Here is a 56832-nt window from a genome sequence, read left to right on the forward strand (position 1 = left end):
CTCATCAAAAACGGCGTGATGGCCTCCCTCAGCGACGTGATCGACTATGACACCGCCGCCATCATCGCCGAGGAGATGGGCTGTAAAGTAGAGAAAGAGGTCGTCGTCACCATCGAGGAGAAGCTGATCGACACCACCGAGGACAAGGAGGAGGATCTGCTCCCCCGCGCCCCCGTGGTGGTCGTCATGGGCCACGTGGACCACGGCAAGACCTCTCTGCTGGACTATATCCGCCACGCCAACGTGGTCTCCGGCGAGGCCGGCGGCATCACCCAGCACATCGGTGCCTATCAGGTGAACGTGAAGGGCAGCCCCGTCACCTTCCTGGACACCCCCGGCCACGAGGCCTTCACCGCCATGCGCGCCCGGGGCGCTATGATCACCGACGTGGCCATCCTGGTGGTGGCCGCCGACGACGGCATCATGCCCCAGACCGTGGAGTCCATCAACCACGCCAAGGCCGCCGAGATCCCCATCATCGTGGCCATCAACAAGATGGATAAGCCCACCGCCAACCCCGACCGCATTATGCAGCAGCTCACCGAGTATGAGCTGGTGCCCGAGGAGTGGGGCGGCGACACCATCATCTGCCCCATCTCCGCCAAGACCGGCCAGGGCATCGACAACCTGCTGGACATGGTGGTCCTCACCGCCGAGATGCGGGAGCTGAAGGCCAACCCCAACCGCGCCGCCCATGGCGCTGTCATCGAGGCCCGGCTGGACAAGGGCCGCGGCCCCGTGGCCACCCTGCTGGTCCAGAACGGCACCCTGCACCAGGGCGACGTGATCATCGCCGGCACTGCCGTGGGCCGTGTCCGCGCCATGACCGACGCCCGGGGCAAGAAGCTCAACGACGCCGGTCCCTCCGTCCCCGTGGAGATCATCGGCATGAGCGAGGTGCCCGGCGCAGGCGACGAGTTCCACGCCGTGGCCGACGAGCGCATGGCCCGCGAGCTGGCCGAGCAGCGCAAGCAGGAACAGAAGGCAGCCGTGGCCAGCCCCGTGGGCAAGGTCTCTCTGGAGGATCTGTTCAGCCAGATCCAGGCCGGTGAGATGAAGAACCTGAACATCATCGTCAAGGCCGACGTCCAGGGCTCTGCCGAGGCCGTGAAGGCCAGCCTGGAGAAGCTGTCCAACGAGGAGGTCCGGGTGCGGGTCATCCACTGCGCCGTGGGTGCCATCAGCGAGAGCGACGTGATGCTGGCCTCCACCTCCGGCGCTATCATCGTGGGCTTCAATGTCCGCCCCGACGCCAACGCCAAGGAGTCTGCCGCCCGCATGAACGTGGATATGCGCATGTACCGGGTCATCTATGACGCCATCAACGAGGTGGAGACGGCCATGAAGGGCATGCTCACCCCCAAGTTCAAAGAGGTGGACCTGGGCCGGGCCGAGGTGCGCAGCGTCTTCAAGATCACCGGCGTGGGCATGGTGGCCGGCTGCTATGTGCTGGACGGCAAGATGCAGCGGGGCGCGCAGATGCGTCTGCTGCGGGACAACATCGTCATTTACGACGGCGCCATCGCCTCCCTCCAGCGCTTCAAGGACTCCGTCAAGGAGGTCGCCGCCGGTTACGAGTGCGGCATCACCTTCGAGAAGTTCCAGGACATCAAGGAGGGCGACATCATCGAGGCCTTCCTCATGGAGCAGATCGAAGTGTAAGCAAATTTCTGAAACCAACCATTTTGTGGGGGCGGGCGTTTTCGCCCGCCCCCATTTGCATATCTCCGAGAACCTAAAGGAGGAATTCTGTTATGGCAAGCAATCGGATCGGACGCATCAACGAGGAGATCCAGCGGGAGCTGGCCTCCCTCATCCCCAACGTGAAGGACCCCCGGGTGTCCGGGCTCATCTCCGTCACCGCCGTGGACACCACCCCCGACCTGCGGTACGCCAAAATTTATATCAGCGTGCTGGACAAGAGCGACTGCGCCCAGGTGCTCAAGGGTCTGAAGTCCGCCTCCGGCTATCTCCGCCGGGAGCTGGGCCACGCCCTTCAGCTGCGCTATACCCCGGAGCTCACCTTCGTCCGGGACGACTCCATCGACCAGGGCGCCCACATCCTGGACATGCTGCGCAACCCCAACGTGGTCAAGCCCGCCAACCCCGCCAACGAGCACATCCATCTGGACGAGGAGTGAATGCCATGAGCGCTTCTATCACCATTCAGGCTGCCGCCGACTTTCTCCGCGATCACGACGGCTATCTCATTCTGACCCACCTCCGCCCCGACGGGGACACGGTGGGCTGCGCCGCCGCCCTGTGCCGGGCCCTGCGCCAGCTGGGCAAGCGGGCCTTCGTCCTGCCAAACCCCCAGGCCTCCTCCCTGTTCACCCCCTATTTTGAGGGGCTTCTGGCCGAAGACGGCTTTGCCCCGGACACGGTGGTGTCGGTGGACATCGCCGCCCGGGGGCTGTTCCCCGACAACGCCCAGAAATATCTTCCCCGGGTGGACCTGGCCATTGACCACCACCCCTCCCAGGAGTTCTTCGCCCAGCGCACCTGTCTGGACGCGGGCCGGGCCGCCTGTGGCGAGCTGATGTATGACATCCTCCGCCTGCTGGGCCCCGTCACCGGCGACATCGCCACGGCCCTGTATGTGGCCGTGTCCACCGACTGCGGCTGCTTTGTCTATGGCAACACCACCGCCGCCACCCACCGGGTGGCCGCCGACCTCATCGACTGCGGCATTCCCCTCTCCCAGCTGAACAAGCGGCACTTCCGCACAAAGAGCATCCGCCGCCTGCGGCTGGAGAGCGCCATCATCGCCGGGATGCAGCTCTATGACCAGAGGACCATCGCCGTGGCGGCCCTCACCCTGGACATGATGGCCGCCGTGGGGGCCGACGAGCGGGACGCGGAGGACATCGCCTCTCTGGTGGGCCAGCTGGAGGGGGTCAAGACCAGCGTGACCATCCGGGAGCTGGCCCCCGGCAAGTGCAAGATCTCTCTGCGCACCGACCCCCAGGACCTGAACGCCAGCACCGTCTGCGCCCTGATGGGTGGCGGGGGCCACGCCGCCGCCTCCGGGGCCACCCTGGACCTGCCCGTGGAGGAGACCCGGGCCGCCGTGCTGGACGCCATCCACCAGGTGAAGGCCGCCGCCCGCGCCTGAAGAGCACCTGATACCTGACAGAAAAGGAGAGGACCTTTCCCATGCCAAGCGGGATCATCGTCATTGACAAGCCCTCTGACTGGACCAGCATGGACGTGTGCGCCAAGCTGCGGGGCCGGTTTCACGAAAAGCGGGTGGGCCACGGGGGGACACTGGACCCCATGGCCACCGGGGTGCTGCCCGTCTTTCTGGGCCGGGCCACCCGGGCCGTCACCTTCGCCAGTGAATCCGAAAAGGAATATCAGTTCGGTTTAAAACTGGGCGTTGTCACCAATACCCAGGACGTCACCGGGGAGATCGTCCGGCAGACCCCCTTCATCGGCACGGCGGAGAATCTGCTGGCCGTTCTGCCAACGTTCCGGGGGGACATCCAGCAGGTGCCCCCCATGTACTCCGCCATCAAGATCAACGGACAGAAGCTCTATGACCTGGCCCGGAAGGGCCGGGAGGTGGAGCGCGCCCCCCGCCCGGTGACCATCCACGCCCTGGAGCTGGAGGACCAGCTGGGCCCGGACGAGTTCCTGCTGCGGGTGCGCTGCTCCAAGGGGACCTATGTGCGCACCCTGTGCCACGACATCGGTGCCGCCGTGGGTTGCGGCGGCTGCATGAGCAGTCTGCGCCGGACCATGGCCGCCGGGTTCACCCTGGCCGACAGCGTCACCCTGGACGCCGTCCTCCAGGCCGACGACCCCGCCGCCCTGCTGCTGCCGGTGGACGCCTATTTCTCCGGATATCCCGACCTGGTGGCGAACCCGGAGCAGGAGAAGCGCATCCGCAACGGCGCGGCCCTGCCTATGCCCGGGCTGCCCGACGGGCGCTATCGGGTCTATGGTCAGGACGGGACCTTCCTGGCCCTGAGTCAGGGGGAGAACGGCGTGCTGACCACGGTGAAGAGCTTTTACGAGGTTTGAATTTTCTACCTCTTGCAATATAAAGGAGCGAAATTACTTTGAGTACACCAAAACGTGTCATTGCCCTGGGCTTTTTCGACGGGGTACACAAGGGCCACGGGGCTCTGCTCCGCACGGTGGCCCAGGTGGCCGACCGGCTGGGGGCCAAGCCCTGTGCCTTTACCTTTGACCGCAGCCCCACCGCCGCCATCACCGGCCAGGCCGTCCCCCTGCTCAGCTCGGTGGAGGACCGGGTGTGGCTGATGCGCCGGTACTATGGCATCGAAGAGGTCATCGTGGCCCCCTTCGATGGGATGCAGAAGATGGACTGGCAGGACTTTGTGTCGGAATATCTGCAAAAAGAGCTGGGGGCCGTCCACGTGGTGGCCGGACACGACTTCCACTTTGGCTATATGGGCAAGGGCAACCCCCAGCGCCTCCAGGAGAAGTGCCGGGAGCTGGGCATGGGCTGCGACATCATCCAAAAGGTAGAGCAGGACGGTATCACCATCTCCTCCACCTATATCCGCACCCTCATCGCTCAGGGGGAGGTGGAACGGGCGGACCAGTTCCTGGGCCATCCCCACACCCTGACCAACCGGGTGGCCCACGGGAAGAAGATCGGCACCACCACCCTGGGCTTTCCCACGGTGAACCTGCTCATCCCCCAGGGGGTCATCGTCCCCGCCTTCGGCGTGTACGCCACCCGGGTGTGGTTCGACGGACAGTGCCGCTGCGCCGTGACCAACGTGGGGGTGCGCCCCACGGTGGAGGACAACGACGGCCACGTCACTGTGGAGGGCTTTATCCTGGACTTTGACGGCGACCTGTATGGCCACGAGATCCGCATGGAGTTTTATAAATACCTCCGGCCCGAGCAGTGCTTCCCCTCTATGGACGCCCTGGCCGCAGAGATCCGCCGCAACGCCCAGCAGACCCGGGACTATTTCCGCCAGCTGACCTGATCCCGCCCCTTCCCGCCCGCCGCTCCGCCAGCCGGGGCCTGAGTTTCCAGGAGGACGAGATATCATGACCACCCGCCTTCACCCCCACCAGCATGACCGCTATCGCCGGATGCCCCGCTATTTCTGGCTGTTTGCCGCCCTTCAGCTGCTGGCCGCCCTTTTGCTGGACAGCCCCGGCAACATCCTGCGGGGGCTACGCACCATCGTGTACACCGAGGACGCCCTCATCACCGACTACATCGCCGTGGCCGGGCCGGGGGCCGCCCTGTGCAACGCCGCCCTGGTCACCGCCATCACCCTGTGCCTGCTCTATTTCTCCAACGAGACCTTTAACGGCACCACCCAGCTGGAGGTGGGGCTGATGTCCGGCTTTGCTCTGTTCGGCAAGAATTTTGTGAACATCTGGCCCATTCTGGCCGGGTCCTTTCTCTATGCCCGCTTTCGCCGGGAGCCGTTGGGCACCTATATCCACATCGGCCTGCTGACCACCGCCCTGTCCCCTCTGGTCAGCTATATTGCCCTGGACAACGGCTGGGGAAACGTATATTCCGCCGTGGCGGTGGGGGTGCTCATCGGCTTTATCATGCCCCCCCTGTCCAGCTATACCTATCGCATCCAAAACGGCATGAATTTGTACAACGCCGGCTTTGCCTGCGGCCTGGTGGCCATGATCCTGGTGCCCCTGATGAGCTCCCTGGGGGCTGACCCCACCGTCCACTATAACTGGGCCACGGGGTATAACCGGCTGTTTGCCGGGATGCTGTCCGGCCTGTGCCTGGTGCTGATCCTGTGCGGGCTGTTCTGCTGCCGCAAGCCGGTGTGGGCCGCCTGGGCGGGCTATCGCCGTCTGCTGCTCACCAGCGGACGCTCCCCCAGCGACTTTCTGCGCATGTTCGGCCCCGCCCCGGTGCTCATCAACACGGGGGTGAACGGCCTGATCGGCATGGCCTTTGTCCTGGGCGGCGGCGGAGACTTGAACGGCCCCACCATCGGCGGCATTCTCACCATCATGGGTTTTTCCGCCTTTGGCAAGCACGCGGCCAACATCATCCCGGTGATGGCCGGGGTGTTCCTGGGGGGAATGGTGATGCACTGGTCCCTCAGCGACCCGTCGGTGCAGCTGGCCTGTCTGTTCTGCACCACCCTGGCCCCCATCTCCGGCTATTTCGGCTGGCCCTATGGCCTGCTGGCCGGGTTTCTCCACTCCTCCGTGGTGCTGTACACCAGCTCCCCGGTGGCGGGGATGAATCTGTATAACAACGGCTTCTCCGGCGGACTGGTCGCCATCGTCCTCTATCCCCTGATCATCGACGTGGCCCAGCGGCGGAAGGCTGTGCTCCAGGACCAGGACTATTTTCAGCCCATGGTCCACGACGAGCCCATCGTCCCCCCTGCGCCCCATACCCTCTCCGAGGAGGAGAGCCGCTAAAGATACGAAAAACCGCCGGATGCAGTGTTTCAAACGCTGAAGTGACCCCCAAAAGTTAGACAATATTTTGAAGTAAAAATTGTTCAAGCAGCCGAAAGGGCTTGCTGTCTGTGAATTGCAGGCGGCAAGCCCTTTAGCTTTGCCTTGATGCGGCGGTTGTTGTAGTAATCCAGATATTCGATCAGTTCCAGTTTGAAGTGTTCCATGGAGCGGAACTCCTGCAAATACAGCAGTTCACTTTTGAGTAAGCCGAAGAAATTCTCTATCACGGCGTTGTCCAGACAGTTTCCTTTCCGGCTCATGCTCTGGCGAACACCTTTCTCCCGGAGCATCTGTTGGTATTGTTTGTGTTGGTACTGCCAGCCCTGGTCAGAATGGAGAATCAGGTTTGTTCCGGCCGGGATCTTTGCAAACGCCTCGTCCAGCATGGTGGTTACCATGCTGAGTACAGGACGATCCGATATGGTGTAACTGACCAGATCGCTGCTGCACAGATCGAGAATCGGGGACAGATAGAGCTTCTCTCCAAACAGGCTGAACTCCGTCACATCCGTGACCCATTTCTGATTCGGCTTTTCGACATGAAAATCCCGATTTAGCAAATTTGGTGCAATTTTGCCTACTTCTCCCTTGTAGGAACGATATTTTTTCATCCTGACACGACAAACTAAGCCCAGCTTCTTCATGAGCCGCTGGACAGTCTTGTGGTTCACAGAGAATTTACGCTTGCGAAGTTCTGCCGTGATCCGGCGATAGCCGTACCGGCCCCTGTTTTCGTGGTAAATTGCTGCGATTTCTTCCTTAACAGATGCATATTTGTCTTCTCTCTGCATCTGCTTCAAATGATAGTAGAAAGTTGCACGGGGCAGCTGAGCGATTGAGAGCAGAATACTGAGTGCGTGTTTTTGCCTTAGCTTCTGAACTACCAGCGTTTTCTGCGCTGGCGTCGCTCGTCTTCCAAAACCAAGGCTTGCAAGTTTTTTAGGTAATCGTTCTCCGCACGCAGTCGCTGCACTTCGGCCAGCAGATCTTCTTCCACCTGCTTCGGCAGCTGCTTTGGCGGACGACCCTTACTGCTGCGGCCACGCCGTTCGATGGCTAACCCTTCCGGCCCTTCTTCCAGGTAGATTCGCTCCCATGATTTGATTCGATCTCTACTGTTTACCTCAAATCTACGGCAGGTTTCGCTGTAACTCAATTTCTCTTTCTGCATGGTTTCAATCACCAGTTTTTTGAATTCCGGCGTATATCGTTTGTTTGGTACTCCTTTTGGCATAGCAAAACACCCCACTTGTTAGATAGTATACCATACTGTCTAACAAATGGGGTGCAGTTCACGCTGCATCCGGCGGTTTTTTTATTGTCTTTTCTTTCTCAGTCCCGGGCCATGTAGTCCCGGACCTCCTCCGGGGTGGGCATGACGCATAGGGCCCCCTTCCGGGTAGTGACCAGAGAGGCGGCGGCGTTGGCAAAGGTGAGCATCTCATGCAGCCGGTCCTCGTTCAGGCCGTCCAGGCCATATTTCAGCACAAAGTGCAGGGCGCAGCCGCCGAAGGTGTCCCCCGCGCCGGTGGTCTCGATGGTCTTTTCCGTGAGTTTGGGGGGCGCGAACACCGTCTGTCCCCGGAAGAAGGCCTTGCTGCCCCCGGGGCCCATGGTGGCCAGCACCAGGGGTATGGGGTGGCGCTGGAGGAGTTTTCCCACTCCCACGTCGATGTCCGTCTCCCCGGTCATGAATTCGATCTCGTTGTCCGAGATCTTCAGCACGTCGCACTGGGACAGGCCGAAGTCGATCTCCTCCCGTGCCCGGTCCAGGCTGTCCCACAGGGGCGGGCGCAGGTTGGGGTCGAAGGAGATGAGACAGCCGTGGGCCTTGGCATAGGCCAGGGCGGCCCGGGTGGCGCTGCGGACGGGCTCCCCGGTGGAGGACAGGGTGCCGAAGTGGAACACCCGGGATGAGGCGATCTTCTCAAGGTCCACCTCGTCCTCCCCCAGCATCAGGTCGGCCCCGGGCTTGCGGTAGAAGGAGAAGTCCCGCTCCCCGCCCGGCTGGGTGTGGACAAAGGCCAGAGTGGTGGGGATATTCTCGTCCACCCGCAGGCCGGACACGTCCACTCCCACGCCGGACACCCGTTGGCGGAGCATGTCCCCGAAGGCGTCGCGGCCCACCTTGCCCAAAAAGGCGGTCCTATGGCCCAGCCGGGCCAGCATGGCCAGCAGATTGCAGGGGGCCCCGCCGGGGTTGGCCTCCAGCAGGGGGTTCCCCTGGGGACTCAGGCCGCTCTCGGTAAAGTCGATGAGCAGCTCCCCCAGGGCGGTCACGTCAATGGTTCGTTCCATGTTCACTCCTCCTCATTCCGATCAGTCCAGGCCGGGCAGCCGGTCCAGCACCTGAAGCCCTAAGGCGGTCAGTTTCTCTCTGGCCCCGGCGATGTCCGCCACCTGGCCGATCACCTCCGGCTGGTGGGCGTCCAGGGCGATGATGGCCTTGCAGCCATATTGGGCGGCGATGGCCCAGAACTCGTCGCTGGTATAGCCCCAGCCCTTGGACTCCCCCCGCAGCCGGTGCCCCGCCAGGTTATATTCCAGGGGCAGGTCCAGTTCCCGGGCACGGCGGCATAAGATCTCGCTCATGTTCCGGGCGTGGGCGTCAAACTTGGGATAGCTCTTTAAAGGCAGGTCCGGGTGGCACAGGCAGGCGAACAGCCCGCTCTCCATCCCCGCCAGGGCCACGTCGGTATATTGTTCCAGCTCCTCCGGCGTGGTGGCCGCGGCGAACTGGGGCCACCCCTCCTCGTTGGGGGGATAGTGGACCCCCAGGATGAGATACTCCAGCCCCAGCGCCTCCTGCTGCTCTTTCAGCCAGGGGAGATAGTCGGGAAAATACTCGCACTCCGCCCCCAGGTGGATGGACAGCCGCCCGGCGTACTCCTCCTTCCGCTTTAAAATGGAGGCGGCGTACTCGGGCATCTGGCTGGCGTCCATGCGGACGGGGCTGACAAAGCCGTCAGAAAAGGGCCAGGCCACGTGGTCGGTAAAGCCCAGCACCTGATAGCCGCTGTCCACGGCCTGCTGAACATAGTCCCGGTCCGTCCCCCGGGCGTGCTTGCACCGGGCGGTGTGGGTGTGATAGTTGGTAATGGGAAAGGCCATAGGGAAAACCTTCTTTCTTTACTCCTTTACTCCAAAAGCGGCTCGATGTTTTGCAGCAGCTGGTCGATATAATAGATGGCCGCCCCCAGCACGGCGGCGTTGGGGCCGTAGCGGCTTTGGGTCAGGCAGATGGGCAGCTCGGGGAAGGCGGTCTGCCGGTGGATATACTCGGTGAGCCGCTCCATGTCCTCCCCGGTCAAAAACTGCTGCAAATAGCCGCCGATAACGAATTTGCAGTCCACCAGCATCCGCATGTTGTCCATGGCCAGGGCCAGGTTCTGGAGATACTCGTCCCACACCTGGCGGCACTGCCCGTCCCCCGCCCGCAGGCGCTGGAAGAACAGCTCCACGGGAAAGCCCGTGGCCCGGCGCAGGCTGTTGGCCGAGCAATAGGCCTCCACGCAGCCCTTTTTGCCGCAGTAGCAGGGCTCTCCCCCGGGAAAGAGGGTCATGTGCTCGATGATGCCACTGCCCTGCTGGACCTTGCCGTCCACCACCAGGGCGCCGCCCATGTTCCGGTTCAGCACCAGATAGATGGCGTCCCGAATCTCCTGATTGTGCCAGAACTCCGCCGCGGCGCCCACCTCGGTGTCGTGGAGCAGGCGGCAGGGATAGGGGATATACCGCTGGAACATCTCCCGGGTGACCCCGTTGTTGTTCAGGATGGCGCCATACACCACCCGCTCGCCGTCGGCGGACACCAGGCCCTGGATGGCGATGCCCACCCCCAGCACCCGCTCCTTGCCATAGGGCAGATGGGCCATCAGCCCCCGCACCAGGCGGCCCACCTGCTGGTAATAGCCGTCGCTGTTCTCATAGGGCAGGGGGTGGGTCTCCTCCCGCAGCACCTCTCCCAGCAGGTCCACGGCGCACAGCTGCACGCTCCCCTCCAGAATGGCCACGCCCACGGCCACCCGGGCGTCCTGCACAAAGCGCAGCACGTGGGCCTTTCTGCCGCCGGTGGACTCGTAAAACCCGTCCCGGCGGACCACCCCCGCCCCCTCCAGCAGCTTCAGGTTCTGGGACACGGTGGGCATGCTCAGCCCCAGGGCCTGGGCGATGGTCTGCTTAGAGGTGCGCTGGTTCTGATATAAATAGTCAAAGACCTTTTTGCAGTTTTGCTTTTTGATCTCAGTGGTGGTCAGACTCTCGTTCCCGTTCATAGGGTGTCCTCCAACTTTTGCAAATGTAGTTTCCTTATAACTATAGCATAGCCGAGCAAAATTTGTAAATAAAAATTTCATCACGGCCCGTCCGTTCCCGATTTTCTCGCTCCGGCATAAACAGTTACTGTCTATATTCTATTTTGTGCCTCCCGCCGCCCCCTCCGTCCGCCGGTCCTTCATGAATATTGCACAACTAACTTCAAAAAATCTTATGCTGTTTGCATGGTTGTCAACTATCCTGAAATGTGCTATCCTAGTTACAAACTTAAGTAAAGTTTCTTTTTATAAGTATCAGGCCCCTTTGTTCTTCCCTCAGCCGGTTTTCCCGTCTGCGGCGTCGCGTCGTTTTGAAAGGAGACGATCCCATGAATGGAAGTTATTTTTTAGGAAACCAGTCCTTTGAGGTCCGGCCCCTGCCGGATCAACAGCCCGGTCCAGGCTGCGTCCGGGTGCGGGTGGCCGCCTGCGGCGTGTGCGGCACCGACGTACACATCTACCACGGTGGAAAGGGCTCTGCCGACGTAAAGCCCCCCGTGGTGCTGGGACACGAGTTCTCCGGCGTGGTGGAGGCCCTGGGCCCCGGGGTGGACACCCTGGCCCTGGGGGACCACGTCACCGTGGACCCCAACATGTACTGCGGTAAGTGCCACTACTGCCGCATCGGCAAAAAGCAGCTGTGTACCGGGCTTCAAGCCTATGGCGTGAACCTGAACGGCGGCTTTGCCGAGACCTGCGTGGTCAAGCAGGAGCAGTGCTATCGCCTGTTCCCCTCCGTCCCCCTGAAGTATGGGGCCATGACCGAGCCTTTGGCCTGCGCCGTCCACGGCATTGACCGGGCCAACATCCGCCACGGGGACACGGTGTGCGTCCTGGGCGGCGGCGCGGTGGGCCTGATGATGGTCCAGCTGGCCCGCATGGCCGGGGCCAGCCAGGTGCTGCTCAGCGAGCCGGTGGCCATGCGCCGGGAGATTGGCCTGCAAGTGGGCGCGGACGCGGCCATCGACCCGGTGAACGAGGACCTGGCCGCCCGGGTGCGGGAGATCACCGGTCTGCCCGGGGTGGACGTGGTCATCGAGTGCGTGGGCAACGCCATCGCCATGAAGCAGGCCTTTCAGATCTGCAAGCGGGGCACCACCATCCTCCTCTTCGCCGTTCACCCCGTGGACGAGCTGGACCAGTTCAGCCCCTTTGACATCTATAATAAGGAGCTGAATATCGTGGGCTCCCTCATCAACCCGGACACCCACGACCGGGCCGTCTCCCTCATCAACCACGGCCGCATCCAGCTGGAGCCTCTGCTGACCCACTTCTTCCCCATGGACCAGCTGGAGCAGGCCATCCTGACCCAGATGGGCAGCGAGTCTATCAAGGTGCTGGTAGAGCCCAACGGCCATGTCTAAGTCGATGGTTCTCTCCGGCCCCATGTCCGCCCTCCGGTCCCGCTTTGGGGACCGGGAGGCCATCCGCCGCATGGCCAAGGCCGGGTTTGACGCGGTGGACTATACCTTTAATGAAATGGTCTCTGACGACTGCGTGTGGAACACCCCCCGGTGGGAGGAGTACGGCAAGGAGCTGCTGACCCTGGCCCGGGACCAGGGCGTGTTCTTCAACCAGGCCCACGCCCCCTTCCTGTTCGACTGGGATCATGAGTGGCTCACCCCCGCCTTTGAGACCAACATCCTGCCGAAAATTCACCAGTCCTTCCGCTGCGCCGCCCTGCTGGGCATCCCCCGCATCGTGGTCCACCCCATCCACCACATCCGCTATCGGGGCAACCAGGCCATGCTGTGGGACTGGAACCAGGAGTATTACCACCGCATTCTGGCTCTAGGCAAGGAGTGCGGCGTGCAGATCGCACTGGAGAACATGTGGCAGACCGACCCCCTCCGGGGCTGCGGGGACAGCGACGTATTCTCCACCCCGGCGGAGTTCCGGGACTTCCTGGACTCCCTCCGGGACCCCTGGGCCTGCGCCTGTGTGGACGTGGGCCACGCGGGGCTGGCCGGGGAGGACCCGGCGGAGCTGCTGCGCACCCTGGGGGGCGGCAGGGTGAAGGCCGTCCACATCCACGACAACGGCCACAGGGCCGACGACCACACCCTGCCCTATCTGGGCAAGCTGGACTGGAACGCCATCACCCGCGCCCTGGGGGAGATCGGCTATGCGGGGGACTTCACCTTTGAGGTGACCAACTATCTCACCCCCTTTGACGACGCCCTGGCCGACCAGGCCCTGGCATTTCAGGTGACGGTGGGCCGCCATCTCATCCAAAAGGTGCAGGCCGCCCGCCGGGGGAAGGAGGGGCAGTGACATGACCGGCCTTTCCATAGCATTGGAGCTGGAGTGTTTTGTGCGCATCCTCATGGCCAGCCTGTGCGGCTGCATGATCGGCTATGAGCGCACCCGCCGCCTGAAGGAGGCCGGGGTGCGCACCCACTGCGTGGTGGCCTGCGGGGCGGCCCTGATGATGGTGGTGTCCAAATATGGCTTTGCCGACATCATCCAGAACGGGGTCTATCTCTATGGCTCCGACGGGGTGGATGCCTCCCGCATCGCCTCTCAGGTGGTCACGGGGGTGGGCTTTCTGGGGGCCGGGGTCATCTTCCGCACCGGCACCTCTGTCAAGGGCCTGACCACCGCCGCCGGCATCTGGGCCACCTCCGCCGTTGGCCTGGCCTTTGGGGCGGGGCTGTATCTCATCGGCTGGCTGACCACCGTCTTCATCGTGGCCATCCAGTTTTTGATGCACAAGCTCCACATCGGGGCGGACGCCTATACCAACCAGGACATCACCCTGCAATTTCACGACTGCCCCCAGGTGAAGGAGCAGCTGTTCAGTATGCTTCAGGAGCGGGGGGCTCTTATCTATGGCTGCTCCACCAAGCGGCTGGACAGCGGAGACATGAGCTATCACCTGTGCATCCGCATCCGCCGCCCCATCCAGGCCGCGGAGTTCCAGGCCATGATGGACTCCTACCCCCAAATCACCGCGTTTTCTGTTTGATTTTAGAATACCAGCTGTACGTTTTCCTTCCTTTCGTACAGTTGGTATTCTTTTTGTGTCGTTTTTATACAGAGACTCCCGTATTCCCGTCGTTTAATGTTGGATTTAAGAAAATATTCGTGTTATTTAGTGTGAAATTTCATCTTAAATTCGTTGATTTTTACACGAATACTTGTTATACTATACTCAGCACCTTCAAGGAGGTCTGAGTATGTATCGAAAAATCGTTGGTTTTTTGGAAGCGTGGAAAGATAGTGAACATCGCAAGCCCCTGATCCTACAGGGCGCAAGGCAGGTCGGAAAGACCTATTCCATTCTGGAGTTTGGGCGCACCCACTATGAAAACGTGGCCTACTTCAACTTCGAGACCAATCCAAAGCTGAACGAGACCTTTGCGGAAAACATCAGCCCCGACTATCTGATCCCGATCTTGTCCCACATCGCAGGCCAGACCATCGTAAAGGAAAAGACACTGATCGTATTCGACGAGGTGCAGCTCTGCGAACGGGCGCTGACCTCCCTCAAATACTTCTGTGAGGACGCCCCTGACTATCACATCATCGTCGCGGGCAGCCTGCTGGGCGTTGCGGTCAACCGGGCGAAGTTCTCTTTTCCTGTGGGAAAGGTGGATATGAAAACGCTGTATCCCATGGATATGGAGGAATTCATGCTGGCCCTGGGCGAGAACGAGCTGGTCGCGCAGATCAAAGAGTGCTTTCGCACCAATGCACCGCTGCCCTCTGCCCTGCACGACGCCGCAATGCAGCTTTACCGGCAGTATCTTGTGGTGGGCGGTATGCCGGAGTGCGTGATGCAGTTTGTGGAGACGAAGGACCATATCCTTGTCCGCCATACGCAGGACACGATCCTTGCCAGCTATCTCAACGACATGAGCAAGTATAACAGCCTGAACGAGATCAAGAAAACCAGACTTGCCTATGACAACATCACCGTTCAGCTCTCCAGGAAGAATACCCGTTTCCAATATAAGCTCATCAAAAAGGGCGGACGGGCCGCTGAATTTGAAAATGCCATCGAATGGCTCTGCCTGTCTGGTATCGTGTCACAGGTCTATAAAGTGGAGCAAATCAAAAAGCCCCTGGAAAACTACCGCGACATCGATTCGTTCAAAATTTATGTGTCCGACCTGGGGCTGCTGTGCGCCAAGAAAGATCTGGCCGCCAATGACGTTCTCTATATGGTGGAGGAGATCAACGACTTTAAGGGCGGCATGGCGGAGAACTATGTCAATGTGCAGCTCACCATCAACGGCTACCGCACCTATTATTGGGAGTCTGAGCGCGGCGCCGAGATCGATTTTATCATTCAGCGCGACGGCCAGCTCATCCCCATCGAGGTCAAATCTGCCGACAACACCAAAGCCAAGAGCTTGAATATCTATATGAAGGCCTATCAGCCCGCCTACGCCATCAAGCTCTCTGCAAAGAACTTCGGCTTTGAGGACAACAAGAAGATCGTTCCGCTCTATGCCGCATTTTGCATCTGAAATCGATGACTCCCCGCACTCCCGCTTGACCTTTGTCCCCGTTTATACTATAATGTGGGAACAGTTTCTTCCATCGGTTTCCGGTGTTCCGCCCCGGGTCCTGTCCGGCGGCGCGGTGCTGCGATTTTTGCCCTGCCCAAATCTCCCTTTGGGCAGGGCTTTTTCCCGGAAGCCATCTTAAGAAAGGACGCGCTTATGAAAATCATCATTACGGGCAGCGGCAAGGTGGGCTTTACCCTGGCCGAGCAGCTGGTGCGGGAATCTCACGACGTAACTATTGTAGATTTAAAGGAGGCCGCCCTGCGCCGGGCTGCCGACATGCTGGACATTATGGCGGTACAGGGCAACGGCGTATCCGCCAACGTGCTGCGGGAGGCCGGGGCGGACAGCGCCGACCTGGTGGTGGCCACCACCAATTCCGACGAGGTGAACATGGTCTGCTCCCTGGTAGCCAAAAATCTGGGGGCAAAATATACCATCGCCCGCATCCGCAACCCGGAGTATAACAGCACCCTGGCCGAGCTGCGCAAGGACCTGAAGATCGACATGGTGATAAACCCCGAGCGGGCCACCGCCCTGGAGATCTCCCGCCTGCTCCGCTTCCCCTCCGCCGCCAATATCGAGTCCTTCTGCCGCGGCCGGGTGGAGCTGATGGGCTTTCGCCTTCAGGAGGGGGACTTTCTGGTGGGCTCCTCCCTGCGTACCCTGTCCAGCGGGGTCAAGCGGCTGTCCCTGCTGTTCTGTGCCGTAGAGCGGGAGGGCACTGTGCTCATCCCCAACGGCTCCTTTGTGCCCCGGGTGGGGGACAAGCTCTATCTGGTGGGCCAGCCGGACAGCCTGGACCAGTTCTTCCGCCTGCTGGGCCGCTATGCCCCCAAGATCCGCCGGGTGTTCCTGGTGGGGGGCGGCAAGATCTCCAACTATCTCATGTCCCTGCTGGAGAACACGGGCATCCAGGTAAAGGTGGTGGAGCGCCGGGAGGACCGGTGTCGGGCTCTCCAGCTCCAGCACCCCAAGGCCACCGTCCTCTGCGGCGACGGCACCGACCAGGAGCTGCTGGAGTCGGAGAATCTGTCCGCCTGCGATGCCTTTGTGGCCCTTACCGACCAGGACGAGGACAACATCATCATCTCCCTCTATGCCAAGCAGATGGGCCTTTCCAAGATCATCGCCAAGTGCAACCGGCTCAACTATGCGGGCATCGTCCACTCCGTGGGGCTGGAGAGCGTTTTGTCCCCCAAGTTCATCACCGCCTCCCACATGCTGCGGCTGGTGCGTGGGCTGACTAACTCCCAGGGCAGCGTGATGAACGCCCTCTACCGCATCGCCGACGGCGGGGCGGAGGCCATGGAGTTCACCGTCAGCCCCAACACCCGGAACCTGGGCGTGGCCCTGAAGGACCTGCGGCTCAAGCCCAACATCCTCATCGCCGTGCTGGTGCGGGATCAGGAGATCATCATTCCCGAGGGCTCCACCGCCATGCAGGCCGGGGACCGGGTCATCGTCATCTCTAAGGACAGCGGCATCCGGGATCTAAACGACATCTATCGGGACGAGGTCCCCGTGGGGGGCGCGCAATGAACGTAAAGCTGGTTTTCAAGGTCCTGGGCCATATCCTGCGCATCGAGTCGGTGTTCTTCCTGCTCCCGGCAATCGTGGCCCTGATCTATGGGGAGAGCCCCCTGCCCTTTCTCCTCACCGCCCTGCTCCTGCTGGGGGTGGGCCAGGGGCTGTGCCGGTTAAAGACCAGCCCCCACTTTTTCACCCGGGAGGGCTTTGTGGCCGTGGGCCTGATCTGGTTTGCCACCTGCCTGTTCGGGGCCCTGCCCTTCTGGTTCAGCGGCAGCTTCCCCTCCTTTGTGGACTGCGTGTTTGAATCGGCCTCCGGTTTCACCACCACCGGGGCCTCCATCCTCACAGACATCGAGTCTATGCCCAGGGGTGTGCTGTTCTGGCGCTCCTTCACCCACTGGCTGGGGGGCATGGGCGTGCTGGTCCTTGCCACCGCCGTGCTGCCCTCCATGGGCATCCGCTCCCACTATCTCACCCAGGCAGAGACCCCCGGCCCCGTCTTTTCCAAGCTGGTGCCCAAGCAGTCCACCACCTCTAAAATCCTCTACAGCATCTACTTCGGCCTTACCGTGGTGGAGACGGTGCTGCTGAAGATCGCCGGGATGCCCTGGTACGATGCGGTCATCCACGCCCTGTCCTCTGCCGGCACCGGCGGCTTCTCCAACCGGAACGCCAGCGTGGGGGCCTATGGCAGCGTGGCCATCGACCTTATTATTACCGTGTTCATTCTGCTGTTCTCGGTGAACTTCGCCGTGTACTTTTTGCTGCTCACCCGCAAGTTCCGGGATATCTTGGCCAGCGACGAGCTGCGCTTTTTCCTGACGGTGGTGGCCGGGGCCACCCTGCTCATTGCCTGGAACATCCGGGGACTGTACCCCTCCTTCGGCCAGGCCCTGCGCTATGCCGTGTTCCAGGTGGCCTCCATCATCTCCACCACCGGCTTTGCCACGGCGGACTTTACCCTGTGGCCCCAGCTGTCCCATCTCATCCTGATCCTGATCATGTTCTGCGGGGCCTGCGCCGGGTCCACCGGCGGCGGCATGAAGTGCTCCCGTATTCTGATCCTGGGCCGCTCTCTCCGGCGGGAGATCCACCGCATTGTCCATCCCCGCTCGGTGGAGGTGGTCACCCTGGATGGCAAGGTGGTGGAGGAGGACACCATCCACTCGGCCCTCACCTTTGTAGGGAGCTATTTTCTGGTCATTCTGGCCGGGGCCCTGATCATCTCCCTGGACAACTTCTCTTTCTCCGTCTCTTTTTCCGCCGCCCTCACCTGTGTGAGCAACGTGGGACCCGGGCTGGAGCTCATCGGCCCGGCGGGGAACTTCTCCATCTTCTCCCCCCTGTCCAAGCTGGTCATGGCCCTGTGCATGATCGTGGGGCGGCTGGAGATATTGCCCGTGCTGGTCTTGTTCAGCCGTAGCACCTGGCGGAAGGGGTGAAGTTTCCGCTTATCCGGTCCCCGTTCCATTTAAGAGAACACTTACAAAAATTTAAAAAGTATTAGTGTGCAAGTAGTTTAAAATGTTCACTTGCAATTTGCGTGCTATATGGTAAAATAACAACATAACATAGCGCTAGGGTCCTAGCGGCTTTTTTTAACCCTTCCCTAGCGCAGGCAAGAATCGAAAGAAGTAAGTAAAAGAGGAGAGTGCAAGTTTTGGACAATTATTTCTGGATCGGACTTGTCGGTGCGGTGGCAGCCTTGCTGTTTGCCATCCTGCAGCGGCAGAAAGTCCTGGCCTTCTCCGAAGGCAACGACACCATGAAGAAGATCGCCTCCGCCATCCGTCAGGGCGCTAACGCCTATCTGCGTCACCAGTACACCACCGTCGCCAAGGTGTTTGTGGTGGTGTTCGTCATCCTGCTGGCTCTGGCCTATTTCGGGATGCTGGACAACTGGTTCATTCCCTTCGCCTTCCTGACCGGCGGCATCTACTCCGCCCTGGCCGGCTTCGTGGGCATGCGCATCGCCACCGCCGCCAACTCCCGTACCGCTCAGGCCGCCAGCGAGAGCCTGAACAAGGGCCTGAACGTGGCCTTCTCCTCCGGCTCCGTCATGGGCTTCACCGTGGTGGGCCTGGGCCTGCTGGACATCTCCGTCTGGTTCCACATCCTGAAGTATGTGGCTCACTTCGACGCCGCCAAGATCGCCCAGACCATGGTCATGTTCGGCATGGGCGCCTCCTTCATGGCTCTGTTTGCCCGTGTGGGCGGCGGCATCTTCACCAAGGCCGCCGACGTGGGCGCTGACCTGGTGGGTAAGGTCGAGGCCGGCATCCCCGAGGACGACCCCCGCAACCCCGCCACCATCGCCGACAACGTGGGCGACAACGTGGGTGACGTGGCCGGCATGGGCGCTGACCTGTACGAGTCCTATGTGGGCTCCATCCTGGCCACCTTCGCCCTGGGCGTGGCCGCCTATCCCGACAACAGCTGGTCCGCCATGCTGCTGCCCATCTCCCTGGCCGTTGTGGGCATCCTGTGCTCCATCGCCTGCTCCTTCCTCATCCGCACCAAAGAGGGCGCTTCTCAGCGCGAGCTGCTGGGCACCCTGCGTAAGGGTACTTACGGCGCCGCCATCCTGGCCGCCATCCTGGCCGCTCCTCTGACCTACTTCACCGTGGGCAACTGGGGCGTGTACGTCGCCATCCTGTGCGGCCTGATCGGCGGCTGCGCCATCGGCTACTTCACCGAGTATTACACCTCTGACACCTACAAGCCCACCCAGGTCCTGGCTGACGCCACCGAGACCGGCGCCGCCACCACCATCATCGGCGGTCTGTCCCTGGGCATGATGTCCACCATCGCCCCCATCCTGATCGTGGGCGCTGCCGTTATTATCTCCTTCCTGGCTGCCGGCGGCTCTCTGGCCACCGCTTCCGAGAATTATGCTGACCTGTTCTCTAAGGGCCTGTACGGCATCGGCATCGCCGCTGTCGGTATGCTGTCCACCCTGGGCATCACCCTGGCCACCGACGCCTATGGCCCCGTGGCCGACAACGCCGGCGGCATCGCCGAGATGTCCGGCCTGGGCGAGGAGGTCCGTGAGCGCACCGACGCCCTGGACTCCCTGGGCAACACCACCGCTGCCACCGGCAAGGGCTTCGCCATCGGCTCCGCCGCTCTGACCGCTCTGGCTCTGCTGGTCAGCTATGTGGACATCGTCAAGTCTAAGATGGACCACGCCCCTGACCTGTCCCTGACCAACCCCGCCGTTCTGGTGGGTCTGTTCGTGGGCGCTATGCTCACCTTCGTCTTCGCCGCCTTCACCATGAGCGCCGTGCAGCGCGCCGCCCAGTCCATCGTGGTCGAGGTCCGCCGCCAGTTCCGGGAGATCACCGGCATCATGGAGGGCAAGACCGATCCCGACTACGCCAGCTGCGTGGGTCTGTGCACCAAGGGCGCCCTGAAGGAGATGGTCAGCCCCTCTCTGCTGGCCATCGTGGTCCCCATCGCCACCGGTCTGATCCTGTCCGTTGAGGGCGTTGTGGGCCTGCTGGGCGGCGTGTCCGTCACCGGCTTCGCCATGGCCGTGTTCATGTCCAACGCCGGCGGCGCTTGGGACAACGCCAAGAAGTACATCGAGGCCGGCCACCACGGCGGCAAGGGCAGCGACAACCACAAGGCCGCCGTTATCGGCGACACCGTGGGCGACCCCTTCAAGGACACCTCCGGCCCCTCTCTGAACATCCTGATCAAGTTGGTCTCCACCGTTTCCATCGTGTTCTCCGGCCTGATCGTGAACTTCCACCTGCTGTAATTCTGCTGCAAACGAAACGCTCTGTCATTGCTAACGCGCCCGCCCCGTCTGAAAACCAGACGGGGCGGGCGTTCTTTTGTCTTCTCTGCCGTTGTTTCTGATCGTTTTACTGGATATGCTCCTCCACGCAGTTGTCCACCACGGGAAAGCCCATGCCGCTGCGCACCCCCGTGGGGTAGTCGGCCATGCTCATCCCGTCAAACCGAGCGCACAGCCGCCCCTGGGGGCTCAGCCGCAGGTCGTTTAATAGACCGGGGCTGGATTTGTGGGAACGGGGTTTTTTCTCTGGCATTTCGTTCACCTCCACCCCTTAATATGCGCCGCCGCGGCCCGGCTACTCCCCACAGCATGAACAGCGCCTCGGGACCTGAATCGTCCCGGGGCGCTGCCGCCGTTTCGTCTCTTATTTGTCCTTCTTCATGGAGGCACCGATCACATAGATGACCATGCTGCCGATCACGCCCTGGAGGAAGGGGAAGCCCACGGGGATCAGCTTGATGATGGCATATCCCGCCAGCCAGGACACAACGCCGATGACGTTGAAGCCCTTTTTGTGCTGATACTTCTTCGGGTCGCCCCGCTTCACGATCCAATAGTCTGCAATGATAATGCCCAGCATGGGGATCATAAAGTCGCCCATAAAGGTGAGGTAGTCAGAGAAGTAATTGGAGAAGCCCATCATGGCCAGTATCGTCCCCAAAACGCCGGTGGCCAGGGTGGCGACGGCCCGCTTGTCGTCCTTCAGGTGGAAGACCATCACCGCGCTCAGCCCGCCCGCATAGGCGTTGTTGGTGTTGGTGGTCCAGGTCGCCGCGATCAGCACCAGCATCCCGATCACAGGCAGGCCGATGTCGCTGAACACCATGGTGATGTCATACTGGTTGGCCACCTTGGTCATCACCGCACCGGCGATGACCAGCAGCGCACCGGCGGGAAACACGCCGAACACCGTGGACAGGATGGTCTCTTTTCTGCACTTCTGATACCGGGTCACGTCGGCGGACACCAGACAGCCAGAGGCCATAAAGCTCATGGTCATCACAATGCCCTCCGTCATGGACATGCTATAGCTCTCTGGGGGGGTGTTCAGATTGGCGGTTCCAAACTGGTTCAGCGCCATGATACAGCCGCCCACCACCAGGATAAACAGCGCGGGAACGGCGATCTTATTCAGGATATCCATGGCTTGGATGCCGTATACCGCCGTGACCAGCATGATCATTCCCCACACGGCCATAGAGACCGCAACTGGCACCTGAACGTGAAAGGCCTGGGCACACAGATTGGAAAAGGCACTGCCACACACCGCAGTCTGCACAGCAAACCAGCCCACCGAGGTTATCATCTCGAACATGCTGACAAAGAACTTGGCCCCGTGTTCACCAAAGCTGGGAACGGCGGTCATGCAGGTGGGCAGTCCCAGGTCGCTGCCGATCATACCCATCAGGGAAAACACCACGCACACCAGAATAAAGCCGATCACGCCGGACAAAATGGCATCCCGGGTGGACATTCCGCTGACCAGCATCTGCCCCAGCATCAGGCTGGGCACGCAGATGACCACGCCCGCCTGGATAAAGGCCACATCCAGCCATTTTTTCCGTGCCTCCTGCGGCACCGGACTGAGCGCCAGACTTTCTACGCTCGATTTTTTCTCACTCATAACTCTGCTACCTCCACTTTTTATTGTATATCTTTTGAGCTTTTCGCTCAGACCCTTCGTTCAAAATTTCCGCTGACCGCCACGCCGTCGTCCCGTATCACAAAGGCGTTTGGATCTATGGTATAAATAATGTGCATAAAGCTGTCGATCTCATATTTGTTGATTACCGTGACCAGAATGTTGGAAGCCTCTCCCGTATAGGCCCCCACGCCCCGCCACTCGGTGACACCTCGGGCCGTCTTACGCATGATGTCCTGATCGATCCCATTTTTCTTTGTAAAGATCATCAGCCGGACATTGATGTTCTGAAAATGGGTCTGGTCCATGATCTTGGCATAGACCGCCATATAGAGCATGGAATACAGCACGGTCGGCACATCAAACAGCAGCAGGAACACGGCAAACAGCACCGCATTTACCAGAACCGTCAGTTTTCCAACGCTGAACCCCGGGACGGCCTTGCTCAGCCAGACGCCGACCACCTCCAGGCCGCCAAAGGAGCCCCTGGCCGTCAGTGCCAGGCCGATCCCGCCGCCGCTGACCAAGCCGCCCACCAGGACCGAAGCCAACTTGTCGTCCAAAACCGGGGCCTGCGGCACGGGGACCGCAGCCAGAAACAGGCTCAGCCCCAAAATACCGCATACCGTTTTACAGAAAAATTTCCGGCCCATCTGCCGCCAGGCCAGCAGCAGAATGGGGACGTTGGACAAAAGATACAGCAGACCATATAAGTTCAGTCGCTGTCCCAGGATGGGAAACAGCCTTGTCAAACCCAGACTGAGCAGCTGCACCACGCCCACCATGCCGCCGCTGTACAGTCCCAATGGGACGATGAACCAGTTCAGACCCACCGCATACAGCCCACAGCCGATAAACAGGGCGGCATATTGCGTCCACCCGCGCTCTAACAAACTTGCTTTCATGCTTTTTCAGTGCAGCAGCTTGTCCAGCGCCAGAATATAGATCTGTGTCATCTTCTTCAGGCTATCCAGGCTGAGACACTCGTTGGCCTGGTGGGCCAGTTCCGTCTCATAGGGAAACAGCGGTCCAAAGGACACCGCATTGGGAATGGACCGGGCATAGGTGGCTCCTCCGATGGAGAAGGCGTCATGATCCATGTCTCCCGTCACTTCCCGATACGCCTGCATCAGCTTTTGGATCAGGGGGGCGTCTTTGGGAACATACAGCGGGTCCATGGCAAGGGCCTCTGCGTAAGTAAACCCGGCCTGCTTCAGGGCCGCGGCCATGCTGTCCAAGATCTGCTGGTGGGTAAAGGTGGCCGGATAGCGGGCGTTGGCTTTGAGCATGATCTGATCTTCTTTCAGCTCCAAGGTCCCCACATTGATGGTCATCGCCCCGGACAGATCATCCCGGAACGCACATCCCAGCTTCTCTCCCGTATAGTCCAGACCGATGGCCCGCTCATAGGCACTGAAAAAGCGCTGGATGGAACAGGTCACACCGGACTGATACAGTCCGTGGATCAGGATGCTGATGGCGTTTTTCCCCTTTTCCGGTTCCATGGCATGGGCGGAAACGCCCGTGCTCTCCACCAGACAGCCGTCTTCTGTATCCGTCACTGTCAGCCCGCTTTGCGCCCGCAGCAGTTTCAGCGCCACATCTCTATGCTCCTGCGGGATCTGCAAGCGGCAACTGGCACTGCTGGCCACCACATTTCGCCCACTGCCGCCAGTCAGCGAGAGCACCCTGGCCACAGCCCCGTCCATCGGCTCCACCGGGAAGGACAAATCAAAGTCGATCAGGCCCTTTTCACAGTTGACCATGGGGAAATAGCCGTCCGGCACAAAGGAACAGTCAGGCAGCCGGGTCGCATGCTTTACATAGTACTCGATGCACCGCAGGCCCTCCTCCTCATCCGTGCCCACGATAAGGCGGATGCTGTGGTCCTGGGGCAGCAGTCCGTTGTCCCGGATGTACTTCATGGCATACAGGCTGCTGATGACCGGCCCCTTGTCGTCGGAAACGCCCCGGCCAAAGACGGTCTCTTCCCGCTGAGTCATCTGAAACGGCTCGGTATTCCAGCCTGCTCCGGCCTCCACCACGTCCAAATGGCCCAGAATACCGACCATCTTTTCCCCGTGGCCCAACGTAACCTCTCCGGCATAGCCGTCGTAGTCCACTGTGTCCATGCCCATCTCCCCGGCTATGGCCAGGAATGTGTCTAATACCTTTCTATTGTTCTCTCCAAACGGTGCTCCGGGCCGTGCGCTGCTCTCGTCCAGCACAGATGGGACTGCGACCAGTTTTTTCAGGTCCTTTACCATTTCGGGGAGGTTTTGCGTGATGTATTCATCTGGTTTCATGTGGGAACGCCCTCCTTTGCCCATATTGTACCGGTTTCGCTCCCTTTCGTCTTTGTATTTTTTTCAAAATGAAAATTTAAATTTTAAAATTATTCCAGCGACTTTCTTTCGTTTCTTTTGTAGAATCAGGCTGTCATCTGCGAAAGGCACAGAGCGTGATCGATTCGTATGCTCCGCCTCTGTGTTTAAAACAAAGGAAAGGACTGACCAATATGCTGCATTTTGAATTACAGCGCGCCTCAGACAAGCTTATCCGCGAAGTGTTCGCCGTGAAGAAGGACGAAGTCGTCGTGATTACCGCCGACACCGGCTCTGATATGGAGCTGGTCCACGCTGTGGCCTCCAGCGTCTATGCCGCCGGAGCCAAGCCCATGGTCATCACCATCGTCGCCCCCGACGGCGTCGGCAAAGCCGCCGACCCCGGCATCCCCGTGGACTGTCTCACCGGTGCGCTGCTCCACTGCGATGTGTGGATCGAGTTCAACCACCAGTGGCTGCTTTACTCCACTCCCTTCGAGCGTGCCCTGGATGGCAATAAGAAAATGCGTTATATGTGCCTGGTGGACTTTGACTGCGCCCTGCTCACCCGCGTTGTGGGCAAGGTAGAGACGCCCCAGCTGCAAAAGTTTATGACTGCCGTGGCCAATATCCACGAAAACGCCCGCGAGGTCCATGTGACCACCCCCGCCGGGACCGACGTCTCCTTCCTCATCGACCCGGAGCACGTGATGTCCAACGACTGCGGTGACGCCTCTCAGCCCGGAATGCACTTCCTCACCGGTCAGCTGAACGTCATTCCCCAGTTCGATACCATCAAGGGCAAGATCGTCTTTGACGGGACCATCACCCCGCCCTTCGGCAAGGTACCCGACGCCCCTGTCACCCTCTATGTGGACCAGGGCCGGATCCAGCGCATCGAAGGTGGCCGCGCTGCCACAGAATATGAGCAGTGGCTGGCCTCCTTTGATGACGAATACATGTTCCACATGGCTCACATCGCCTATGGCTTCAACCCCGGCGCCGTTCTCAGCGGCAACATCTGCGAGGACGAGCGGGTGTGGGGCTGCACGGAGTGGGGTATCGGCTATGTCAGCCCCACCGAGGCTCCCCCCGTGGGCATTCCCGCCAAGTCCCACACCGACGGCATCTGCCTGAACTCCAGCGTCTGGATCGATGGCCGCCAGATCCTGGACTGCGGCAAGGTCTGCGATCCCGAGCTGATTGCTCTCTCCCCCGTCAAATAACGTATTTCCCCTCTTCCCCTTCTTCCCCCAGCCCTTTCCGGGCTGGGGACTTTTTATGCCCGGAACAGAAAAACGCCCGCCAGCACCCCGGCTGACGGGCGGACCACTTCTTCCTTACTCCTGCAACAGCGTGCGCAGCTTGGCGGCCAGGGCGATGGTCTCGTAAAAGCGCACCTGGTCTTCCTCCATCCCCAGCGCGCCCTTCACCCGGTTCAGGCGATAGCGCACGGTGTTCACATGCTGACCGATCTGCCGGGCCGTCTGGCCATAGTCTCCCGCGTTGGCCACAAAGGCCTCCACCGTCCGCAGCATCTCGGGCAGGCCCTCCCTGGACACATGGCTGGCGATGGCCTCCACATAGGCGTGGTAAAAATCCTTTGCCTCCTGGCTGTGGTGCAGGGCCAGCAGCAGATGCAGGGAGCGCATCGGCTCATAGGTCTGCTGAGAAATGTGCATGGCCACCGCCGTTTGCAAAGCCTTCTCCCCCTCGGCCAGGGTGCGCACCGCCTCGTCCACCGGGTAGATCCGGCTAAAGCCCACGTGGAAGGCCGAAAAATAATTTTTCAGGTCGGCACAGACCGCGTCCGACTTGTTTTTCAGGTCCTTTTCCCGGGCGGCACTGAGCAGAAACACGATCTGCTTGCCCACCACCAACAGGTCCTCCTTCAGGGAGAGGTAGTTCCGCTGCATATCTAGGGCTGCGATTTTGGAATAAAAGCTCCCCTGCACATACATTGTTCTCACATGGTCGGCTATGCCCGGGATCAGCTCCCGCAGCATGGCCTGCTGCTCCGCCTGGGTCAGATGCCCCAGCTTCAACTGCTCCAGCTTCAGGCTGTTCGTGGTGTTGGAGGTCCCCATGGAGAGATAGCGGTTGATCCGCTTCATGATGGCCGAGTACGGCACGCTGCGCCCCAGCAAAAGCACCGGGAACTCCTTCTCCTCGCACAGCCCCTTGATCCGCTCGTCTATGACAGACAGCTTCCCCGTGGGCACTACGATCAGCCCCGCGCAGCCGTGGCTGTCCAAAAAGTTCAGAAAATCCACCAGGCTCTCGCTGCCCGGCTGAAACTGCTCCAGGCAGGAGAGAAAGATATCTCCGCTTGAAATGATGCCGCTGTTCAAAATATCCTCGTGATAGGGACAATCGAACACCGACACGCTCTGGACGATCCGGGACAGCCCCTCCCGTCCGGCCAGGACCTCGGTCCCGGAAAACAGCTCATCTGTCAGCAGCTCATAAACGCTGATTCCCATGTACACACCCCTTCTCCGCTTTCTGTCTCCTTTGTTTTCTACGATACCACAGTTCTTTTTTCGACACAAGGGAAAAGGCCCCCGGGTCGGCTCCGTGGACAAACACGATCACTGATTCCAGGGAAAAGGATGGAAAAACCGGGCGGCTCGTTTTTGGGACGGAGCCGTCCGGTCTTTCCTCTTATTATATTATACCGCCAGGCTGATCTTGATGGCGCGGTCTACCTGCTCCTGGGTCTTGTCATCGATGCTGGCCAGCCAGCTGCGCAGGCGGGCTTTGTCGATGACGCGCATTTGTTCGGCCAGGACGATGGACTCGTGCTCCAAGCAGCCTATATAAACGTGGGTAGGCATGGGCTTTTTCGTGCGGCGGTCAGTGGTGATGGGCAGGACGATGGTGGTGGTGGAGAAGCGGTTGCCCACGTCGTTCTGCACGATGAGGACGGGGTGCATCCCCCGCAGCTCCGCGCCGCAGCTCTCCGCGGGCAGGTCGGCGTAGTAGATCTCGCCCCGCAGGACCTTCTTCAGCTTCTTCTCGGTGGTCTTATTGGTCTTCATATGTACTCCTCCTAAATTTTTTCTGTTCCCGCCCCCAGCAGGGGGCGGGGAAATATGCGCTCTCTTGTGTTCTCTTAAAACTGCCCGCTGAACATGCGGCGGGCCTTGAATTGCAGGCGGCGGATGTCCTTTTCCAGGCCGGACAGATTGCCCAGGCGGAAGAGCAGCTCCCCTTTGACGTCCTTCTCCCGGATCTGGCCGACGTAGTCGCGGCGGCTGTCTGCGCTGTTGGGGCGGTTGTCCCCCAGGACGAAGACGCAGCCCTCCTCCACCGTGATGGGACCCTCCTCGTCGCCGGTGTAGTAGCTGTCGGCGACGATGTAAGGCTCGTCCAGGGGCTGGCCGTTGCGGTAAACCACGCCGTTGGGCCCGTCGATCTGAATGACGTCCCCCTCCAGGCCGATGACCCGCTTGATCAGCAGCTCCCCCTGCCGATCCTTGCAGGCCACGATGTCGCCATAGTCCGTGTGGCGGCCCACCCGCTGGAGCACCACCAGGTCCCGGTTTTGCAGGGTGGGTTCCATGGATCGTCCACTGACAATGGAGATGCAGAAGAACACCCGCGTCAGCGCCACGGTGAAGCCTGCGGCGATCATCACGCACATGACCATGTCAAACATCTCTCCCAGCCACTCCTTCCACGCTCTCCGCCGCATGATGTCATCCAGGGCGTCGCTCCAGAAATCGCTCTCGTTTTCTTCGTTTTCGTTCTTGTCTTTCCTGTCGTCCATGTAAATTTCCTCCTGACTTGATCTGTTGGCCGGGTCATTTCCCGCCCTCTACTACACATCGGCAGGATGGCGTCGGATTTTAGGGATGAGCCAAATTTTTTTGAAAAAATTTTTGGGGGCCTGTTTTGGCCTTGTGCGTTCTCTGCTGGGGATGGTACAATGAAACTATAAAAATAGCGGCAGAAAGGGGATGCGCGGTCATGGACGTGGAACTGAAATATGGCTTTCAACCGGCGGATTTTCAGCCCGCAAATCTGGAACTGGCCCGCCGAATGCTGGAGGAGCACCATCAGGCCCTGCGGGCGCTGATGAAACAGCCAGACAGCAGAGCCAAGGACCTCCGGGCCCGGCATCTGCTGTCTGTGATCGATGCTTTGGATTGGTATGTGACAAATTACGACGCCATCCGCCGTCAGTTCAACAGCGGCAAGATCGCCACCCTGTTCACCTCCCACCGGGGCGACGGGCCCTGACCCCTTGCAGGGCCGGGCAGCACGTGCTATAATCATCCCATCGGCTGGCTGATCTTTGTGCAGTTTTGCCGATGCAGTCTATGCCCCTTACGGGGACGGAAACTCGATGCCGTAGTGGTTGACGCAGTGGTTGCAGGATGCAATCTATACCCCTTACGGGGACGGAAACGTCAAGCTGCGCTTGATATCCACGAAGGTGATGGACGCAGCCTATGCCCCTTGCGAGGACGGAAACCAACAGCAGACATCGGCTGGCATATCCTTACCAGGATACGACATGCACCCCTCACGGGGACGAAAACAGCGTGTAACGGCGCGTTCCAAGGAAGATATGTCTCGGCGCAGTCTATGCCCCTTACGGGGACGGCCCTCTCAGTCACGGCTCCGCCGTGACAGCTTCCCCACGTGGGGAGCCAAGTGGCGCGCGCTCTTAACTCATCACTCATCACTCCTAACTCCTAACTCATCACGAAAAAAGCACGCTGTCCGTACAAAACGCGGACAGCGTGCTTTTTTGTCGTGTTGAATTTTAAGGTTGGGCGCTGTGGATCACGCCGCCCATGCCCAGGGCGGTCTTGATGCCCACGCCGGAATAGCCGGAGAAGAGCAGCAGGGCGTCGGCCAGCTGGCGGTGGAAGCCGGACAGGCGGTTTTCCACCACCGTCCGGCCCACAAAACCAGGGATGGCGCTGCCCTTCAGGCGATAGCTCTGGTCCCTGAGCTGAAAGCCGCGCCACCGCAGCCCCGCCGCCAGGGTCTCCACCCCCAGGCCGTCCTCGTCCTCGATGGGGCAGTCCAAAAAGCTGCCGTTCCACTTCTGCACCAGGCTCTGCATCAGGAGCCGTGTCGTCGGCAGATTCACATACTGCCCCCGGCTCTTAAAGGCGGTGGGGGTCTGAAAGCGCAGGGCGTGGCGGCCCTCCTGCCGGGCGGCCCGGGCGAACAGCTCGTCCACGTCGTGGACCCAGTCTGACCGGATGGCGGTGACGCGCAGCTCCACCCGGTCCCGCTCCAGATACAGGGATGGGACGCCCTCCAGCAGGGGGGACAAGATCTCCTCGCTGATCTCCCCCAGCAGGCTCACCGTCCAGTGCAGGGCGCCGGTCTTCTCCGCCCAGACGAACTGGCTCAGGGGGGTGACGGCGTTCTGGTGCAGCGCCGCGCCAAAGCCCTCCGGCGTCTGGGAGAGCAGGGCGGCATACAGGCGATAGCCCCACTCCGGGCCGATGGCACAGGGCCGGTCCGGCTCCAGGATCAACTGATAGCGGGTCAGCATTGCAGCATCCTCTTTAAAAAGGCCCGATAGGCCGTCCGCTGCTGGGAGATGGCGGACAGGCCCGCCCTGCGCCCCTCCTCCCGGGCCAGATAACTGCGATACACGTCCTGGGGCAGGGGCTGCTCCACGGGCTCGTCCGGGCGGCCCTCCACCAGCTGGCCATAGGGCCTGGTCTCGCTGCTGGCCAGGCGGGGGACAGTCCGGCAGACCCGGTCCAGGAAAAAGTCCAGAAAGGGCAGCTTGGCGGCCTGGAACAGGTCGGCCTCGTGGGCGAAGAACACCTGGCCGCCGCTGGAGCGGACATAGTCGGTCACGCCGTCGGTGAAGAACATGCGGTAATAGTTGATCTTCTCCGGGTTGTTGGCCTTGCCCTGGAGCTTGTTGGGCAGGTCCAGCATCAGGGACAGGCACTCATAGGCCCGCTCGTCCAGGAAGAGCTCCTCCAGGGCCTCCTCCGCCCTGGGGTCCCGGACATCGCGGGTCATGTCATCATCTGCGTCCTTCCCCCCGGTGTCGTCCAGGGAGAAAGCGCCCTCCGTGACCGTCTCCCCGTCCCGCTTCACCCGCCGCAGGCCCAGGTCCTCCCGGACCCCGTCCCGCGCCCGCAGCTTCAGGCGGCTGAGCAAAAATTTGGAGAAGGGGGACAGGGCGGGGTCAAAGCGCCGGAAGTCCTGCTCCCAAAAGTCCCCCAGGCCGTCCATCATGGACTCGCTGAGCAGATCGCACGACAGGCCCAGAAACTCCTCCAGCAGCTTCTGCTTTATGGCCGCGTGCTCCTCCCCGGCTGGGGTGGCGTACCACTCCTCCGCCAGCCGGTCCACCTGGTCCCAGGCATACTGCTTTTTCATGGGTCCGTCCTCCCTTACAAGGCCAGCACGCTGTCGATGACCTCCTTGGGGTCTTCCACGCCCCGGTCGGCCAGCATCCGCACGATCTCGTCCAGCTGCACCAGGGCCGTCATGTCATACACCCGGCCCGTCCAGGTGCTCCTGTCCCGCTCCGGGCGCTGGATCTGGCCATAGACGATGCAGGAGATGGTGGTCTGCTTCTTCACCCGATAGGCATACTGCACCGCCATCATCAGGGCGGTGGACATGGGCTTGGTGCCATAGGTCATGCAGGAGAACAGCTCGTCCCCGTCGGCGGCATAGTTCAGCAGCTTCTGGAACGTGGCCGTGTGGGTGGCCACCCGGTCATCCTCCGGCACCGTGACCACCTGCACCCCGGGGCAGACAAGCCCCTTGCGCCGGCACAGCTCCTCCACCTCGCGGCGGAACAGCTCCAGGTTCCGGTGCCCCGCCGCCAGGTCGGTGACCACGGCGATCACGGCGATCTCCTCCCCCGGCTGGGTATAGCCCTCCATGGCCGTCATGATGGGAAAGCGGGTCTTGTGGTCCAGCTGGAGCTTGGGGTTGCCCACCGCCTGATAGCAATAGGCCGAGCGCTCGTCGTCCAGGTCCTGCTGGAGCGAAATAATGGTGTAAAACTTCTTCATGGGGGTTCCTCCTTCTGGCTGCGGGATCGTTCTTACTGTGCATTATAGCATCGTTTTCCCGCCTCTGCTATGTTCATCGGCATTCCCCCGGCAAATTTCAGGGCAGACCGGCCATTTTCTGCCCGATTTTTCTCCGGCAAAAAATAATTTTCGTTTTTTTCAAAAAAGGCTTGACGTATGAAAAAAAGCTGGTATAATAATCGATGTTGCCGCAAGGCCGACCACAATTGAACACTTTTTCTCACGTGTGAACACGGAGTAGTATCGAAGTGGTCATAACGAGCACGATTGGAAATCGTGTAGCCTTCACGGGCTCGAGGGTTCGAATCCCTCCTACTCCGCCAGAAAAAAACACCACCCTTTGGGTGGTGTTTTTTTGTTGCTCTAACCCTTCACGACAAACGTGGGGTTTCCCTCTGCCATGGGGGCTATGGCGCCCTGGGGGAAGGCCAGTTCGATCCCCTCCCCGGTGAAGCAGGCGTCCCGCCAGGGGAGATTTTTCTGTACTTTTTCCCGCCAGTCCCCGTCGGGGACCCAGGCCCCGGCCCTCTGGCGCTGCTCCCCCTGGGCGATGATCTGGTCGGCCAGGCGCTTTTTCCGGCCCCGGCGTTTCCCAAGCCACTCCTCCGGGGGACAGGGCGCGCCCTCCCGCACTTTCCACACGTCCCCCCACTGCACCCGGTTCACTTTGCCGTCCCCCCGGCTCTCCCAGCCGGTCAGACGCAGACTGAGCACCCCGTCCCGCCACAGGACCTCCTCCCCCCGCAGTTCCCCCTTCCAGGGGGTGAAGGGCTGGGCGGCGGCCCGGCGCTGGGCCAGCTGAATGCAGGCGCGCCAATAGACCTCCCGCCGCCACCGCCTGCGCCAGTCCTCCGCCAGACGGGCATAGTACCGGCTGATCCACCGTCCTCCCAGCCCCGCTCCCTCCAGCTGCGGCCAGACCAGGCGGAAGGTGAGCACATTTTCCCCCTCCAGAGTCAAGGTCTCCTCCGCCTCCCGCCAGACAAGCCGGGGTTCCTCCCGGTCCTTTCTCCATTTTTTGGCCATTTTCCCGCCCTCCCAGGTGTTTTTCTTGTGTCATCCTATGTTAAATTATTTTTTCTGTGCAAAATTCGCATTTTCTGTTTACTTTCATATTTTACCGTATTAAAATAGAACCATCACCACATAGGTCGTGGATAGAAAGGAGCTTCCTTATGTCTAAATTTCTGGATAAGCCCGCCAGCGATACCCTCTACCGTGCCATCATCCTGTTGCAGACCGAGGAGGAATGCCGCAACTTCCTCCAGGACCTGTGTACGGTGTCGGAGCTGAAGGCCATGGAGCAGCGCATGGAGGTCGCCATGCTGCTGGACGACGGGCTGATCTACAGCGATATTCTGGAGCGCACCGGCGCCTCCAGCGCCACCATCAGCCGGGTCAACCGCTGCCTGCATTACGGCGCGGAGGGCTACCATACCGTCATCCCCCGGCTGAAGGGGGAGAAGGAAGAGAAATCGTGAGCAGCTATGAATTTCTGGCCGGCTGCTATGACGAGCTGACCTATGACGTGGCCTATGCCGCCTGGGCCGACTACATCGAGCGCCACTTCCGCCGGGGCATCCCCGGCAAGACCATCTTGGACCTGGCCTGCGGCACCGGCTCCCTCACCCGGGAGCTGGCCCTGCGAGGCTATGAGATGATCGGGGTGGACCTGTCCCCGGAGATGCTCGCTGAAGCGGCGGAGAAGAACCGGGACCTGGGAGAGGGCGTCATCCCCCCCATTTTCCTGTGTCAGCCCATGGAAAAGCTGGACCTGTACGGCACCATCGACGCCTGCGTCTGCTGCCTGGACAGCGTGAACTATGTCACCGACCCCAAAAAGCTGAAGCAGGCCTTTCAGCGGGTCCACACCTTCCTCCTGCCCGGGGGGCTGTTTCTCTTCGACGTGAACACGGTGGAGAAGCTCTCCGCCCTGGACGGCCAGGTCTTCCTGGACGAGACAGAGGACACCTATTGCGTGTGGCGGGCGGAGTATTCCAAGCGCAGCCGCATCTGCTCCTATTTCATGGACCTGTTCCGCCTGGACGAGGAGTCCGGCCAGTGGGAACGGGGGGAGGAGCTTCACCGGGAGCGGGCCTATACCGTGGAGGAGCTGACCGGCTTCCTCCGCCAGGCCGGGTTCCTGGGCATCAAAGTTTATGGCGACAAAAAAATGCGCGCCCCCAAACCGGGAGAGCAGCGCGTCTTTATCGTGGCCAGAAAGGACAAAAGGTCAAAGATCAATGGCAGATGAAATCGTAAGAGCAATGACGGCGGACGGCTATGTCAAGGCCGTGGCTGTCACGGGCCGGGACCTGGTGGAGCGGGCCCGGAATATCCACACCCTGCTGCCCATGGCCACCGCCGCCCTGGGCCGGACCCTGCTGGGGGCCTCTATGCTGGGGGACATGCTGAAGGAACAGAAGGGCTCCCTCACCCTCCAGATCAAGGGCGGCGGCCCCCTGGGCACGGTGCTGGCCGTGTCCGACTACGAGGGCAACGTGCGGGGCTATGTGCAGAATCCCCACGTGGAGCTGATGGAAAAGCACCAGGGCAAGCTGGACGTGGGGGCCGCCGTGGGCAGCACGGGCACTCTCACCGTCATCAAAGACATCGGCCTGAAGGAGCCCTATGTGGGCTCCATCGGCCTGTTCTCCGGGGAGATCGCCGACGACCTGGCCATGTACTTTGTGGAGAGCGAACAAATCCCCACCGCCTGCGCCCTGGGGGTGCTGGTGGGCACGGACCAGAGCGTCACTTCCGCCGGGGGCTACATCATCCAGCTCCTGCCCGGGGCCAGCGACGACATCATCGACAAGATCGAGGCGGGGGTCCACCGGGTGGGCTCCGTCAGCCACGCCCTGGAGGGCGGACTGGACGGCGAGGGCCTGCTGCGGGCCGTCCTCAGCGACTTCGATCTGGAAATTCTGGAGAAGCACCCGGTGGAGTACCGGTGCTACTGCTCCCGTGACCGAGTCACCCGGGCCCTCATCAGCATGGGCCGGGAGGAGCTGTCCTCCCTCATCCAGGACCAGGGCCAGGCCGACCTCACCTGCCAGTTCTGCGATAAAATTTATCACTACTCCAAGGAGCAGCTGGAAGAGCTGCTGGCGGAGATGTAAAAAACACAAAAAACCAGCCGAAGAACCGCACTTGCACGCTTCTCCGGCTGGTTTTCTGTTTTGATGTAAGTCTTAGGTCAGTCCCCCGCGCCGGTGGTGGTGGCCTCCAGCACGCGGTAGCGCTCCATGTCGAACACCTTGGTCATGGCCAGGGCCTCCTCCATGTCCAGGTCCACCACCTTGCCCTCCTGGGTGCCGATGATGCGGTTGCCCCGGCCCTCGGCCAGGCTCTGCACCGCCTCATAGCCCATGCGGCTGGCGGTCTCCCGGTCCCGGGCGGAGGGGGAGCCGCCCCGCTGGATGTGGCCCAGCACAGTGACCCGGGGGTCGATGCCCAGCTCCTCGTGGATGCGCTTGCCGATGTCCACGGCGCTGCCCGCGCCCTCGGCCACCACCACCATATAGTGGGTGGTGCCGGACAGGCGGGCCTGACGTATCTTCTCCACCACGTCCCGGTCAAAGTCCACGGGCCGCTCGGGGATGAGCACCGCCGTGGCACCCACGGAGATGCCCACATACAGGGCCAGATAGCCGGCGTGGCGGCCCATGACCTCCACCACCGAGCAGCGTTCGTGGGACTGCATGGTGTCCCGCAGCTTATCCACACACTCGATGGCCGTGTTGCAGGCGGTGTCAAAGCCGATGGTATAGTTGGAGCAGCCGATGTCGTTGTCGATGGTGGCGGGGACGCCCACCACCTGAAGGGTCTCCCCCTGCTCGGCCAGCTGGCGGGACAGGGCCAGGGCCCCCCGGAAGGTGCCGTCGCCGCCGATGGCCACGATGCCCTCCAGCCCCAGCAGCTTGCAGGTGGCGATGGCCTTCTCCCGGCCCTCCGGCGTCATAAACTCCTCGCTGCGGGCGGTATACAGCATGGTGCCGCCCTTGTCGATAATATGGCTGACGCTGTTGCTGTCCATGCGGATAAAGTCGTGGTTGATGAGACCGTTCCAGCCCCGGCGGATGCCGATGCACTCAATGCCCCGGTTCACCGCCGTGCGCACCACTGCCCGCACCGCCGCGTTCATGCCGGGGGCGTCGCCGCCGCTGGTCAATACGCCGATCCGTTTCACCTGGTTGCCCATGTTCAAAGGCCCTCCTTTTATGCGCTATGCAATAGGTATGCTTAGGAATCAAATACTTGCTTTCATCTTTCGCCCTCCGGCGGGAAAGGCCCCGCCCAAGGTCAGGCTAATTATGTCACTGGGCAAAAAAATTGTCAAGCGCAAAGCCATGGGGCCCAAGGCTTTCCAGCCTTTGGCCGGGCCCTGGCGAAAATTTTTTCAAAAACTTTTGGATTTTCTGTTGACAAATGGCCCAGGGTTTAGTATACTAACGAAGCCGTCGCAAGAGCGGGGCGCTTCAAGGGAGCATAGCTCAGCTGGTAGAGCACATGCCTTACAAGCATGGGGTCACAGGTTCGAGCCCTGTTGTTCCCACCACTCCTAACTTTTTAGGAACTACCTGGCTCGGTAGTTCAGTTGGTTAGAACGCCGGCCTGTCACGCCGGAGGTCGAGGGTTCAAGTCCCTTCCGAGTCGCCACTTTTTCATTTACTTTTGAGTGCTTCAAAAGTAAATATGCCTCTGTAGCTCAGTTGGTAGAGCAGGGGACTGAAAATCCCCGTGTCGCTGGTTCGATTCCGGCCGGAGGCACCAACTTCCCCAGCATTTTGTTGGGGAAGTCAAATGCGAGTGTAGCTCATCTGGTAGAGCGCCACCTTGCCAAGGTGGAGGTAGCGAGTTCGAGCCTCGTCACTCGCTCCAAATTTTTGGAGCACTCTGCGGCTCCATATGGTGCCATAGCCAAGTGGTAAGGCAGAGCTCTGCAAAAGCTCCACTCCCCAGTTCAAATCTGGGTGGCACCTCCAGAAAAAGACACGACTTTTGTCGTGTCTTTTTGCTTTTCGCTCCGGTTCTATCATAAAAGTTGGGGGCAGGTGATGAACCTGGCCCCTTCATCATGCAGAAAAGTCGATCCCGGAATGCTGTGCCTCGCTACACCTCAATGAGATGGAAGAAACAAAATCATAAAAATTTAGAAATCCCATGCAATAAATCGTCCTTTCCGTGCATTACACGGATGACAGGAGATGGAAGTCAATGCTCAGCTTGCTGATGACAACCGAATATGCTCCGGCAGAGGATCGGTACGAGCTGCAGCAGATGCTGATCCACATTGCCGGCGGAGAGCACGAAGCCCTGGCAGAACTGTACCGGCGCACGCGGACGGCGGTGTACGGCCTTGCACTTTCCTACCTCAAAAATGCGCATGATGCACAGGATCTCACACAGGACGTGTATGTGCAGGTGTGGGACTGCGCAGGGCAGTACCGTCCCACCGGCTCGCCGATGGGCTGGCTGCTGACCGTGTGCCGCAACCTGTGCCTGATGCGTCTGCGGCGTGAGGAACATCATGCTGCGCTCAGCGAGGCGGAATGGGACGCCCTTCCCGCGCAGGAATGCGGTTTGGACACCGACGAACGCATTCTTTTGCAGCATGCGCTGGCAAGCCTCGCTGACGGGGAACGGCGCATTGTACTGCTCCACGCCGTTACGGGCCTGAAGCACAGGGAGATCGCGGCGCTGCTGGAGCTTTCACTTCCTACCGTCCTGTCAAAATATCACAGAGCATTGAAAAAGATGCGAGCTTACGTAGAAGGAGATGGCGCCAAATGACCAGCGAAAAGCTAGAGCAGCGTCTGGCCTCGGCGGTCGAAAAGACCGCACCGAACGACGTGAACGGCGTTCTCTCCCGCTGTGAAGAGCGGAAAGGAACGGTGATCCCCATGACGGCAAAGAAAACGACAAAGAGAAAATGGACCACGCTTGTAGCCGCCTGCCTTGCTGTGATGCTGCTTGGCGGCGGAGGGCTGTTCTACCAACAGGCGAATGCGGTCGCGTCCGTGGTATCTCTGGATGTGAATCCGAGCATCGAACTGAAGGTGAATCGAAGCGAAAAGGTCCTTGTCTGCACGCCGCTCAACGAGGACGCGAAAGCTATCCTTGCGGATATGGGCAACGGCGCGGATCTCAAGGGCGCGAAGCTCGATGTGGCGGTGAATGCTATCGTGGGCAGCCTTGTGCGAAACGGCTACCTCAATAGCATTTCCTCCGCCATCATGATCTCGGTGGAGGACAAGGATACCGCTCGCGCAGAAAAACTCCAGCGCGAGCTGACCAGCACCGTGGATGGTGTTTTGCAGACAAGCGAATCGAGGGCGTCCGTCCTGACGCAGACGCTTACGCAGGACGCGGGACTTACGCAGCAGGCGCGGGAAAACAGCATTTCGACCGGAAAGGCGGCGCTGGTGAACCGTGTGCTTGCACTCAACGCCACGCTGAAGTTTGACGCGCTGGCAAAGCTCTCGGTGGAAGAGCTCAAGGACCTCGCCGAAGCGGGCGCACCTGCCATGCCGATCGGTATGGATGCAGCCCGCAGTGCTGCGGAGGAGTATGCCGGAACGACGGCAATGGACTCCGTCACGGCGGAGGTCGATCCCGAGCTCGACGAATCCCCTGCACACTACGAAGTAGAGCTGCAAACGGCACGGGGCGAGTTCAAGTATCTAGTGGATGCCTACACAGGGAAGGTGCTCAGCGGGCAGAAAGATTTATTGGCTGCCGTTTCCGCATCGAATGAAACGACGAAGCCCTCTGATCAAAAGCCCGCGCCGTCCGGAACGGTGCAGGATATCGGCTACGCCAAGGCAAAGTCCATCGCCCTGAACCATGCGGGCTTGCGTGAAAATCAGGCGTATGACATGGACATTGAGCTGGACGACGAGGACGGAACGCTCATCTACGAGGTTGAGTTCAAATCCGGCAATATGGAATATGACTACGAGATCGACGCGGCCTCCGGCGCGATTCTCAAGCATGAGACAGAGCTGGACGACTGATCTGATTATGCAATAAGGGGACGGCTCCCATGATCTTGAGATCACGGGAGCCGTCCCCTTACATATTTTTCAAATCGATGACACGTATTCCCCGATGAACGAGATGGCGGCGCCTACGGCGGCGGATTCTACTTTGGCTTTGCACACAGAGACATAGTCGGCGTTTTGGATGAAGGGGTCCATGGCGGCCAGTTTGGCGCACAGGGTGTCCAGATAGCCGTCCAGGCGCTGGCCGATCTGGCCGCCCAGGACTACCTTGCAGTCATAGAGCATATGAATATTGTGGATAAGCTGTGCCAGATAGTTCAGATACTCCTGCCACAGGTCCCGGGCGTCCCGGTCTCCCCCCTCCAGCCGGAGGAAAAACTCCGCCAGGTCGCCGCCGGTGAGCTTTACCAGAGGCTTTGCCGAGCAATAGCAGTCCGCGCAGCCGAAGCGCCCACAGTAGCAGGGCTTGCCGTTTTGCACCAGCTGGGTGTGGCCCACCTCGCAGCTGCGGCAGTTGTCCCCGTTGTACAGATCGCCGTTGACGAACACCGCCCCGCCGATACTGTTGCTGAGCATGAGATAGAAGAAGTCCCCGTGGTCCGGGCAGGCCCAGCTCTCGGCAAAGGCAGAGGTGTCTGTATCGTGGCACAGCCGCACCGGGAAGGGGATATACTCCGCGAAGTCCCCGGCGAACAGCTCATCCGTCCCGCCCAGGGCTTTGCAATAATAGCTGTGTGTCCCGTCTTTTTCCGTGAGACAGGGCACGCTGATGCCCACGCCCAAAACGTGGGAGGTGTTCAGCCCGGCATTGAGGACCAGGTCGTCCACCAGCCGCCCCAGCTGCCGGTAATAATCCGCCGTGCGGACGAAGGGGACCTTCAGCCGCTTTCGGGCTAAGATATGTCCACATAGATCCACCGCCACGGCGGCCACCTCGTGGGGCGTCACATCCAGGCCGATGGCCGTTCTGAAATCGTTCACCGATGTATAGGTCTTGGCCCGGCGGCCCCCGGTCTTGGTCTGCTGCCCCGCCTGGCAGATCAGCCCGTCCTCCGTCAGCTCGTTCAGGTTCTGCACCACCGTGGGCAGGCTGAGATTCAGCTGCATGACGATATCCCGGCGGGAGCACGCCCTGCCGCTTCGCAGCAGATTGTAGATCCTGCGCCGGTTCGTCCGCTTTAAGTCTATTGCCACCGTTTTGACGGAACTGCTCTCCTCAGAATTCAAATCGATCCCATCCACTCTTTTGTTTTATAAAACCAATTATATTTTGTTTTATAAACCTGTCAACGAATTAAAGCAAAAGTCCGATTTTTCTACGGACTGAACAAATGAAACGCGCAATGTTTGGTGGTTTTAATTATATTGACAGATATAGTAATAAGGGGTATAGTAAATATGTAATGTAAAGTTAAATTATAAAATGATTTTATATCTAAAACGACGGACTACGACAGCGCGGCCCTCAGGCGGCGCGGTAATAACTGGAGTGTTTGTGATATGTATCTGATCGGACTGGATAACGGCGGCACCTCTACCAAGGCCGCGGTTTTCGACGTAAACGGCAACGAGGTGGCCACTGCTGGCCGCCACACCAAGCTCATTACCCCCAAGCCCGGTTATACCGAGCGGGACATGGAGGAGCTCTGGCTGGCCAACTGCGCCTGCGTGCGGGAGGCCCTGGAGAAGGCCGGGATCGACGGCAAGGACGTTCTGGGCATCGCGGTGTGCGGCCACGGCAAGGGCATGTACGCCTGGGGCAAGGACAACAAGCCCGCCTACAACGGCATCATCTCCACCGACAATCGGGCCTGGAAGTACACGAAAAAGTGGTATGAGGACGGCACTTATGAAGCGCTGCACCCCCAGCTGTGTCAGGAGTTCATGGCCTGCCAGCAGACCGCTCTGCTGGCCTGGTTCAAGGATCACCTGCCTGAGGTCTATCACAACATCCAGTACGTCTTCTCCGTAAAGGACTACATCCGCTTCCGTCTCACCGGCGAGGCCTTCTGCGAGGCCACCGACATCTCCGGCTCCGGTCTGATGGACGTGAAGAACGCCCGGTTTGACCGCTCCATTCTGGAGAAGCTGGGCATCGGCGAGGCCTTTGACATGCTGGCCCCCATCCGCTATTCCTATGACCTGTGCGGCAAGATCAACGCCGAGGCCGCCAAGCTCACCGGTCTGCCGGAGGGCACCCCCGTGGCCGGCGGCATGTTCGACATCGACGCCTGCGCCGTGGCCGCCGACATCACCACCCCCGAGGAGCTGGTGACCATCGCCGGTACCTGGAGCATCAACGAGTTTATTTCCGACCATCCCATTATGGATGGGAACATCTCCCGCAACTCCCTGTTCGCCATCCCCGGCTACTATCTGGCCGAGGAGAGCAGCGCCACCTCCTCCGGCAACCTGGAGTGGTTCCTGGACACCTGCATGAAGGACGTGAAGCTGCCTGAGGGCGAGGACCTGTACAGCTATGTGAACCGGCTGGTGGACGAGGTCCCCCCGGAGGACTGCAACGTCTATTATCTCCCCTTCCTGTACGGTTCAAACGCCCACCCCCTGGGCAAGGCGGCTTTCGTGGGTCTGACCAACTTCCACGGCACGGCCCACATGCTGCGGGCCGTATACGAGGGCGTGGCCTTCTCCCACCGCCGCCACATTGAAAAGCTGCTGGCCTCCCGCCAGCCGCCCGAGGCCATCCGCATGGCGGGCGGTCCCGTGCAGTCCAAGGTGTGGGTGCAGCTGTTCGCCGATGTGCTGGGCTTCCCCATCGAGACGGTGGACGCCAAGGAGCTGGGCGCGCTGGGCTGTGCCATGGCCGCCGCCATCGCCGCCGGTGTCTATAAGGACTACAAGGACGCAGCCAAGCACATGGTCCGCGTGAGCAGTCGGGTCTATCCCAACCCTGACCGCATTGATATCTACAACAAGAAGTTCGAGCGCTACATGGCCGTCAGCGACGCGCTGGACACCGTGTGGGAGAAGTTCGAGGTCTGATAAAATAGGTAACTCTCAAATTTACAGCTATAGATCTAGGAGGAAATGAGTTATGGCAGTAAAAGGAAGCATTCCCAAGACGATGAAGGCCCTGGTGGCCTACAGCAAGGACGACTACCGTCTGGAGCTGGAGTACCCCACCCCCGAGTGCGGGCCCGACGACATCATCATCAAGACTGAGGCCTGCGGCGTGTGCGCCGGTGACCTGAAGTGCAAGCACGGCGCGGCCATGTTCTGGGGCGACGACGTGCAGCCCTCCTGGGTCAAGCCCCCCTTCATCCCCGGCCACGAGTTCTTTGGCCGCATCGTCCAGATGGGCGAGAACGTCACCGGCTATGAGCTGGGTGACCGCATCACCGCCGACCAGATCGTCCCCTGCGGCAAGTGCCGCTTCTGCAAGGACGGCCACTACTGGATGTGCCAGCCCCACGACATGCTGGGCTATCAGTATTACAACAACGGCGGCATGGCCGAGTATGTCCGCTATCCCAAGACCTGCGTCATCAGCCGCGTGCCCGATGAGATGAGCCTGGAGCAGGCCGCCCTGATCGAGCCCTATGGCTGCTCTAAGCACGCCGTGGACCGCGCCAACATCTCCAACGAGGACGTGGTGGTCATCTCCGGCGCCGGCACCCTGGGCCTGGGCATGATCACCTATGCCCGCATGAAGAACCCCAAGCTGCTGATCGTGCTGGACATGCAGCAGAACCGCCTGGACAAGGCCAAGGAGTTCGGCGCTGACCTGGTGTTCAACCCCGGCGAGTGCGACATCGACAAGGAGATCAAGGCCCTCACCGACGGCTACGGCTGCGACATCTACATCGAGGCCACCGGCAACCCCGCCAGCGTCATCCAGGGTCTGACCATCATCCGTAAGCTGGGCACCTTCGTGGAATTCAGCGTGTTCGGCAAGGAGACCACCGCTGACTGGTCCATCATCGGCGACCGCAAGGAGCTGAACATCCTGGGTTCCCACCTGAGCCCCTATGCCTATCCCTTTGTCATTGAGAACATGCTCAAGGGCAACCTGAAGACCGACGGCGTGGTCTCTCACATCTTCAAGATTGAGGAGTGGGAGAAGGCCTTTGATTACGCCACCGGCAAGTACGGCGATTTCAAGGTCGCCTTCAAGTTCGACTGAATCTCGGACCTAAAGCGATCAGCACTCCCCCGGCAACTTCCCCGGCACATCCATTGAGTGAGACAATCGTCTTACGTTCTATCGTTCTCATGCGCGAAAGCGTGGAGATAAACAGAAATCAGATGATCGAAAGGAAGGAAAAAAATGAAAAAACTGCTTGCACTGGCCCTGGCCGCGTCCATGACTGTCTCTCTGGCGTCCTGCGGCAAGACCGGCGGCGACTCCGGTTCCACCGGTTCCGCCTCCTCCACCCCCGCTGCGACCGGCGAGTTCGACTGGCGTGCCTATGAGGGCACCGAGCTGAACGTGCTGTTCAGCGAGCACACCTATGCTGACGCCGTGAAGGCCAAGCTGAACGACTTCCAGGACCTGACCGGCATCAAGGTCAATCTGACCACCATGCCCGAGTCCAACTACTACGAGAAGCTGAACGTAGAGCTGGCCAGTAAGTCCGGCTCCATCGACGTGTTTATGACCGGCGCCTATCAGGCCTGGGAGTATGCCACCGCCGGCTACATGGAGCCCCTGGAGGGTTACATCGAGAACAGCTCCCTCACCTCCGCTGACTACGACTACGACGACTTCATCGACGGCGTGATCGACGCCCTGAAGTGGGACTGCGTCCCCGGCCACGCTGTGGGCACCGGCTCTCAGTGGGCTCTGCCCATGGGCTGGGAGATCAACATCCTGACCTATAACAAGCAGATCCTGGCTGACCACAACATCACTCCCCCCAAGACCGCTGAGGAGCTGCTGGCCGCCGCCACCGCTCTGAAGGAGTTCGACGGCTCCGGCACCTATGGTCTGGCTCTGCGCGGCACCGCCGACTGGGGCACCATCCACCCCGCTTACATGTCCATGTACACCACTTGGGGCGCCAAGGACTTCGAGATCGAGGACGGCAAGCTGGTGTCCAAGGTCAACTCCCCCGAGGCCATTGCTATGACCGAGTACTGGGTCAACCTGGTCAAGAACGGCTCCGCTCCCCAGTGGGCCACCTATGGCTGGGAGATGGCCGGTGCTGACCTGGGCGCCGGCAAGGCCGCTATGATGTGGGATGCCGACCGCGGCGGCTATACCCAGAACGTGGCCGGTGCTTCCGCTCAGTCCGGCAACCTGGCCTTCGGCACCGTTCCCTATCCCACCGATGCCGGCAAGACCGAGGCCGACATGAAGTCCAACCTGTGGGTGTGGTCCATGGCCATGAACTCCGCCTCTCAGAACAAGGAAGCCGCCTGGTACTTCCTGCAGTACTTCACCAGCAAGGACTTTATGCAGTGGTCCGGCACCGAGGGTGCCTGCACCGATACTCCTCGTGAGTCCGTGCTGAACAGCGACGAGTACGTCAAGTGCCTGTCCGACGCCGAGGGCTACTACGAGGCCTTCAACACCGTGAAGGACACCGCCAGCATCTACTTCACCGCTCAGCCCTACTTCACTGAGACCACCACCGAGTGGGCCAAGACCCTTCAGGAGCTGGTCACCACCGACAAGTACAGCTCCGTGGAGGAGGCTATGAACCAGCTGGCCGATACCATGACTCAGATGGTGTCTGATCTGGACGTTGGCTAAGACGGCTCATAACATCACCTTGAACAGCAATTTCCATTAGCGAAAAGGCGGGGGGAGGGCTCTCCCCCCGCTTTCTTCAAACAACCGACTCCCTGTGTGTGATTTCTGTTTATCCGCGCCGGTGCGCTGTCCTTTCTGAAAAACTATTGTGTCCCGAGGTTATGTATTATGAGTAAAACGAAAAAAGAAAAGCTCCCGGATCTAAACCGGGTGCCCTTTAAAACGCGGGTCAGACCTTATCTGATCGTCGCTCCCTCCCTCATCATCACCATCGGTATCATGGTCCCCTTCGTTATGGCCATCTGGTACTCCCTGACCAATTTCTCCTTCAAACTGCCCACTCACAAGTTTATTGGTCTGACCAACTGGGTGAACGTGCTCTCCTCCGGCAGCACCTGGAAGGCCATTTGGGTCACGCTGCTCTATGGTGTCGCCTCCACCGTGGTGGAGATGGCTCTTGGCATGGGCGTTGCCATGCTGCTCAACAGCCTGAACAACCGCTTCTCCAAGATCATGCGGGTGGTGCTGATCTTCCCCCTGATGGTGGCTCCCGTCACCGCAACTATCGTTTGGCAACTGATGTTGAACAGCTCCGCCGGCATCGTGGAGAAGCTGTTGAACGTTTTCAATGTGTATAATTTCCCCTGGGCTTCCAGCCCCAAGACGGCCATGATGACCGTGGTCCTCATCGACGTGTGGGTGAACACCGCCTTTGTCATTCTGCTGGTGCTGGCCGGTCTTCAGTCTCTGCCCAAGTCCCCCTTCGAGTCCGCCAAGATCGACGGCGGCAGCAACTGGTTCAACTTCCGCAACCTGACCCTGCCCATGCTGCGGCCCAGCCTGTACATCGCCCTGCTGTTCCGTCTGATGGCGGCCCTGCAGGAGTACGCCGTTATCTACGCCCTGACCAAGGGCGGCCCCGGCGACGCACTGATGTCCCTGTCCCTGACCGCCTATCAGCAGGGCTTCAAATTCCAAAAGTTCGGCGCGGCCCTGCCCTATATCCTGATTTTGTGGCTTATCATCAACGTGGTGGCCAAGGAGATCGTAAAACGTCAGCGGGCCGCCCAGAAGCAGGCCGCCGGTCTGGACGAGTAAGGAGGGAATGTCAAAATGAAAACGCAGAAATTCCGTCTTTCGCGGATCGTGATGAACTTCCTGCTGCTGGTCTATGCGGTCTTCGCCATCTTCCCCCTGATCTGGATGCTGCTCATCTCCTTCAAGTCGGACACCGAGGTGTTCACCACCACCTTCCTGTTCCACCCCACCTTGAGCAACTACGCCGCGGTGCTGCTGGAGTCCAACTATGTGCAGTACATGAAGGACAGCCTGATCGTGGCCGGCGGCTCCGTGCTGGTGTCTGTGGTGGTGGGTATCCCCGCCGCCTATGCCCTGGCCCGGTATAACTTCAACCGCAAAGAGGACCTGGCCTTCCAGATCCTGTCCTTCAAGTTCGCCCCCGAGATCCTGGTGGTGCTGCCCCTGTTCATGATCTATCAGAAGATCGGCCTCTATGATACCTATCTGGGTCTCATCTGGGTGTATCAGCTCATCTGTATGCCCCTGCTCATCTGGGTGGTCCGGGGTTATTTCGAGGACATCTCCGTGGAGATCGAGTATGCCGCCCAGGTGGACGGCTATACCTGGTATCAGATCTTCTTCAAGATGCTGATGCCCCTGGTCAAGCCCGGCATCGTGGCCGCTGCCCTGCTGTCCTTCATCTTCGCCTGGAACAGCTTCACCTTCCCCCTGATCCTGGCCAGTTCCAAGGTGCAGCCCATCACCGTGGCCATCACCAAGTATCTGGGCACCGACACCGCCCACTATGGCCAGCTGGCCGTGGCGGCTACCGTGTCCGCAATACCCGCTATCGTGTTCGCGCTCTGCATCCAGAAGCATCTGGTGCGCGGCCTGAGCTTCGGCGCTGTGAAGGGATAAGGTGCGATTATGGCAAGAATTCAACTGGAAAATGTGAAGAAGAAGTTCGGCAAGGTGACCGCCCTGGACGGCGTGACCATCGACGTGAAGGACAACGAGTTCTTCGTGCTGTTCGGGCCCGCCGGTGCAGGCAAGACCACCATGCTCAACTGCATCGCCGGCATCACGCTGCCCGAGGAGGGCCTGATAAAGTTCGACGGGGAGATCATGAACCTGGTGGACCCCGCCCACCGGAACGTGGCCATGACCTTTGAGAACTACGCCCTGTACCCCCAGATGACCGTGTATGACAACATGGCCGCAGCCCTGCGCAGCAATCTCTATAAGACCGACGAGGCCACCATCAAGGAAAAGGTGTACAAGGCCGCCAAGATCATGAAGATGGAGAACCTGCTGGAGCGTCTGCCCAGCCAGCTGTCCAACGGTCAGAAGCAGCGTGTGGCCATGGGCCGCAGCCTGGTGCGCAACCCCAACGTGTTCCTGATGGACGAGCCCCTGGCCCACCTGGATGCCAAGCTGCGCAACTCCATGCGCACCGAGCTGAAGAAGATCCAGGCCGATCTGGGCTCCACCTGTATCTACGTGACCCACGACTTTTTGGAGGCCATGGCCCTGGGCGACCGCATCGCCATTGTCAAGGAGGGCCGCATCGTGCAGGTGGGCTCCGGCGACGAGATCTATTACCTGCCCTGCAACAAGTTCGTGGCCCAGCTGATGGGCGAGCCCCAGATCAACATCATCGCCGGTAAGATGATGGTAAACGGCAGTCAGCGCCAGTTCGTCATCAACGTCCTGGGCCAGGAGGTGGCCCTCCCCATGCCCGAGGATGCCCCCCTGTTCGCCAAGCTGGACCAGCTGGGCGAGGTCTCTCTGGAGATGGGTCTGCGGCCCCAGAACATCGCCTATCGCTTCGAGCCTGCCGAGGGCTATTTCAAGGCCACCGTCTACAGCTACGAGAGCATCGGCAACAAGTCGGTCATCGTGGCCGAGTGCGGCGGCTATCAGGTGCGGATGATCGCGCCCAACGGCCTGCACGTGGACATCGACCAGGCGGTCTATGTCAAGCCCGACGTGGGCCACGCCATGTTCTTTGACGGACAGAGCGAGAACTTTGTCGGGCGCTATGCCGAGGCGGATTACCGCGCCCTGGCCAACGAGGAGGCGTAAGTTATGGCTGGTTTGACGTTAAGCCATCTCTACAAGAGATATGAAAACAGCGGCAAGAAGAAAAAGACGGTGAACGATTTCGCCGTAAAGGACCTGAACCTGGAGTGTGAGCAGGGCGAGTTTGTGGCCTTCCTGGGCCCCTCCGGCTGCGGCAAGACCACCACCCTGCGGATGATCGCCGGTCTGGAGGACATCACCGACGGCGACATCTACATCGGGGACCGCCGGGTGAACGACCTGCACCCCAAGGACCGCCACATCGGCCTGGCCTTTGAGGACTACGCCATGTATCCCCCCCTGACCGTGTATGACAACGTGGCCTTCAACCTGCGGGCCAAGGGCGTGGACAAGGCGGAGATCGACCGCCGGGTGCGGGAGATCGCCCCCCTGATGCAGATCGACGACCTGCTGGACAAGATGCCCGTCAAGCTCTCCGGCGGCCAGAAGCAGCGTGTGAACATCGCCCGCGCCATCATCCGCGAGCCCGAGCTGCTGCTGATGGACGAGCCTCTGTCCCACCTGGACGGCAAGGCCCGCCAGGCCATGCGTACCGAGATCAAGCGTCTGATCCACAAGATCAAGTGTACCACCGTCTACGTCACCCACGACCAGCTGGAGGCCATGTCCCTGGCCGACAAGATCGCCGTTATCAACTTCGGCGTGCTCCAGCAGTACGGCACCCCCGCCGAGGTGTATGACGACCCCGTGAACGAGTTTGTGGCCTCCTTCATCGGCGACCCCCCCATGAACATTCTGGAGACCACCACCGTGAAGATCGACAACGACTTCTTCTTCACCTTTAAGGACAGCGACCTGAAGATCGCCGTGCCCAAGCGGTATTACAGCGTGGTCAGCGACGGCTTCCGGTGCAAGATGGGCGTGCGGCCCATGGACGTGCTGGTGGGCGGCGCGGACTCTCAGGGCACCCCCGAGAAGATCACCACCTTCGAGAATCTGGGCGACGAGCGGCGCATCGGTATCAGCGTGGGCGAGTCTCTGCTGATGCTCATCACCTCTGACGAGACCCGCTATCACGCCGGTGACGTCATCAAGCTGGAGGTCCGGGGCGACAAGACCCACCTGTTCGACCTGGAGACCGGCGCGCGCATCAAAGAGAAGTAAGGAGCAAGTGTTATGACGACTTTTGCGACCATTTTATCCGTAGTCATCCTGCTTGTCCTGGCCTGGCAGATCTGGGGCTCCATCTGGAACATCATCGCGATCTTCCTTGGCCTGTTCAAGGAGTAAATACGTCTGACAAATCTGCAAGGGGTCCCGGTCTCCCGGACCTCTTGCAGATTTTGTCCCATTTCGGCCTGATATGGGCCGACCCATTTTGAAAATAAGCAAAGAGGGATTTCTTTTGTATCAAGATCTTCAATATCAGGCCGTCATCGACCTGATCCACTCCACCCGCGCCCTGGTGCTGGACCGGCACAAGGCCGAGGACATCACCCAGAAGGGCCGGTCTGACTTTGCCACCGCCGTGGACTACGAGGTCCAGACCTATATGCAGACCAAGCTCCACAAGCTGTATCCCGACGTCCAGTTCTTTGCCGAGGAGAACCACATGCAGCACGTGGACCCCGCCCGGCCCTATTGGATCTTAGACCCCATCGACGGCACCACCAACCTGATCCACGACTGCCACCAGAGCTGCGTAGCCCTGGCCCTGTGGGACGGGGAGAAGCTGGTGTTCGGCTGCTGCTATAACCCCTTCCGGGAGGAGACCTTCGTGGCCGAGCTGGGCAAGGGGGCCTATCTCAACGGCCAGCCCATCCACGTCAGCGACATGAGCGAGATGGAAAAGGCCCTGGTCATCGTGGGCACCTCCCCCTATGAGCGGGAGAAGACGGACCGGGTGTTCGACATGGTCAAGCGCATCTTCCAGCGCAGCGCCGACATCCGCCGCCTGGGCAGCGCGGAGCTGGACCTGTGCTGGGTGGCCTGCGGACGGGCCGACTGCTATGTGGAGTATAACCTGAAGCCCTGGGACTACGCCGCCGGGAGCGTCATCCTGCACGAGGCCGGGGGCAAGCTGTCCGACTGCGCCGGGCAGGACCCAAAGCTGCCCTTCAACAGCGACATCTGCTGCTCCAACGGCCTGCTCCAGGCAGAGTTTCTGGACATCGTCCAGGACCCTGCTTAACATACGGGCTTAAAATCCCCAACAAGGGAGGAAACGACTGTGAAAAAATATTTAGGCGTGGAGCTGGGCTCCACCCGCATCAAGGGCGTGGTCATCGACGAGAGCTTTGCCCCCGTGGAGTCCGGGGACTTTGAGTGGGAGAGCACCTATGACCACGGCATCTGGACCTATGACCTGGCGGACGCCCGGGAGGGCCTGTGCCAGGTACTCAGCCAGCTGAAGGACCGGGAAGGCCTGGCCGCCGCCGGCATCTCCGGCATGATGCACGGCTATCTGGCCTTTGACAAGGACTGGAACCTGCTGGTGCCCTTCCGCACCTGGCAGAACACCATCACCGCCGACGCGGCGGAGCAGCTCACCCAGCTGTTCCAGTTCAACGTGCCCCAGCGGTGGAGCATCGCCCACCTGTATCAGGCCATTCTGAACGGTGAGCCCCACGTGGGCCAGATCGCCCACATCACCACCCTGTCCTCCTATGTCCACTATATGCTCACCGGGGAAAACGTGGTGGGCGTGGGCGAGGCCTCCGGCATGTTCCCCATCGACAGCGCCACCGGCGACTGGAACGAGGAGATGCTGAAAAAGTTCGAGACCCTCACCCAGGACCAGCCCTGGAACATCCGGGACGTGCTGCCCCGGGTGCTGCTGGCCGGTCAGGACGCAGGCCGCCTGACGGCGTCCGGTTCCGCCTGGGTGAAGGGCCTGCTGCCCGAGGGGCTGCCCTTCGCGCCCCCGGAGGGCGACGCGGGCACCGGCATGGTGGCCACCAACGCCGTGGCCCCCCGCACGGGCAACGTGTCCGCCGGTACTTCTATTTTTGCCATGGTGGTGCTGGAAAAACCCCTGAGCAAGGTCTATACTGAGATCGACGTGGTCACAACCCCCTCCGGCAAGGACGTGGCCATGGTCCACTGCAACAACTGCACCTCTGACATCAACGCCTGGATCGGTCTGCTGCGGGAGACCCTGGGCCTGTTCGGCTGCAACGTGTCCGCGGGCGAGGTCTTCACCAAGCTCTATCAGAAGAGCTTGGAGGGGGAGGCCGACTGCGGCGGCGTGCTGGTGTATAACTACATGGCCGGCGAGGGCATCACCCACCTGGACGCGGGCCGCCCCCTGGTGGTGCGCAAGCCGGACAGCCATTTCAGCCTGGCCAACTTCATGCGCAGCAGCGTCTATGCGGAGATCGCCACCATGCGCCTTGGCATGGACATCCTGGCCGAGGAGCACGTGAAGATCGACAGCATGACCGGCCACGGCGGCATTTTCAAGACCCCCGGCGTGGCCCAGCGCTATCTGGCCGCCGCCTGCAACGCCTCCATCACCTGCATGGAGACCGCCGGAGAGGGCGGCCCCTATGGCATCGCCCTGCTGGCCGCCTTTATGGACGAGCATGAGCTGCCCCTGGAGGAGTTCCTGCGCCAGCGGGTCTTTGTCCACGCCAAGATCACCACGGCCCAGCCCGACCCCGCCGAGGTGGAGGGCTTTGCCCGCTATCTGGCCGCCTATGACAAGGGGCTGGACGTGGAACGGACCGCGGTGGAAAAAATCTGACAGGGAGAGATCACCTTGGGAAACAAGAAATATCACATCGGCCTCTACGAAAAGGCCATGCCCTCCGCTCTGAACTGGGAGGAGAAGCTCCAGTGCGCCCGGGACTGCGGCTATGACTTTGTGGAGATCAGCATCGACGAGACCGATGCCCGCCTGGCCCGGCTGGAGTGGACCGCCGAGGAGCGCGCCCAGCTGCGGGAGACCATGCAGAAGGTCGGCGTGCCCATCCGCAGCATGTGCCTGTCCGGCCACCGGAAGTATCCCTTCGGGGCCAGCGACCCCGCCGTGCGCCAGCGCAGCCTGGAGATCATGGAAAAGGCCATTCAGCTGGCCGACGACCTGGGCATCCGGGTCATCCAGCTGGCGGGCTATGACGTGTACTATGAGGAGGGGTCTGAGCAGACCCGAAAAGATTTTGCCGAAAATCTGAAAAAGGCGGTGGAGATGGCCGCCGTCCACGGGGTGGTCCTGGGCTTTGAGACCATGGAGACCGAGTTTATGAACACCGTGGCCAAGAGCATGAAGTATGTCGACCTCATCGACAACCCCTATCTGGGCGTCTATCCCGACGTGGGCAACCTGACCAACGCCGCTAAGACATACGGCACCAGCGTGCTGGACGACCTGGAGACGGGCCGGGGCCACTTAGTTGCCATGCACCTGAAGGAGACCGTCCCCGGTAAGTTCCGGGAGATTCCCTTCCTCACCGGCCACGTGGACTTCCCCGCCGTCATCCGCAAGGGGTGGCAGCTGGGGGTGCGCCGCTTCGTCACCGAGATGTGGGACACCGGCAAGCCGGAATGGAAAGAGGACATCTGCTTCGCCCATGACAAGATGAGCGAGATTCTGGACACAATGGAGTGAGCGATATGCTGGAAGAACTGAAAGAAAAAGTATGCGCAGCCAACCTGATGCTGCCCAAGTATGACCTGGTCACCTTCACCTGGGGCAACGTCTCCGGCATTGACCGGGAGAAGGGCCTTGTGGTCATCAAGCCCTCCGGCGTGGAGTATGACACCATGACCGCCGAGGACATGGTGGTGCTGGACCTGAAGACCGGCGAGCGGGTGGAGGGCCGCTATAAGCCCTCCTCCGACACCCCCACCCACCTGGCCCTGTACCGGGCCTTCCCCGATCTTGGCGGCGTGGTCCACACCCACAGCCGCTGGGCCACCAGCTTCGCCCAGGCGGGCGTGGGCATCGAGGCCATGGGCACCACCCACGGGGACTATTTCTACGGCGAGATCCCCTGCACCCGGAAGATGACCGAGGAGGAGATCCGCGGGGAGTATGAGCTGGAGACGGGCAACGTCATCATCGAGACCTTCCAGGGCAAGGACCCCATGTCCATCCCCGGCGTGCTGGTCCACAGCCACGGCGTGTTCTCCTGGGGCACTGACCCGGAGAACGCCGTCCACAACGCGGTGGTCATGGAGGAGGTCGCCTTTATGAACTACCACGCCCTGATGCTCAACCCCGGCCACGGCCCCATGCAGCAGGTCCTGCTGGACAAGCACTATCTGCGCAAGCACGGCAAAAACGCCTATTACGGCCAGGGCTAAGTAAATCCCTGCCAAATCAGAGAGGGCAAGCGCCCCGGCGCTTGTCCTCTCTTTCGCTTCTCTCCCACCAACTCAACCAAAGGAGCCTGCCCCATGTATCAGCTGAAAAAGGTCTATCTGGAGATCACCAACGTGTGCAATCTGCGCTGCGACTTCTGTCCCGGCACCCGCCGCCCCCAGGGCTTTCTGTCCCCGGAGGACTTTTCTGTTTTAGCCCAAAAGCTGCGGCCCCACACGGAGTATCTCTATCTCCATCTCATGGGGGAGCCGCTCCTCCACCCCCAGCTGCCAAAGCTGTTAGACATCGCCGCCGGGCTGGGCTTTCAGGTGAATCTCACCACCAACGGTACCCTGCTCCCCCAGCGGGCCAGTTTGCTGTGCCAGAGCCCGGCGGTGCGGAAGGTCAGCGTCTCCCTCCACTCCTTCGAGGGGAACGAGGGCCAGGGCCAGCTGCTGCCCTATCTGGACAGCTGCATCGCCTTTGCCCGGCGGGCCGCCCAGGCGGGCAAGCGGTGCGCCCTGCGACTGTGGAATCTGGACGGCGAGCACACCCAGGGGGCCAACTCCTGCAACGAACAGATCCTCCGCCGCCTGGAGGAGACCTTCCCCCGGCCCTGGAAGGAGGGCTGGCAGGGCACCACCCTGGCCCCCCGGGTCTATTTGGAGTGGGGGGAGCGGTTCGAGTGGCCCGACCTGAACGCCGACGACCAGGGACAGTCCGGCTTCTGCCAGGGCCTGCGGGACCACGTCGGCGTGCTGTGGGACGGCACGGTGGTCCCCTGCTGCCTGGACCACGAGGGGGACATCCCCCTGGGGAACCTGTATGACGGCAGCCTGGAGGACATCCTGTCCTCCCCCCGGGCCAGGGCCATTTACAACGGGTTCTCCCAGGGCCGGGCCGCCGAGGAGCTGTGCCGCCGGTGCGGCTATCGCCGCCGCTTCTCCAAATGACCGTCGGCCTTTGGAAAAGCAGGATTTTCTACGTTTTTTCTATGGGCTGTCCCCTTGTCAGCATAGGAAAAACGCAGTATAATGTATGCGTTGCGTTATGCGCCGGATAAGGCAAATCCGCACAGCGGTTGCGAATCCCGGTCTACGGAGGTAACATATATGGTAAAAGCTATTGTGGGCGCCAACTGGGGCGACGAGGGCAAGGGCAAGATCACGGATATGCTGGCCGAGCAGTCCGACGTGGTCATCCGCTTTCAGGGCGGAGCCAACGCGGGCCACACCATCATCAACGATTATGGCCGCTTTGCTCTGCACATCCTCCCCTCCGGCGCTTTTTATCCCCACATCACCAACATCATCGGCAACGGCGTGGCCCTGGACGCGGCCAAGCTGGTGGCCGAGCTGAAGTCTATCACCGACCAGGGCGTGCCCGCCCCCAACCTGATCGTGTCTGAGCGGGCCCAGCTGCTGATGCCCTATCACGTGCTTCAGGACAGCTATGAGGAGGAGCGCCTGGCTGGCAAGGCCTTCGGCTCCACCAAGAGCGGCATCGCCCCCTTCTACTCCGACAAATACGCCAAGATCGGCATCCAGGTGTGCGACCTGTTCCACGAGGACCGGCTGCGGGAGCGTCTCACCGCCGCCGTCACCCTGAAGAACGTGCTGTTTGAGCACCTGTATCACAAGCCCGCCCTGAACGTGGACGAGCTGATGGACCAGCTGCTGGCCCTGCGGGAGCAGCTGCGCCCCTATGTGGGCGACGTGGTCACCTTTATCCACGAGGCCCTGGCCCAGAACAAGACCATCCTGCTGGAGGGCCAGCTGGGCTCTATGAAGGACCCCGACCTGGGCATCTTCCCCATGACCACCTCCTCCCACACCCTGGCTGGCTTCGGCTGCGTGGGCGCGCCTGTGCCCCCCACCGCCATGGAGGACGTGATCTGCGTCACCAAGGCCTATTCCTCCTCCGTGGGCTCCCACACCGAGCCCTTCGTCAGCGAGGTCCTGGGGGACGCCGGGGACGAGCTGCGCCGCCGGGGCGGCGACAAGGGTGAGTTCGGCGCCACCACCGGCCGTCCCCGCCGCGTGGGCTGGTTCGACGCCGTGGCCACCAAGTATGGCTGCATGGTCCAGGGTGCCACCCAGGTGGCCCTGACCTGTCTGGACGTGCTGGGCTATCTGGACGAGATCCCCGTGTGCGTGGGCTATGACATCGACGGCAAGATCACCGACAAGTTCCCCACCACCCCCGATCTGATGCGGGCCAAGCCCGTGTTCGAAAAGCTGCCCGGCTGGAAGTGCGACATCCGGGGCTGCACCGACTATAACGCCCTGCCCGAGAACGCCAAGAAGTACGTTGACTTTTTGGAGGCCCACATCGGCCACCCCATCACCCTGGTCTCCACCGGCCCCAAGCGCCACGAGATCACCCACCGCGCCACCAAGCTGTAATCATGTTTCACACGCCGGGTGCCGTTTCGGCATCCGGCGTGTGTCAATAAGGAGAACGCCATGAAACGTAAACTTCTGTCCGCCCTGCTGGCTCTCAGCCTCACCTTCTCCCTGTCCGCCGCCCCCGCCGCCGCCCTCACCCTGGACGAGGCCCGGCAGCTGCTGCGGGACCACTATGTGGACCAGATCCCTGAGAGCATCCTGTCTCTGGACTCCCTGGACGAGATCCTGGAGGCCCTGGGCGACCCCTACACCTATTACATGACCGCCGAGCAGTATCAGCAGTTCACCGACTCCGTCAACGGCGAGACCCTGGTGGGCGTGGGCATCACGGTGCAGACCGCCTATGACGACGGCTTTCTGGTCCTGTCCATCCTGCCCAACTCCCCCGCCAAGGAGGCCGGGCTTCAGGCCGGTGACCGGATCATCGCCGTGGACGGCGTGGAGATGACCGCCACCACCGACGTGCGCAGCGCCGTCACCGGGAAAGAGGGTTCCACCGTCACCCTGACCATCCGCCGCTCCGACGGCCAGGTGCGGGACTTCACCATGCAGCGCCGGGCGGTGGTCATTCCCATCGTCACCTATGACAAGGAGGGCAATGCCGGGGTCATCGAGTGCATCAGCTTTGGCGACTCCACCGGCGACACCATCGAGGAGGCCCTGACCGCCCTGGAGCCTGACGTGGCCGCCTGGATCATGGACCTGCGCAGCAACCCCGGCGGCGATGCCGATGCCGCCGCCGTGTCCGCCGGTCTGTTTGTGGGCAGCGACATCATGGTCTATTTCCGGGACGCCAACGGCAACTATCGCTTTGTGGGCACCACCCAATATTGCCCCGACCTGACGGACAAGCCCCTCATCATCCTCACCAGTGACTACTCCGCCAGCGGGGCCGAGCTGTTCTCCGCCGACGCCCGGGACCTGGGCTTTGGCATCGCCATCGGCCAGACCACCTTTGGCAAGGGCATCGCCCAGATGATCTTCAACAGCGCCAACACCGAGGACCTGTTCGACGGGGACGCCATGAAGATCACCGTCTATCGCTTCTACTCCCCCGACGGCGCCACCAACCAGTGGATGGGCGTGATCCCCACCCTGGTGATGTCCAAGGAGAATACGAAGACCGCCGCCATGCTCCTCACCCAGCCGGAGCCCAGCCGCAACGCGGGCTATTATAAGCTGGAGCTGGCGGGCTGGACCTTCTATATCAGCCGGGACGAGGCCCTGTCCGGGGACAACCGAGCCGCCTTTACCGAGCTGCTGGAGGCCCTGCCCCCCTCCGCCGCCCTGTACGAGGGGGAGCGCAACAGCGGCTGGAACGCCGTGACCCCCGCCAAGCTGGCCGAGAGCCTGGGGCTGGACTTCCACGCCCGCACCTTTGCTGACGCGGCGGACAGCCCCTTCGCCACCGAGATCGACACCCTGAGCACCTTCGGCCTGCTGGAGGGCTATGAGGACGGCACCTTCCGCCCCACCAATGCCATCACCCGGGCCGAGTTCTGCGCCATGCTCTCCAACGTGCTGGACCTGCCCGAGGGACAGAACCTGTCCTTCTCCGACGTGGCCGACGACGCCTGGTATAACAAGGCCGTGTCCGCCATGGCCGCCCGGGGCTTTGTCTCCGGCATGGGGGACGGGACCTTCCGCCCGGACGACACCATCACCTATGAGCAGATGACCACCATCCTGTCCTCGGTGGCCGTGTGGGCCAGCATGTCGGCGGAGGA

At 61.0% G+C, this 56832-nt stretch carries 52 protein-coding genes and 6 tRNA genes (2 of these 58 running past the window's edge); 40 read left to right on the top strand and 18 right to left on the bottom strand.

Annotation, left to right across the window (positions count from 1 at the left end; genetic code table 11):
* From infB to ACSAMP_RS01590, 6 genes are all read left to right on the top strand, one after another.
* On the top strand, positions 1 to 1662 hold the 3' portion of the coding sequence (gene infB / locus ACSAMP_RS01565; protein WP_457799273.1) for a translation initiation factor IF-2. It extends 741 nt beyond the left edge of the window; the window shows 1662 of its 2403 coding nt (coding positions 742-2403); the start codon falls outside the window, past its left edge; its stop codon occupies positions 1660 to 1662.
* Positions 1663 to 1754: 92 nt separating this feature from the next.
* A complete protein-coding gene (gene rbfA / locus ACSAMP_RS01570; protein ID WP_186877407.1) occupies positions 1755 to 2141 on the top strand; it encodes a 30S ribosome-binding factor RbfA in 387 nt (128 codons plus the stop codon).
* A 5-nt stretch (positions 2142 to 2146) separates the two neighbouring features.
* Entirely contained in the window at positions 2147 to 3115 is a 969-nt protein-coding gene (locus ACSAMP_RS01575) for a DHH family phosphoesterase (protein ID WP_457799274.1), read from the top strand.
* 41 nt (positions 3116 to 3156) lie between these two features.
* Positions 3157 to 4026: a tRNA pseudouridine(55) synthase TruB gene (truB, locus tag ACSAMP_RS01580; protein ID WP_457799275.1), complete on the top strand. Its 870-nt coding sequence runs from the start codon at positions 3157 to 3159 to the stop codon at positions 4024 to 4026.
* A gap of 38 nt (positions 4027 to 4064) precedes the next feature.
* Positions 4065 to 4970 carry a riboflavin biosynthesis protein RibF gene (ribF, locus tag ACSAMP_RS01585; protein WP_457799276.1) on the top strand — a complete coding sequence of 302 codons (906 nt, stop codon included), beginning with the start codon at positions 4065 to 4067 and terminating at the stop codon, positions 4968 to 4970.
* A gap of 64 nt (positions 4971 to 5034) precedes the next feature.
* Complete coding sequence (locus ACSAMP_RS01590; RefSeq protein WP_441796219.1) at positions 5035 to 6399, top strand: DUF1576 domain-containing protein; 1365 nt, start codon at positions 5035 to 5037, stop codon at positions 6397 to 6399.
* An 83-nt stretch (positions 6400 to 6482) separates the two neighbouring features.
* Here the strand turns inward: ACSAMP_RS01590 and ACSAMP_RS01595 are convergent, their stop codons facing one another.
* The 5 genes from ACSAMP_RS01595 to ACSAMP_RS01615 form a co-directional block, all read right to left on the bottom strand.
* Complete coding sequence (locus tag ACSAMP_RS01595; protein ID WP_457799222.1) at positions 6483 to 7328, bottom strand: IS3 family transposase; 846 nt, start codon at positions 7326 to 7328, stop codon at positions 6483 to 6485.
* Positions 7322 to 7675, bottom strand: coding sequence for a transposase (locus tag ACSAMP_RS01600; RefSeq protein WP_457799214.1), 354 nt, complete (start codon positions 7673 to 7675; stop codon positions 7322 to 7324). Before ACSAMP_RS01600 ends, ACSAMP_RS01595 begins: the two co-directional genes overlap by 7 nt.
* A gap of 98 nt (positions 7676 to 7773) precedes the next feature.
* Positions 7774 to 8739, bottom strand: coding sequence for a carbohydrate kinase family protein (locus tag ACSAMP_RS01605; RefSeq protein ID WP_457799277.1), 966 nt, complete (start codon positions 8737 to 8739; stop codon positions 7774 to 7776).
* Positions 8740 to 8760: 21 nt separating this feature from the next.
* The gene (locus ACSAMP_RS01610; protein WP_457799278.1) at positions 8761 to 9552 is read right to left on the bottom strand and encodes a histidinol-phosphatase; all 792 of its coding nucleotides are present in this window, start codon (positions 9550 to 9552) and stop codon (positions 8761 to 8763) included.
* Between the two features lie 26 nt (positions 9553 to 9578).
* A complete protein-coding gene (locus tag ACSAMP_RS01615; RefSeq protein WP_441796222.1) occupies positions 9579 to 10715 on the bottom strand; it encodes an ROK family transcriptional regulator in 1137 nt (378 codons plus the stop codon).
* A gap of 368 nt (positions 10716 to 11083) precedes the next feature.
* Here ACSAMP_RS01615 and ACSAMP_RS01620 point away from each other — a divergent pair, with 368 nt between their 5' ends.
* The 7 genes from ACSAMP_RS01620 (at position 11084) to ACSAMP_RS01650 (ending at position 20564) form a co-directional block, all read left to right on the top strand.
* Positions 11084 to 12118 carry a zinc-dependent alcohol dehydrogenase family protein gene (locus ACSAMP_RS01620; RefSeq protein ID WP_441796223.1) on the top strand — a complete coding sequence of 345 codons (1035 nt, stop codon included), beginning with the start codon at positions 11084 to 11086 and terminating at the stop codon, positions 12116 to 12118.
* Positions 12111 to 13028, top strand: a complete 918-nt coding sequence (locus ACSAMP_RS01625; protein WP_457799279.1) for a sugar phosphate isomerase/epimerase family protein — start codon at positions 12111 to 12113, stop codon at positions 13026 to 13028. Before ACSAMP_RS01620 ends, ACSAMP_RS01625 begins: the two co-directional genes overlap by 8 nt.
* Before the next feature lies 1 nt (position 13029).
* On the top strand, positions 13030 to 13722 hold the full coding sequence (locus tag ACSAMP_RS01630; protein ID WP_441796225.1) for an MgtC/SapB family protein: 693 nt from the start codon (positions 13030 to 13032) through the stop codon (positions 13720 to 13722).
* 211 nt (positions 13723 to 13933) lie between these two features.
* Complete coding sequence (locus ACSAMP_RS01635; protein WP_457799280.1) at positions 13934 to 15229, top strand: ATP-binding protein; 1296 nt, start codon at positions 13934 to 13936, stop codon at positions 15227 to 15229.
* A gap of 195 nt (positions 15230 to 15424) precedes the next feature.
* On the top strand, positions 15425 to 16810 hold the full coding sequence (gene trkA / locus ACSAMP_RS01640) for a Trk system potassium transporter TrkA (RefSeq protein WP_457799281.1): 1386 nt from the start codon (positions 15425 to 15427) through the stop codon (positions 16808 to 16810).
* Positions 16807 to 18243: a TrkH family potassium uptake protein gene (locus ACSAMP_RS01645; RefSeq protein ID WP_457799282.1), complete on the top strand. Its 1437-nt coding sequence runs from the start codon at positions 16807 to 16809 to the stop codon at positions 18241 to 18243. Before trkA ends, ACSAMP_RS01645 begins: the two co-directional genes overlap by 4 nt.
* Positions 18244 to 18461: 218 nt before the next feature.
* Complete coding sequence (locus ACSAMP_RS01650; protein ID WP_457799283.1) at positions 18462 to 20564, top strand: sodium-translocating pyrophosphatase; 2103 nt, start codon at positions 18462 to 18464, stop codon at positions 20562 to 20564.
* Positions 20565 to 20670: 106 nt separating this feature from the next.
* Here the strand turns inward: ACSAMP_RS01650 and ACSAMP_RS01655 are convergent, their stop codons facing one another.
* The 4 genes from ACSAMP_RS01655 to ACSAMP_RS01670 form a co-directional block, all read right to left on the bottom strand.
* Positions 20671 to 20856 (bottom strand): hypothetical protein, encoded by a 186-nt coding sequence (locus tag ACSAMP_RS01655; RefSeq protein WP_457799284.1) that lies wholly within the window; start codon positions 20854 to 20856, stop codon positions 20671 to 20673.
* A 111-nt stretch (positions 20857 to 20967) separates the two neighbouring features.
* Positions 20968 to 22227: a cytosine permease gene (locus ACSAMP_RS01660; RefSeq protein WP_457799285.1), complete on the bottom strand. Its 1260-nt coding sequence runs from the start codon at positions 22225 to 22227 to the stop codon at positions 20968 to 20970.
* Between the two features lie 47 nt (positions 22228 to 22274).
* On the bottom strand, positions 22275 to 23138 hold the full coding sequence (locus ACSAMP_RS01665; protein ID WP_457799286.1) for a YitT family protein: 864 nt from the start codon (positions 23136 to 23138) through the stop codon (positions 22275 to 22277).
* A gap of 18 nt (positions 23139 to 23156) precedes the next feature.
* Complete coding sequence (locus ACSAMP_RS01670) at positions 23157 to 24551, bottom strand: Sapep family Mn(2+)-dependent dipeptidase (protein WP_457799287.1); 1395 nt, start codon at positions 24549 to 24551, stop codon at positions 23157 to 23159.
* A gap of 212 nt (positions 24552 to 24763) precedes the next feature.
* Here ACSAMP_RS01670 and ACSAMP_RS01675 point away from each other — a divergent pair, with 212 nt between their 5' ends.
* The gene (locus ACSAMP_RS01675) at positions 24764 to 25795 is read left to right on the top strand and encodes a 2,5-dihydroxypyridine 5,6-dioxygenase NicX family protein (RefSeq protein ID WP_457799288.1); all 1032 of its coding nucleotides are present in this window, start codon (positions 24764 to 24766) and stop codon (positions 25793 to 25795) included.
* A gap of 114 nt (positions 25796 to 25909) precedes the next feature.
* Here ACSAMP_RS01675 and ACSAMP_RS01680 read toward each other — a convergent pair whose 3' ends face one another.
* From ACSAMP_RS01680 to lepB, 3 genes are all read right to left on the bottom strand, one after another.
* Positions 25910 to 27052 (bottom strand): PucR family transcriptional regulator, encoded by a 1143-nt coding sequence (locus ACSAMP_RS01680; protein ID WP_457799289.1) that lies wholly within the window; start codon positions 27050 to 27052, stop codon positions 25910 to 25912.
* Positions 27053 to 27241: 189 nt separating this feature from the next.
* Positions 27242 to 27610 carry a type II toxin-antitoxin system PemK/MazF family toxin gene (locus ACSAMP_RS01685; protein ID WP_457799290.1) on the bottom strand — a complete coding sequence of 123 codons (369 nt, stop codon included), beginning with the start codon at positions 27608 to 27610 and terminating at the stop codon, positions 27242 to 27244.
* Positions 27611 to 27684: 74 nt separating this feature from the next.
* Positions 27685 to 28341 carry a signal peptidase I gene (gene lepB, locus ACSAMP_RS01690; RefSeq protein WP_457799291.1) on the bottom strand — a complete coding sequence of 219 codons (657 nt, stop codon included), beginning with the start codon at positions 28339 to 28341 and terminating at the stop codon, positions 27685 to 27687.
* A gap of 200 nt (positions 28342 to 28541) precedes the next feature.
* Here lepB and ACSAMP_RS01695 point away from each other — a divergent pair, with 200 nt between their 5' ends.
* Complete coding sequence (locus ACSAMP_RS01695) at positions 28542 to 28814, top strand: hypothetical protein (protein WP_457799292.1); 273 nt, start codon at positions 28542 to 28544, stop codon at positions 28812 to 28814.
* A gap of 529 nt (positions 28815 to 29343) precedes the next feature.
* Here the strand turns inward: ACSAMP_RS01695 and cas6 are convergent.
* The 3 genes from cas6 to ACSAMP_RS01710 are packed head-to-tail and all read right to left on the bottom strand — an operon-like array spanning position 29344 to position 31585.
* Positions 29344 to 30090 carry a CRISPR system precrRNA processing endoribonuclease RAMP protein Cas6 gene (cas6, locus tag ACSAMP_RS01700; protein WP_441796231.1) on the bottom strand — a complete coding sequence of 249 codons (747 nt, stop codon included), beginning with the start codon at positions 30088 to 30090 and terminating at the stop codon, positions 29344 to 29346.
* Positions 30084 to 30938, bottom strand: a complete 855-nt coding sequence (locus tag ACSAMP_RS01705) for a hypothetical protein (RefSeq protein WP_457799293.1) — start codon at positions 30936 to 30938, stop codon at positions 30084 to 30086. The genes cas6 and ACSAMP_RS01705 overlap by 7 nt, the downstream gene beginning before the upstream one ends.
* A 14-nt stretch (positions 30939 to 30952) precedes the next feature.
* Positions 30953 to 31585, bottom strand: coding sequence for a TM1812 family CRISPR-associated protein (locus tag ACSAMP_RS01710; protein WP_457799294.1), 633 nt, complete (start codon positions 31583 to 31585; stop codon positions 30953 to 30955).
* A 255-nt stretch (positions 31586 to 31840) separates the two neighbouring features.
* On the opposite strand from ACSAMP_RS01710, the gene ACSAMP_RS01715 reads away from it, so the two are divergent.
* Positions 31841 to 31929: transfer RNA gene (locus ACSAMP_RS01715), tRNA-Ser, on the top strand.
* Positions 31930 to 31969: 40 nt separating this feature from the next.
* Here ACSAMP_RS01715 and ACSAMP_RS01720 read toward each other — a convergent pair.
* The gene (locus ACSAMP_RS01720) at positions 31970 to 32632 is read right to left on the bottom strand and encodes an RsiV family protein (protein ID WP_457799295.1); all 663 of its coding nucleotides are present in this window, start codon (positions 32630 to 32632) and stop codon (positions 31970 to 31972) included.
* Positions 32633 to 32781: 149 nt separating this feature from the next.
* Between ACSAMP_RS01720 and ACSAMP_RS01725 the strand changes: the two genes are divergently transcribed.
* Genes ACSAMP_RS01725 through hslO form a run of 3 tightly spaced genes read left to right on the top strand, consistent with a single transcriptional unit; the run spans position 32782 to position 34728 of the window.
* Positions 32782 to 33087, top strand: a complete 306-nt coding sequence (locus ACSAMP_RS01725; RefSeq protein ID WP_457799296.1) for a YerC/YecD family TrpR-related protein — start codon at positions 32782 to 32784, stop codon at positions 33085 to 33087.
* The gene (locus ACSAMP_RS01730; RefSeq protein ID WP_457799297.1) at positions 33084 to 33860 is read left to right on the top strand and encodes a class I SAM-dependent DNA methyltransferase; all 777 of its coding nucleotides are present in this window, start codon (positions 33084 to 33086) and stop codon (positions 33858 to 33860) included. Before ACSAMP_RS01725 ends, ACSAMP_RS01730 begins: the two co-directional genes overlap by 4 nt.
* Positions 33850 to 34728 carry an Hsp33 family molecular chaperone HslO gene (gene hslO, locus ACSAMP_RS01735; protein WP_457799298.1) on the top strand — a complete coding sequence of 293 codons (879 nt, stop codon included), beginning with the start codon at positions 33850 to 33852 and terminating at the stop codon, positions 34726 to 34728. The genes ACSAMP_RS01730 and hslO overlap by 11 nt, the downstream gene beginning before the upstream one ends.
* 77 nt (positions 34729 to 34805) lie before the next feature.
* Here the strand turns inward: hslO and pfkA are convergent, their stop codons facing one another.
* Positions 34806 to 35810, bottom strand: a complete 1005-nt coding sequence (gene pfkA, locus ACSAMP_RS01740) for a 6-phosphofructokinase (protein ID WP_457799299.1) — start codon at positions 35808 to 35810, stop codon at positions 34806 to 34808.
* Positions 35811 to 36091: 281 nt separating this feature from the next.
* Between pfkA and ACSAMP_RS01745 the strand changes: the two genes are divergently transcribed.
* The 7 genes from ACSAMP_RS01745 to ACSAMP_RS01775 all read left to right on the top strand — a co-directional run bounded on the left by ACSAMP_RS01745 (position 36092) and on the right by ACSAMP_RS01775 (position 38625).
* A tRNA-Val gene (locus ACSAMP_RS01745) sits at positions 36092 to 36167 on the top strand.
* Positions 36168 to 36191: 24 nt separating this feature from the next.
* A tRNA-Asp gene (locus tag ACSAMP_RS01750) sits at positions 36192 to 36268 on the top strand.
* Positions 36269 to 36306: 38 nt separating this feature from the next.
* Positions 36307 to 36382: transfer RNA gene (locus ACSAMP_RS01755), tRNA-Phe, on the top strand.
* Between the two features lie 32 nt (positions 36383 to 36414).
* A tRNA-Gly gene (locus ACSAMP_RS01760) sits at positions 36415 to 36490 on the top strand.
* Between the two features lie 29 nt (positions 36491 to 36519).
* Positions 36520 to 36594 (top strand) — tRNA-Cys (locus tag ACSAMP_RS01765).
* A gap of 232 nt (positions 36595 to 36826) precedes the next feature.
* Positions 36827 to 37402, top strand: coding sequence for an RNA polymerase sigma factor (locus ACSAMP_RS01770; RefSeq protein WP_457799300.1), 576 nt, complete (start codon positions 36827 to 36829; stop codon positions 37400 to 37402).
* Entirely contained in the window at positions 37399 to 38625 is a 1227-nt protein-coding gene (locus tag ACSAMP_RS01775) for an anti-sigma-I factor RsgI family protein (RefSeq protein ID WP_457799301.1), read from the top strand. The genes ACSAMP_RS01770 and ACSAMP_RS01775 overlap by 4 nt, the downstream gene beginning before the upstream one ends.
* Before the next feature lie 69 nt (positions 38626 to 38694).
* Here the strand turns inward: ACSAMP_RS01775 and ACSAMP_RS01780 are convergent, their stop codons facing one another.
* Positions 38695 to 39840 carry an ROK family transcriptional regulator gene (locus ACSAMP_RS01780; protein WP_457799302.1) on the bottom strand — a complete coding sequence of 382 codons (1146 nt, stop codon included), beginning with the start codon at positions 39838 to 39840 and terminating at the stop codon, positions 38695 to 38697.
* A 273-nt stretch (positions 39841 to 40113) separates the two neighbouring features.
* Between ACSAMP_RS01780 and ACSAMP_RS01785 the strand changes: the two genes are divergently transcribed.
* From ACSAMP_RS01785 to ACSAMP_RS01850, 14 genes are all read left to right on the top strand, one after another.
* Entirely contained in the window at positions 40114 to 41616 is a 1503-nt protein-coding gene (locus ACSAMP_RS01785; protein WP_457799303.1) for an FGGY-family carbohydrate kinase, read from the top strand.
* Between the two features lie 52 nt (positions 41617 to 41668).
* Positions 41669 to 42757, top strand: coding sequence for an alcohol dehydrogenase catalytic domain-containing protein (locus ACSAMP_RS01790; protein ID WP_457799304.1), 1089 nt, complete (start codon positions 41669 to 41671; stop codon positions 42755 to 42757).
* 144 nt (positions 42758 to 42901) lie between these two features.
* Positions 42902 to 44329, top strand: coding sequence for an extracellular solute-binding protein (locus ACSAMP_RS01795; RefSeq protein ID WP_147560491.1), 1428 nt, complete (start codon positions 42902 to 42904; stop codon positions 44327 to 44329).
* Between the two features lie 168 nt (positions 44330 to 44497).
* Positions 44498 to 45427, top strand: coding sequence for a carbohydrate ABC transporter permease (locus tag ACSAMP_RS01800; protein ID WP_457799305.1), 930 nt, complete (start codon positions 44498 to 44500; stop codon positions 45425 to 45427).
* A gap of 15 nt (positions 45428 to 45442) precedes the next feature.
* Positions 45443 to 46267 carry a carbohydrate ABC transporter permease gene (locus ACSAMP_RS01805; RefSeq protein ID WP_147560496.1) on the top strand — a complete coding sequence of 275 codons (825 nt, stop codon included), beginning with the start codon at positions 45443 to 45445 and terminating at the stop codon, positions 46265 to 46267.
* 9 nt (positions 46268 to 46276) lie between these two features.
* Positions 46277 to 47434 carry an ABC transporter ATP-binding protein gene (locus ACSAMP_RS01810; protein WP_147560498.1) on the top strand — a complete coding sequence of 386 codons (1158 nt, stop codon included), beginning with the start codon at positions 46277 to 46279 and terminating at the stop codon, positions 47432 to 47434.
* A gap of 3 nt (positions 47435 to 47437) precedes the next feature.
* Entirely contained in the window at positions 47438 to 48556 is a 1119-nt protein-coding gene (locus ACSAMP_RS01815) for an ABC transporter ATP-binding protein (protein ID WP_441796247.1), read from the top strand.
* 241 nt (positions 48557 to 48797) lie between these two features.
* The gene (locus ACSAMP_RS01820) at positions 48798 to 49583 is read left to right on the top strand and encodes an inositol monophosphatase family protein (protein WP_457799306.1); all 786 of its coding nucleotides are present in this window, start codon (positions 48798 to 48800) and stop codon (positions 49581 to 49583) included.
* A 39-nt stretch (positions 49584 to 49622) separates the two neighbouring features.
* Positions 49623 to 51137, top strand: a complete 1515-nt coding sequence (locus tag ACSAMP_RS01825) for a xylulokinase (RefSeq protein WP_457799307.1) — start codon at positions 49623 to 49625, stop codon at positions 51135 to 51137.
* 15 nt (positions 51138 to 51152) lie between these two features.
* Entirely contained in the window at positions 51153 to 52001 is an 849-nt protein-coding gene (locus ACSAMP_RS01830; RefSeq protein ID WP_457799308.1) for an L-ribulose-5-phosphate 3-epimerase, read from the top strand.
* Between the two features lie 5 nt (positions 52002 to 52006).
* Positions 52007 to 52699, top strand: a complete 693-nt coding sequence (gene araD, locus ACSAMP_RS01835; RefSeq protein ID WP_457799309.1) for an L-ribulose-5-phosphate 4-epimerase — start codon at positions 52007 to 52009, stop codon at positions 52697 to 52699.
* Between the two features lie 93 nt (positions 52700 to 52792).
* Entirely contained in the window at positions 52793 to 53650 is an 858-nt protein-coding gene (locus ACSAMP_RS01840; protein WP_457799310.1) for a radical SAM/SPASM domain-containing protein, read from the top strand.
* Positions 53651 to 53809: 159 nt separating this feature from the next.
* Positions 53810 to 55102, top strand: coding sequence for an adenylosuccinate synthase (locus ACSAMP_RS01845; protein ID WP_441796253.1), 1293 nt, complete (start codon positions 53810 to 53812; stop codon positions 55100 to 55102).
* Positions 55103 to 55162: 60 nt separating this feature from the next.
* On the top strand, positions 55163 to 56832 hold the 5' portion of the coding sequence (locus tag ACSAMP_RS01850) for a S41 family peptidase (protein WP_457799311.1). 193 nt of this gene lie beyond the right edge of the window; only the first 1670 of its 1863 coding nucleotides appear in the window; its start codon is at positions 55163 to 55165; the stop codon falls past the right edge of the window.

It is taken from the genome of Flintibacter sp. SJQ-8 (assembly GCF_054108085.1).

Coding starts and splice junctions, on each gene's coding strand:
- rbfA (WP_186877407.1), top strand. CDS start 1,755: ATGGCAAGCAATCGGATCGGACGCATCAACGAGGAGATCCAGCGGGAG.
- ACSAMP_RS01575 (WP_457799274.1), top strand. CDS start 2,147: ATGAGCGCTTCTATCACCATTCAGGCTGCCGCCGACTTTCTCCGCGAT.
- truB (WP_457799275.1), top strand. CDS start 3,157: ATGCCAAGCGGGATCATCGTCATTGACAAGCCCTCTGACTGGACCAGC.
- ACSAMP_RS01590 (WP_441796219.1), top strand. CDS start 5,035: ATGACCACCCGCCTTCACCCCCACCAGCATGACCGCTATCGCCGGATG.
- ACSAMP_RS01600 (WP_457799214.1), bottom strand. CDS start 7,675: ATGCCAAAAGGAGTACCAAACAAACGATATACGCCGGAATTCAAAAAA.
- ACSAMP_RS01605 (WP_457799277.1), bottom strand. CDS start 8,739: ATGGAACGAACCATTGACGTGACCGCCCTGGGGGAGCTGCTCATCGAC.
- ACSAMP_RS01610 (WP_457799278.1), bottom strand. CDS start 9,552: ATGGCCTTTCCCATTACCAACTATCACACCCACACCGCCCGGTGCAAG.
- ACSAMP_RS01615 (WP_441796222.1), bottom strand. CDS start 10,715: ATGAACGGGAACGAGAGTCTGACCACCACTGAGATCAAAAAGCAAAAC.
- ACSAMP_RS01620 (WP_441796223.1), top strand. CDS start 11,084: ATGAATGGAAGTTATTTTTTAGGAAACCAGTCCTTTGAGGTCCGGCCC.
- ACSAMP_RS01625 (WP_457799279.1), top strand. CDS start 12,111: ATGTCTAAGTCGATGGTTCTCTCCGGCCCCATGTCCGCCCTCCGGTCC.
- ACSAMP_RS01630 (WP_441796225.1), top strand. CDS start 13,030: ATGACCGGCCTTTCCATAGCATTGGAGCTGGAGTGTTTTGTGCGCATC.
- ACSAMP_RS01635 (WP_457799280.1), top strand. CDS start 13,934: ATGTATCGAAAAATCGTTGGTTTTTTGGAAGCGTGGAAAGATAGTGAA.
- trkA (WP_457799281.1), top strand. CDS start 15,425: ATGAAAATCATCATTACGGGCAGCGGCAAGGTGGGCTTTACCCTGGCC.
- ACSAMP_RS01645 (WP_457799282.1), top strand. CDS start 16,807: ATGAACGTAAAGCTGGTTTTCAAGGTCCTGGGCCATATCCTGCGCATC.
- ACSAMP_RS01655 (WP_457799284.1), bottom strand. CDS start 20,856: ATGCCAGAGAAAAAACCCCGTTCCCACAAATCCAGCCCCGGTCTATTA.
- ACSAMP_RS01660 (WP_457799285.1), bottom strand. CDS start 22,227: ATGAGTGAGAAAAAATCGAGCGTAGAAAGTCTGGCGCTCAGTCCGGTG.
- ACSAMP_RS01670 (WP_457799287.1), bottom strand. CDS start 24,551: ATGAAACCAGATGAATACATCACGCAAAACCTCCCCGAAATGGTAAAG.
- ACSAMP_RS01675 (WP_457799288.1), top strand. CDS start 24,764: ATGCTGCATTTTGAATTACAGCGCGCCTCAGACAAGCTTATCCGCGAA.
- ACSAMP_RS01680 (WP_457799289.1), bottom strand. CDS start 27,052: ATGGGAATCAGCGTTTATGAGCTGCTGACAGATGAGCTGTTTTCCGGG.
- ACSAMP_RS01685 (WP_457799290.1), bottom strand. CDS start 27,610: ATGAAGACCAATAAGACCACCGAGAAGAAGCTGAAGAAGGTCCTGCGG.
- lepB (WP_457799291.1), bottom strand. CDS start 28,341: ATGGACGACAGGAAAGACAAGAACGAAAACGAAGAAAACGAGAGCGAT.
- ACSAMP_RS01695 (WP_457799292.1), top strand. CDS start 28,542: ATGGACGTGGAACTGAAATATGGCTTTCAACCGGCGGATTTTCAGCCC.
- cas6 (WP_441796231.1), bottom strand. CDS start 30,090: ATGCTGACCCGCTATCAGTTGATCCTGGAGCCGGACCGGCCCTGTGCC.
- ACSAMP_RS01705 (WP_457799293.1), bottom strand. CDS start 30,938: ATGAAAAAGCAGTATGCCTGGGACCAGGTGGACCGGCTGGCGGAGGAG.
- ACSAMP_RS01710 (WP_457799294.1), bottom strand. CDS start 31,585: ATGAAGAAGTTTTACACCATTATTTCGCTCCAGCAGGACCTGGACGAC.
- ACSAMP_RS01720 (WP_457799295.1), bottom strand. CDS start 32,632: ATGGCCAAAAAATGGAGAAAGGACCGGGAGGAACCCCGGCTTGTCTGG.
- ACSAMP_RS01725 (WP_457799296.1), top strand. CDS start 32,782: ATGTCTAAATTTCTGGATAAGCCCGCCAGCGATACCCTCTACCGTGCC.
- hslO (WP_457799298.1), top strand. CDS start 33,850: ATGGCAGATGAAATCGTAAGAGCAATGACGGCGGACGGCTATGTCAAG.
- pfkA (WP_457799299.1), bottom strand. CDS start 35,810: ATGGGCAACCAGGTGAAACGGATCGGCGTATTGACCAGCGGCGGCGAC.
- ACSAMP_RS01770 (WP_457799300.1), top strand. CDS start 36,827: ATGCTCAGCTTGCTGATGACAACCGAATATGCTCCGGCAGAGGATCGG.
- ACSAMP_RS01775 (WP_457799301.1), top strand. CDS start 37,399: ATGACCAGCGAAAAGCTAGAGCAGCGTCTGGCCTCGGCGGTCGAAAAG.
- ACSAMP_RS01785 (WP_457799303.1), top strand. CDS start 40,114: ATGTATCTGATCGGACTGGATAACGGCGGCACCTCTACCAAGGCCGCG.
- ACSAMP_RS01790 (WP_457799304.1), top strand. CDS start 41,669: ATGGCAGTAAAAGGAAGCATTCCCAAGACGATGAAGGCCCTGGTGGCC.
- ACSAMP_RS01795 (WP_147560491.1), top strand. CDS start 42,902: ATGAAAAAACTGCTTGCACTGGCCCTGGCCGCGTCCATGACTGTCTCT.
- ACSAMP_RS01800 (WP_457799305.1), top strand. CDS start 44,498: ATGAGTAAAACGAAAAAAGAAAAGCTCCCGGATCTAAACCGGGTGCCC.
- ACSAMP_RS01805 (WP_147560496.1), top strand. CDS start 45,443: ATGAAAACGCAGAAATTCCGTCTTTCGCGGATCGTGATGAACTTCCTG.
- ACSAMP_RS01810 (WP_147560498.1), top strand. CDS start 46,277: ATGGCAAGAATTCAACTGGAAAATGTGAAGAAGAAGTTCGGCAAGGTG.
- ACSAMP_RS01815 (WP_441796247.1), top strand. CDS start 47,438: ATGGCTGGTTTGACGTTAAGCCATCTCTACAAGAGATATGAAAACAGC.
- araD (WP_457799309.1), top strand. CDS start 52,007: ATGCTGGAAGAACTGAAAGAAAAAGTATGCGCAGCCAACCTGATGCTG.
- ACSAMP_RS01840 (WP_457799310.1), top strand. CDS start 52,793: ATGTATCAGCTGAAAAAGGTCTATCTGGAGATCACCAACGTGTGCAAT.
- ACSAMP_RS01845 (WP_441796253.1), top strand. CDS start 53,810: ATGGTAAAAGCTATTGTGGGCGCCAACTGGGGCGACGAGGGCAAGGGC.